41 protein-coding genes, 1 tRNA gene and 1 other annotated feature (1 of these 43 running past the window's edge) are annotated in these 51,710 nt (G+C 29.6%); of the genes, 6 read left to right on the top strand and 36 right to left on the bottom strand.

Going from position 1 to position 51,710, the window contains the following annotated elements; translation table 11 throughout:
• Positions 1 to 115: 115 nt before the first annotated feature.
• From BN2409_RS03910 to BN2409_RS03895, 4 genes are all read right to left on the bottom strand, one after another.
• A tRNA-Ala gene (locus BN2409_RS03910) sits at positions 116 to 191 on the bottom strand.
• A gap of 59 nt (positions 192 to 250) precedes the next feature.
• Positions 251 to 1,132: a sequence feature (16S ribosomal RNA rRNA prediction is too short), on the bottom strand.
• Between the two features lie 369 nt (positions 1,133 to 1,501).
• A complete protein-coding gene (locus BN2409_RS03905) occupies positions 1,502 to 1,669 on the bottom strand; it encodes a zinc-ribbon domain-containing protein (protein ID WP_053955360.1) in 168 nt (55 codons plus the stop codon).
• Between the two features lie 161 nt (positions 1,670 to 1,830).
• Positions 1,831 to 2,310 carry a flavodoxin family protein gene (locus BN2409_RS03900; protein WP_053955359.1) on the bottom strand — a complete coding sequence of 160 codons (480 nt, stop codon included), beginning with the start codon at positions 2,308 to 2,310 and terminating at the stop codon, positions 1,831 to 1,833.
• A gap of 165 nt (positions 2,311 to 2,475) precedes the next feature.
• Positions 2,476 to 3,174 carry a hypothetical protein gene (locus BN2409_RS03895; protein WP_053955358.1) on the bottom strand — a complete coding sequence of 233 codons (699 nt, stop codon included), beginning with the start codon at positions 3,172 to 3,174 and terminating at the stop codon, positions 2,476 to 2,478.
• A 176-nt stretch (positions 3,175 to 3,350) separates the two neighbouring features.
• Here BN2409_RS03895 and BN2409_RS03890 point away from each other — a divergent pair, with 176 nt between their 5' ends.
• Positions 3,351 to 4,034 carry a response regulator transcription factor gene (locus BN2409_RS03890; RefSeq protein WP_053955357.1) on the top strand — a complete coding sequence of 228 codons (684 nt, stop codon included), beginning with the start codon at positions 3,351 to 3,353 and terminating at the stop codon, positions 4,032 to 4,034.
• A gap of 5 nt (positions 4,035 to 4,039) precedes the next feature.
• Positions 4,040 to 5,458 carry a sensor histidine kinase gene (locus BN2409_RS03885; protein ID WP_053955356.1) on the top strand — a complete coding sequence of 473 codons (1,419 nt, stop codon included), beginning with the start codon at positions 4,040 to 4,042 and terminating at the stop codon, positions 5,456 to 5,458.
• 24 nt (positions 5,459 to 5,482) lie between these two features.
• Here the strand turns inward: BN2409_RS03885 and BN2409_RS03880 are convergent, their stop codons facing one another.
• From BN2409_RS03880 to BN2409_RS03870, 3 genes are all read right to left on the bottom strand, one after another.
• On the bottom strand, positions 5,483 to 8,380 hold the full coding sequence (locus BN2409_RS03880) for an EAL domain-containing protein (RefSeq protein WP_053955355.1): 2,898 nt from the start codon (positions 8,378 to 8,380) through the stop codon (positions 5,483 to 5,485).
• Between the two features lie 201 nt (positions 8,381 to 8,581).
• Positions 8,582 to 9,172: a class I SAM-dependent methyltransferase gene (locus BN2409_RS03875; protein ID WP_053955354.1), complete on the bottom strand. Its 591-nt coding sequence runs from the start codon at positions 9,170 to 9,172 to the stop codon at positions 8,582 to 8,584.
• A 1-nt stretch (position 9,173) separates the two neighbouring features.
• Positions 9,174 to 11,549 carry a DEAD/DEAH box helicase family protein gene (locus BN2409_RS03870; protein ID WP_053955353.1) on the bottom strand — a complete coding sequence of 792 codons (2,376 nt, stop codon included), beginning with the start codon at positions 11,547 to 11,549 and terminating at the stop codon, positions 9,174 to 9,176.
• Between the two features lie 577 nt (positions 11,550 to 12,126).
• On the opposite strand from BN2409_RS03870, the gene BN2409_RS03865 reads away from it, so the two are divergent.
• Positions 12,127 to 12,378, top strand: a complete 252-nt coding sequence (locus BN2409_RS03865) for a DUF2442 domain-containing protein (RefSeq protein WP_053955352.1) — start codon at positions 12,127 to 12,129, stop codon at positions 12,376 to 12,378.
• 105 nt (positions 12,379 to 12,483) lie between these two features.
• On the opposite strand, the gene BN2409_RS03860 is transcribed toward BN2409_RS03865, so the two are convergent.
• From BN2409_RS03860 to BN2409_RS03850, 3 genes are read right to left on the bottom strand one after another with little or no spacing between them, the layout of a single operon-like run.
• Positions 12,484 to 12,720, bottom strand: a complete 237-nt coding sequence (locus BN2409_RS03860; protein ID WP_053955351.1) for a hypothetical protein — start codon at positions 12,718 to 12,720, stop codon at positions 12,484 to 12,486.
• A 37-nt stretch (positions 12,721 to 12,757) separates the two neighbouring features.
• Positions 12,758 to 12,937, bottom strand: a complete 180-nt coding sequence (locus tag BN2409_RS03855) for a hypothetical protein (protein WP_053955350.1) — start codon at positions 12,935 to 12,937, stop codon at positions 12,758 to 12,760.
• 48 nt (positions 12,938 to 12,985) lie between these two features.
• Positions 12,986 to 14,641 (bottom strand): hypothetical protein, encoded by a 1,656-nt coding sequence (locus BN2409_RS03850; protein WP_053955349.1) that lies wholly within the window; start codon positions 14,639 to 14,641, stop codon positions 12,986 to 12,988.
• A 203-nt stretch (positions 14,642 to 14,844) separates the two neighbouring features.
• Between BN2409_RS03850 and BN2409_RS03845 the strand changes: the two genes are divergently transcribed.
• The gene (locus BN2409_RS03845; RefSeq protein WP_053955348.1) at positions 14,845 to 15,987 is read left to right on the top strand and encodes an SLC13 family permease; all 1,143 of its coding nucleotides are present in this window, start codon (positions 14,845 to 14,847) and stop codon (positions 15,985 to 15,987) included.
• A gap of 419 nt (positions 15,988 to 16,406) precedes the next feature.
• Here the strand turns inward: BN2409_RS03845 and BN2409_RS03840 are convergent, their stop codons facing one another.
• The 6 genes from BN2409_RS03840 to BN2409_RS03815 all read right to left on the bottom strand — a co-directional run bounded on the left by BN2409_RS03840 (position 16,407) and on the right by BN2409_RS03815 (position 25,870).
• Positions 16,407 to 17,567 (bottom strand): GAF domain-containing sensor histidine kinase, encoded by a 1,161-nt coding sequence (locus BN2409_RS03840; RefSeq protein WP_053955347.1) that lies wholly within the window; start codon positions 17,565 to 17,567, stop codon positions 16,407 to 16,409.
• A 208-nt stretch (positions 17,568 to 17,775) separates the two neighbouring features.
• Positions 17,776 to 18,381: a competence protein ComK gene (locus BN2409_RS03835; RefSeq protein WP_053955346.1), complete on the bottom strand. Its 606-nt coding sequence runs from the start codon at positions 18,379 to 18,381 to the stop codon at positions 17,776 to 17,778.
• 118 nt (positions 18,382 to 18,499) lie between these two features.
• Entirely contained in the window at positions 18,500 to 19,468 is a 969-nt protein-coding gene (locus BN2409_RS03830; protein ID WP_053955345.1) for a TIM barrel protein, read from the bottom strand.
• Between the two features lie 143 nt (positions 19,469 to 19,611).
• Positions 19,612 to 20,112, bottom strand: coding sequence for a GNAT family N-acetyltransferase (locus BN2409_RS03825; protein ID WP_053955344.1), 501 nt, complete (start codon positions 20,110 to 20,112; stop codon positions 19,612 to 19,614).
• Entirely contained in the window at positions 20,109 to 21,503 is a 1,395-nt protein-coding gene (locus tag BN2409_RS03820) for a Na+/H+ antiporter NhaC family protein (protein ID WP_053955368.1), read from the bottom strand. The genes BN2409_RS03825 and BN2409_RS03820 overlap by 4 nt, the downstream gene beginning before the upstream one ends.
• Positions 21,504 to 21,619: 116 nt before the next feature.
• Positions 21,620 to 25,870, bottom strand: coding sequence for a 2-hydroxyacyl-CoA dehydratase (locus BN2409_RS03815; RefSeq protein ID WP_053955343.1), 4,251 nt, complete (start codon positions 25,868 to 25,870; stop codon positions 21,620 to 21,622).
• A gap of 464 nt (positions 25,871 to 26,334) precedes the next feature.
• On the opposite strand from BN2409_RS03815, the gene BN2409_RS03810 reads away from it, so the two are divergent.
• On the top strand, positions 26,335 to 27,438 hold the full coding sequence (locus BN2409_RS03810) for a GGDEF domain-containing protein (RefSeq protein WP_053955342.1): 1,104 nt from the start codon (positions 26,335 to 26,337) through the stop codon (positions 27,436 to 27,438).
• 5 nt (positions 27,439 to 27,443) lie between these two features.
• Here BN2409_RS03810 and recJ read toward each other — a convergent pair whose 3' ends face one another.
• The 9 genes from recJ to ftsE all read right to left on the bottom strand — a co-directional run bounded on the left by recJ (position 27,444) and on the right by ftsE (position 36,865).
• Positions 27,444 to 29,147, bottom strand: a complete 1,704-nt coding sequence (gene recJ / locus BN2409_RS03805; protein WP_053955341.1) for a single-stranded-DNA-specific exonuclease RecJ — start codon at positions 29,145 to 29,147, stop codon at positions 27,444 to 27,446.
• Between the two features lie 96 nt (positions 29,148 to 29,243).
• Complete coding sequence (locus BN2409_RS03800; protein ID WP_053955340.1) at positions 29,244 to 29,894, bottom strand: 3-oxoacid CoA-transferase subunit B; 651 nt, start codon at positions 29,892 to 29,894, stop codon at positions 29,244 to 29,246.
• Between the two features lie 4 nt (positions 29,895 to 29,898).
• Complete coding sequence (locus BN2409_RS03795) at positions 29,899 to 30,549, bottom strand: CoA transferase subunit A (RefSeq protein WP_110942933.1); 651 nt, start codon at positions 30,547 to 30,549, stop codon at positions 29,899 to 29,901.
• Positions 30,550 to 30,578: 29 nt separating this feature from the next.
• Positions 30,579 to 31,925, bottom strand: a complete 1,347-nt coding sequence (locus BN2409_RS03790) for a short-chain fatty acid transporter (RefSeq protein WP_053955338.1) — start codon at positions 31,923 to 31,925, stop codon at positions 30,579 to 30,581.
• 268 nt (positions 31,926 to 32,193) lie between these two features.
• A complete protein-coding gene (locus tag BN2409_RS03785; RefSeq protein WP_053955337.1) occupies positions 32,194 to 32,685 on the bottom strand; it encodes a rubrerythrin family protein in 492 nt (163 codons plus the stop codon).
• A 79-nt stretch (positions 32,686 to 32,764) separates the two neighbouring features.
• Positions 32,765 to 33,868 carry an A/G-specific adenine glycosylase gene (gene mutY, locus BN2409_RS03780; RefSeq protein ID WP_053955336.1) on the bottom strand — a complete coding sequence of 368 codons (1,104 nt, stop codon included), beginning with the start codon at positions 33,866 to 33,868 and terminating at the stop codon, positions 32,765 to 32,767.
• 280 nt (positions 33,869 to 34,148) lie between these two features.
• Entirely contained in the window at positions 34,149 to 35,276 is a 1,128-nt protein-coding gene (locus BN2409_RS03775; protein WP_053955335.1) for a murein hydrolase activator EnvC family protein, read from the bottom strand.
• A 13-nt stretch (positions 35,277 to 35,289) separates the two neighbouring features.
• Entirely contained in the window at positions 35,290 to 36,168 is an 879-nt protein-coding gene (gene ftsX / locus BN2409_RS03770; protein WP_242847904.1) for a permease-like cell division protein FtsX, read from the bottom strand.
• Between the two features lie 10 nt (positions 36,169 to 36,178).
• On the bottom strand, positions 36,179 to 36,865 hold the full coding sequence (gene ftsE, locus BN2409_RS03765) for a cell division ATP-binding protein FtsE (protein WP_053955333.1): 687 nt from the start codon (positions 36,863 to 36,865) through the stop codon (positions 36,179 to 36,181).
• 252 nt (positions 36,866 to 37,117) lie between these two features.
• Between ftsE and BN2409_RS03760 the strand changes: the two genes are divergently transcribed.
• Entirely contained in the window at positions 37,118 to 37,687 is a 570-nt protein-coding gene (locus BN2409_RS03760; RefSeq protein ID WP_053955332.1) for a 5-formyltetrahydrofolate cyclo-ligase, read from the top strand.
• A gap of 176 nt (positions 37,688 to 37,863) precedes the next feature.
• Here the strand turns inward: BN2409_RS03760 and BN2409_RS03755 are convergent, their stop codons facing one another.
• The 11 genes from BN2409_RS03755 to BN2409_RS03705 all read right to left on the bottom strand — a co-directional run.
• Entirely contained in the window at positions 37,864 to 40,257 is a 2,394-nt protein-coding gene (locus BN2409_RS03755) for a Lon protease family protein (protein WP_053955331.1), read from the bottom strand.
• Positions 40,258 to 40,384: 127 nt separating this feature from the next.
• Positions 40,385 to 41,386, bottom strand: a complete 1,002-nt coding sequence (locus BN2409_RS03750) for a LysM peptidoglycan-binding domain-containing protein (RefSeq protein WP_053955330.1) — start codon at positions 41,384 to 41,386, stop codon at positions 40,385 to 40,387.
• Between the two features lie 353 nt (positions 41,387 to 41,739).
• Positions 41,740 to 42,201 (bottom strand): protease complex subunit PrcB family protein, encoded by a 462-nt coding sequence (locus BN2409_RS03745; RefSeq protein WP_053955329.1) that lies wholly within the window; start codon positions 42,199 to 42,201, stop codon positions 41,740 to 41,742.
• A gap of 128 nt (positions 42,202 to 42,329) precedes the next feature.
• Positions 42,330 to 43,268 carry a transketolase family protein gene (locus tag BN2409_RS03740; protein ID WP_053955328.1) on the bottom strand — a complete coding sequence of 313 codons (939 nt, stop codon included), beginning with the start codon at positions 43,266 to 43,268 and terminating at the stop codon, positions 42,330 to 42,332.
• Positions 43,268 to 44,095: a transketolase gene (locus BN2409_RS03735; RefSeq protein ID WP_110942932.1), complete on the bottom strand. Its 828-nt coding sequence runs from the start codon at positions 44,093 to 44,095 to the stop codon at positions 43,268 to 43,270. Before BN2409_RS03735 ends, BN2409_RS03740 begins: the two co-directional genes overlap by 1 nt.
• Positions 44,096 to 44,478: 383 nt before the next feature.
• Positions 44,479 to 45,204, bottom strand: a complete 726-nt coding sequence (locus tag BN2409_RS03730; RefSeq protein WP_053955327.1) for a WecB/TagA/CpsF family glycosyltransferase — start codon at positions 45,202 to 45,204, stop codon at positions 44,479 to 44,481.
• Complete coding sequence (gene csaB, locus BN2409_RS03725) at positions 45,194 to 46,303, bottom strand: polysaccharide pyruvyl transferase CsaB (protein ID WP_053955326.1); 1,110 nt, start codon at positions 46,301 to 46,303, stop codon at positions 45,194 to 45,196. The genes BN2409_RS03730 and csaB overlap by 11 nt, the downstream gene beginning before the upstream one ends.
• Complete coding sequence (locus BN2409_RS03720) at positions 46,296 to 48,449, bottom strand: DUF5693 family protein (RefSeq protein WP_053955325.1); 2,154 nt, start codon at positions 48,447 to 48,449, stop codon at positions 46,296 to 46,298. Before BN2409_RS03720 ends, csaB begins: the two co-directional genes overlap by 8 nt.
• Before the next feature lie 16 nt (positions 48,450 to 48,465).
• Complete coding sequence (murJ, locus tag BN2409_RS03715; protein ID WP_053955324.1) at positions 48,466 to 50,040, bottom strand: murein biosynthesis integral membrane protein MurJ; 1,575 nt, start codon at positions 50,038 to 50,040, stop codon at positions 48,466 to 48,468.
• 38 nt (positions 50,041 to 50,078) lie between these two features.
• Complete coding sequence (locus BN2409_RS03710) at positions 50,079 to 50,573, bottom strand: hypothetical protein (protein ID WP_053955323.1); 495 nt, start codon at positions 50,571 to 50,573, stop codon at positions 50,079 to 50,081.
• A 117-nt stretch (positions 50,574 to 50,690) separates the two neighbouring features.
• Positions 50,691 to 51,710: the 3' portion of an MBOAT family O-acyltransferase gene (locus BN2409_RS03705; RefSeq protein ID WP_053955322.1), read on the bottom strand. Its footprint extends 390 nt past the window's final position; only the last 1,020 of its 1,410 coding nucleotides appear in the window; its start codon lies beyond the right edge, outside the window; it ends in the stop codon at positions 50,691 to 50,693.

Genomic DNA, 51,710 nt, shown 5'->3' with positions numbered 1-51,710 from the left:
GTATTTCATTTCATTTGCATTGTTCAATTTTCAAAGTACATTTAACTTCATAAAATGTACGTCGCCAACAATTTTTCAAAACTAAATTTTGAAAAATCCGTTGCTCAAAGTACATTGGTGGAGACGAGGAGGATCGAACTCCTGACCCCCTGCGTGCAAGGCAGGTGCTCTCCCAGCTGAGCTACGTCCCCATGCATTTGAGAGTTAACCTCTCAAAACTAGACAGCTCAAGAAATGATTTGCTCCTTAGAAAGGAGGTGATCCAGCCGCACCTTCCGATACGGCTACCTTGTTACGACTTCACCCTAGTTATTGATTTCACCTTCGGCAGCTTCTTCCTTGCGGTTAGATCGCTGACTTCGGGTGCCCCCAACTTCCATGGTGTGACGGGCGGTGTGTACAAGACCCGGGAACGCATTCACCGCGACATTCTGATCCGCGATTACTAGCAACTCCAGCTTCATGTGGGCGAGTTGCAGCCCACAATCCGAACTGAGACTGGCTTTTAAGATTGGCTCCAGATTACTCTTTCGCTACCCGTTGTACCAGCCATTGTAGCACGTGTGTAGCCCAGAACATAAGGGGCATGATGATTTGACGTCATCCCCACCTTCCTCCGAGTTATCCTCGGCGGTCTCTTTAGAGTGCCCACCCAAAGTGCTGGCAACTAAAGACAAGGGTTGCGCTCGTTGCGGGACTTAACCCAACATCTCACGACACGAGCTGACGACAACCATGCACCACCTGTCTCTCTGTCCCCGAAGGGATTTCCCCGATTAAGGGTAATGCAGAGGATGTCAAGTCCTGGTAAGGTTCTTCGCGTTGCTTCGAATTAAACCACATGCTCCGCTGCTTGTGCGGGTCCCCGTCAATTCCTTTGAGTTTCAGTCTTGCGACCGTACTCCCCAGGCGGAGTGCTTATTGCGTTAACTGCGGCACCGAGGGGGGTAACCCCCGACACCTAGCACTCATCGTTTACGGCGTGGACTNGTTGCCCACGCGTTACTCACCCGTCCGCCGCTAACTCCTTTTTATTCCACCCGAAGGCTTCCTAAAAATTTGTTCGCTCGACTTGCATGTGTTAGGCACGCCGCCAGCGTTCATCCTGAGCCAGGATCAAACTCTCAATTAAAATCTTCGAGGTTTGTGCTTCTTGCTCAAAATATCATTTTGGCATTTTGCATGTTTTTGCTTGTCATTTCTTGTGCTGTTTAGTTTTCAAAGGTCAATCTCTTTTTATGTCGCCGTTGTTTTGGCGACTTAAACATCTTATCATTTTTGTTTCTTGTTGTCAACCACTTTTTTTATTTTTTTAGTGGCGACGACATTTAATAATTTAACACATATTTTTGCACCTGTCAACATTATTTTGTTTTTTTCTTTCTTTTGTGTCAGGCACGAATAGTAATATATCATATATTTTGATTGTGGTCAATAGTTTTTTTGTTTTTTATAATAAAAACTAAAAAAACTGCCTAATATATAGGCAGTTGCAATATCTTTATTCTCTTGGTTTTTTAGATCCTTTTTGTTGTCTTCTTGTTCTTCTGCATTCTATACATCTTTTAGGTTCACTTTCAAAGCCTTTTTCTTTAAAGAATTCTTGTTCTCCTTCAGTAAAAACAAACTCTTTTCCACAATCTTGACAAACTAAAGTTTTATCTGCCATAGGGGCACCTCCTAATTCTGGTTGATTTTAACAATCCTACACAATTTCATCCAGGGATTAGGAGGAATTGTTCGAGAGTTGTTAAATCATTGATTCAGTTTTATCATAGCACGCTCTATCTTCTTCGTCAATAGACTTGATGGAAAAGTCTAAACATTTTATCAATTTCCCCAATCCATTGATTTTACCCATTGTAAAACATTCTTTTTATTCGTTTCATTCTCTACAGGGTCCTTACAATCTAACTCTCCTACAATATGATTTCCTTCCAAAGCTTTTTTGAAATGATCAAATGTATTTCCGCAGCTTCTTTTATTCGTACAAAATAAAGCTATTTTTTTATTCTTTATATGTACCATAGAAAACAATGTTAAAAAAGCAGGTACAAAAGATCCAGCCCATACAGGGGTACCCATATAGATATAGTCATACTCATCTATATTTTGATGAATAGAATATAAATCAGGCTTTTGCTTCAATAATACTTGTTTTCCACCCTTTACATACCTCATAAATCCTTTAGAAGGAATATCTTTCTTTGGCTTTAATTCTAGAAGCTCTCCCCCTGTCTCTTTTTGAATCCACTCCGCCATTTGACGGGTATTTCCTTCTAGTGAATAATAAATAATGAGTGTTTTCATGACTTTCTCCCCTTTTTTGAAATATAATATAAAACCAAATATCCATTTAATCTTTACTTATATTGATACTTTAATTATATCCCAATTTTTAAGGTTCGAAATCATTTCTTTAATTTTTTCAAAATCATACAAAAGAGCTTTGGAAAATCCAAAGCCTTTGTCTATTTATCTTTGTTCTATAAATATTTTTGTAATTTCATCAGCTTGCTCTTGTGTAATAATCCCTTTCTCCACACCTGCTTTTAATATTCTGTTTTCTGGAACTTTTCTCATTCCCATCTTCTTGCCTGTTTCTTTGTTTTCTAATATTTTATCTGCTTGTTCTTGTGTCATCTTTCCGTCTTTTACTGCTTGTGCTAATTTTTCTTTCATCTTTTCTTGTCTTTCTTCTTGTGATAAGTTTTTGAAAGCTTCTCTATCTTCTTTAGATGGTTTATTTCCTTTTTCAAATCCTTTTGGTCCATTTGCTAATATTTTATCTGCTTGTTCTTGTGTCATCTTTCCATCTTTTACTGCTTGTGCTAGTTTTTCTTTCATCTTTTCTTGTCTTTCTTCTTGTGATAAGTTTTTGAAAGCTTCTCTATCTTCTTTAGATGGTTTATTTCCTTTTTCAAATCCTTTTGGTCCATTCATCATACCATTTTCTAATAATTGATTTTTTTGCTCTTGTGTGATAATTCCTTTTGAAATAGCTTCATCAAATGCTGTATTTACTTTCTCCCTCATTTGTTCATGAGTAAATTTTACTTTAACTGGTTTTTGTGTAAGCTCTGCCTTAGTATCTGCAAAAGCCATTCCTGCCATAGATAATGTCATAGTACCTATTAATGCTGTTGTAACTACTTTCTTCATTTTGTGATTCATTTTCATTTCCCCTTTCAATTTTGTTTTGCTTTGACAACTACAGTATAGAAAAACTTTGTGATGATTTTGTGTTGAAAAATTGAAAATTCATAGAACTATATCCTATTTTTTTAAAATTATGCTATGATAAGCTTATAAAAATATCTGATTTTGCTCATTACATAGGAGGAATATGTATGAATGATATAAAAATCTTGGTAGTAGATGATGAACCTAAAATGCGTCAAGTTATTAAAATTTATTTGGAGAAAGACGGATATCTCGTACAAGAAGCTATCGATGGAAAAGAAGCTTTAGAAAAAATAGAAACTCATGAATTTTCTCTTATATTATTAGATGTTATGATGCCCAAAGTAGATGGTTGGACTGTATGCAGAAAAATTCGCGAAGAATCTTCTGTTCCTATCATTATGCTCACTGCAAGAAGTGAAGAATATGATAAACTTTTTGGATTTGAACTTGGAATAGATGATTATATCACAAAGCCTTTTAGTCCAAAAGAAATGGTAGCCCGTATAAAAGCACTATTAAAAAGAAGCAACATAAATCCTATCTTAAATGAACAAAATATAAAAATAAAAAATATTGAGATTAAACCTCTTAGCAAACAAGTATATTTAGATCATCAAGAAATTACCTTAACTCCTAAAGAATTTGATCTTTTGTATTTCTTTGCACAAAATCATGGAATCGTATTTTCACGAGAACAGCTTTTAAATAAGGTATGGGGCTATGATTTCATAGGGGATATGAGAACAGTAGATACTCACATCAAACAACTTAGAGAAAAATTAGGAAAATACAAAACATATATTCACACCGTTTGGGGTACAGGTTACAAATTGAAAGCAGAGGAATAAAACTAATGAAAAGTATATTAAGTAAACTTTGGCTAGGAATTACCTCTTTAGTATTAATCATTCTTTTAATCATTTGGCTATTTCAAATTATGTTTTTAGAAAAATTTTATATAAATGAAAGAAAAGATTTGCTTTTACACGAAGGCGAAAAAATAGCCTCTCTTATTGAAGAATCTGACTATTATCCTATGATCTCTCAAGATATTATAGATGAAATTGATTCGTTACGATCTACCTTTTCTTTTCATATCTCCATTATGATTGTAGATATGAATGAAAGACTTTTATTTCCTAAAAAAGAACAATTTTATTCTAAGAGAAATTCTTTTTTACCTATAAATCCTCCTAGAGAATTCTTTGCAAACTTACCATCTATTGAAGCTAACACTTTTGTAGAAAAGAAAGATCCAAGAAATCGTTCTTTGCTCATGATAAAAGTTCCTATTGAAAAAAATGCAAATGTTGCAGGACATATTATATTAACATCTGCTCTAGCACCTATTCAAGAAACATCATCTATTTTAAAAAAACAATTATCTATCATTACATTTGTATCTCTCATAATCGGAACACTTTTAGCTTTATTATTTGCAAAACATTTTACAAAACCTATATTAGAAATTACAAAAACCTCAAAAAAAATCTCAAAAGGTGATTTTACGGCTCAGGTAAATTTAGATTCTAAAGATGAAATAGGAATATTAGGGGATACCATCAATGACTTAGCCGTTCAATTAGGAAAAATAGAAAACTTTAGAAAAGAATTTATAGCCAACGTATCCCACGAACTCAAAACTCCTATCAGCTTAATTAGAGCTTATGCAGAGCTTATTCTGGATATAGATAATAACGAAACAAAAATTGAAAACCTTGAAACCATTATAGATGAATCAAAAAGGCTCAATACTATGGTTGAAGATATTCTTACCTTATCTAAAATGGAAGCAGGTTATACAGATCTTACTTACTCTGAATTTCCTATTTCTAAATTCATTCAAAATGTCATAGAAAAGCTACATTTCTTTGCTTCTAAAAAAAATATACAATTAGTAATGGACATAAATGATGAAAATACAATGATCTATGCAGATTCCTCCAAGCTCTATCAAGTGTTTATAAATTTAGTGAACAATGCTATCCATCATTCCTATGAAAATAGTCAAGTAACTATTAAAGTTTCTACAAGTGATACAACTAAAATTGAAATTATAGATCATGGAAAAGGCATTCCAAAAGAAGATCTTCCCTATATATGGGATAGATTTTACAAAGTAGATAAGTCTAGAAAAAGAGATACTAGTGGAACAGGACTTGGAATGTCTATTGTAAAAAATATTTTGGAAGCTCATGAATTCAAATATGGTATAAATAGTATATTAGGAAAAGAAACGATTGTCTGGTTTGAAATAAAAAGAGATGAATAATTCCATTCATCTCTTTTTACTCTATCACTCTAAAAAATTTTTTTCATAAATCTTCTCAGCTTCTATAGCTTCTACTGGTTTACTAAATAAATATCCCTGTATATAATCACATGTAGCCTTTTTTAATCGTTTATATTGTTCCATATACTCTATTCCTTCTGCTACTACTTCTAATTTCAAACTATGAACCAAAGAAATAATATTATCCATTACAGAAATATTATCTATTTCTAAAAACTTATCACATAAAGATTTATCGAGCTTTATTTTATCCACAGGTAAAAAAGTTAAATAACTAAGAGAAGAATATCCGGTTCCAAAATCATCTAATGCTATTTTAATTCCTAAATCCTTTAATTGTTTCAAAAATATAATAGTTTCTTCTTTTTTTTCTAAAAAGATACTTTCTGTAATCTCAATTTCTAGATATTTAGCCTCTACTTCTTTTTCTTTCAATACTTCTTTTAAAAATTCAATATAGTTCCAATCATTTAACTGTTTAGCTGACAAATTAATGGCAACAGGCTTCACGATTATACCCTTCTTTTTCCATATTGCAATTTGATGAATTACTTCACTTGTCACCCATCTTCCCATTTGAATAATCATTCCATTTTCTTCTGCTACTTGTATAAAAGTTGCTGGTGATATTGCATGATTTTTTAGCCTTAAGAGTGCTTCAAAGCTTGAAATTTCACCAGTATATATATCAATTTGAGGTTGATATACTAACTTGAATCCATCTTCTTCCAATGCATCCCTTAAAATTCTTTCAATCTGAATGTGTTCATTTAATTTTTCTGTCATTTTTTGATTAAAAAACTTATAGTTATTTCTTCCTTGATCTTTCACTTTATACATAGCCATATCTGCATTCATAATGAGCTCATTTACTTTATTACTATCAAAAGGATATCTAGTAATACCTAAACTAGCACTTATATATATTCCATGTTCCTCAATCATAAACTTATTTTTAAATATCTCAATAATTTTTTTTGCATAATGCTCTATAGCCAAAATCTCTTCTTCATTTTCTATCAAAACAAGAAATTCATCTCCACCAAATCTAGCTACAAACATATTGTCATCTTTTATATTCACAAATTCTTGTGCCACTTTTTTTAATACTTCATCTCCATATACATGCCCTAATGTATCATTAATCTCTTTAAAATTATCTAAATCAAGTAACATAACAGCTCCCGATTCATTTTTCTTTGTTGCTTGCTGAAGTTTTTGTAAAAAAGTAATCCGGTTTGGTAGATTCGTTAATTCATCGTTATAAGCAAGATATTGTATGTAATCTTCTTGCTCTTTTAATTTTGTTATATCTAAAATAATCCCACTAATAAATGTTAAATTTCTATTTTCATCATAAATTCCTCTTCCTCGAATAAGCATATGTCTCAATTGATCTTTATAATCCTTTATCCTTACTTGCACATAGATTTCTTCTCTTTGTCCATTTTTACATAATAAAAATTCCTCTCTTACTATTTCTCGATCTTTTATATCAAGAAATTCATCTAGAACTTCAGATATTTTTCCTTTTATGTTTTTTCCTACAATATTTCTAAATTCTTGGGAAAAATAAATGGTTTCATCTCTAGGATCTACTTCCCACACCGCACTATTTGTTCCTTGGATAGCAATCTCATATTTTTGCTGTAAACTTTCTAGTCTATCTGTATAAGTTTGTATTTCATCATATTGAGCACGTAATTCTTCTTCTGATGCACTCAACTGCTCATATGCTGCTGTAAGCTCCTCATTAGATGACTGTAACTTCCCTTGATTTGTCTTTAATTCCTCTAAATAACTATAGGTTTTATCTAACAAATGATTAATAGAAAGAGTCAATCCAAAAAAAGTATCATTCTCTATTAAAGGTAACCTGTAATCTATATGATTTTCTAGATCTATTTCATTGATATTTTTATCTAGTCGATTCACAGGCTTTATTATATTTTTATTTTGTATCCACACAAATACCAAAAACATTATCAGTGCAACAATGATAGAAATTGTAAAAACTGTATAAATAGAAGCATATACATCTTTCATAGACACACCCATTACCAATACAGCAACAATTTCTTTCTCTTTAAAAATAGGAACTGTAATTTCTAAAACCTTCGCATGAACTTTAGTATAATACCACTCAATAACACTTGTTTTCCCTTTTAGTGCCTCTTTTACCTCATATTCATGAGCGTAACTTACACCGATGTCTTCTGTATCTCCATCTGCTACCACCTTCAAATTTTTATCTAAAAGAGTTATATATGTAATATTTTCTTCTTTCGCTAATTCTTCTACTAACGTTTGATAGCTAAATCTTTGTGTCAACTTTTGTATATTTTCTGCTGAAATCCCAACCTGAACCAAATCCCCATTTTTAGTCTTAATAGCTCCATATTTCATATGAATCCCCAATAATGAATCTGGTCTTATATCCTCCATCAAAATCCGATCTTGGCTTTTTATAAAATTATACAATGGTTGTCCCTTAGAAGCAATCCAACCTTTACAAGGCTTGAGTGTTGTATATACAATCTCTCCTTTTTCATTGATCCAATTTAATTCATCTACACCTAATTCTTTCTTCAAATTTATCAAATAATTATCATCTACATTTTCTTCATTAGATATGACTCTCTCTGCCGCAATCTTGATCTTATCTTCTAGCATATCATTGATTATATTTAAAGCTACTTGATTGCCATCTATTTGTCTTATTTCTTGTTTTAAAAGGTTTAAACTATCTTGTTTTGCTTGTGACAATATAATATTCTTACTCACATAAAAGCTTGAGATACTCACAATCAACACTAATACCAAAGCCATCCACAGAGGTATGTATATTAATTTATATTGATTGATTACCTTTTGTCTTGACGAATTATTCCATTCTTTCATTATTTTCCCTCCTCTGGCCTGTTTGATCTATTTGTATCAATCATATGAATCTTTACCATTTACTAACTCATCTATATTTTTATTTTATCACCTTTTTCAGCTTTCTTCGACAAAATATTTTTCATACAACCTTGTTATATTTTTTAAAAAAAACAAAAAAGATGAGTAATTTTTCTCACCTTTTTCATTGCTATTTTACATTTATTCAAATACCAAAGACTTTTTTAATATGATATTTAACCAAATATCTTCTCTATCTTTTCTTACATCTATAGTTGTCCACATATCTATAATCTTTAAATTGATAAAAAACTTTATGATGTCCTGAAAAATTTCTTCATTATAATAACTAAAAAATCGATCCTCTACATACCTCTCTCCTTCTCCATATTTAAGAGATAAGTAAAACACCCCATTTTTCTTTAATGCTTTTTCACAATTTTGGATTACTTTTTTGACTTCACCTTTTGGAATATGCAAAATAGACGCGCAAGCCCATATCCCCTCAAACTCATTGTAAAAATCCATTTCTCTCATATCTACCTGAAGAACTTCTTGACTCAAAAGTTCTGTGGATAGTTTTACCAATTCCTCTGAATAATCCACAGAAGTCACAATATATCCATTATTTTTAAAATATAGACTATCTCGTCCTGATCCACAACCAAGATCTAAAATGTGATCTCCTTTGTGTAAATATTTTTCAAATCTTTGATATATTCCTGTCATATCTGCATTTAGGGTTTTTTCAAAAAAGTCTTTTGCGTTTTTGTTATAGTAGGGTTTTGTCATTTTAATCCTCCATATACTTTCTATGAAAATAATTTGCATTTCTATAATTTAATCTATCTTTTATTTCTATGATCAATTCTTCATTGTATAAATCTATATACTCATGTAAGGTTTCAACTAATGAAAAAATCTGTTGCTCTTTATCATAGTTAAAAAATTTCTCAGATTTACCACTACTTAAAAATTTAATTGGATTTTTTACAGCTAAGCTTGTAAACTTCTTTGTATCCCAATTTTTCCACTCTTTATGATTCTTGTTATTTAAATCTTTTCCATGTAAATCATCATTATAAAAAATCTTAAAATTCTCTCCTATATCATTAACAGAGACAGCTGTTTGGAGCCTAGTCTCTTCTATAAAACTCAACAAAGTAGGAATTTTATAAGACTTAGACATGGCTGTCTTTTCAATTTCCTCTAAAAATTCTTCCACAGGAGTATTTTTCCATTTTTTCTGAACTTCAGTTAAATCTTTCATTTCCTCTAAAAATTTATACCATGACTGAAAAGTCTTTAAATAAATATGAACAGGATAATTAGAATTTTCATACATATCCATCATACTTGGAACTTTATTTAAAACCTCTTTTATTCTACCATATTCTTTTATTAATTTTTCTTTTAATGGCTCTTTTTTATCATTTATTTCTTTAAAATAATCAATTAATTTTAAATCAAAGTTTACTTTGCATCCATCTGGAAGGATAAAATCTTCATCCGTTGGCAGTATTCTTTTTTCATTTGGATTTTTAACAGAATAGTTCCCCGTCAGATAATTTGGTTTTAAATTACTTCCTTTATAATTTCCTACAAAGTCTAATACTATTAACTTTTCTTTTCCCTCACAAGTTCTAAGTCCTCTTCCTAATTGTTGTATAAAAATAGTATAAGATTCTGTTGGTCTTAAAAACATAACCATATCAATATTAGGAATATCTACCCCTTCATTGAATATATCTACAACAAATAACACTTCTATTTTTCCATTTTTAAATTCTTCAATAATTCTTTGTCTATTATGTGTTTCACTATGTATTGCTTTTGCTGTTATATTATGTTCTTTAAAATATTTTTCCATGAATTTACAATGTTGAATACCAACACAAAAACCTATTGTTCTTTTTGTTTGAAAGTTTTTATACTTCTTTAAAATTTCATTTGTTCTTTTATCTGTAATTAATTTATTTTCTAAAATTTTTATATCGTATTTACCACTTCTCCAAGGAATCATTTCATAATCCACATCATCATAAATACCATAATATTCAAAAGGTACTAACCATCCATTATTAATACCTACCTTGAAATTACATTCATAAGCTATATTATAATCGCAAATTTTATAAATATCTTTATTATCCATTCTATCAGGAGTAGCTGTAAGTCCTAATAAAAACTTTGGCATGAAATACTCTATCAAATTTTCATAAGATTTCGCTCCCGCATGATGAAATTCATCAATCACAATATAATCAAAATAGTCTTTAGAAAAATACTCTTCATTTAAGTATTCTTTTTTCCCTAAAGTTTGAATACTTGCAAAGATAATTTCTTTATTCGTTTCCTTTTCTTTGGCATTAAAAAATCCCATTGCTTTATTTTGATATACTCTTTTAAAGGTATCCATAGCTTGTTTTAATATTTCATCTCTATGCGCAACAAACAAAACTTTATCAAAATTCAATGTATCGAAAGCTGAAAGATAAGTTTTTCCAAGTCCTGTAGCAACAATTACCATTGCTTTATTATATCCTTCTTCTCTTGTTTTACTTAACTCATAAAGGGCAGGTATTTGGAATTTTATAGGTTCTATTTCTTTAATAGGTGTTTTTCTTATCTTTCTAGGTGTGAAAATCATTCTTCTATAATTTTTTTCATATTTTCTAAGCCACTTCAAACTCAATTCAAAACTATTTTTTTCATATAGTTCATTAAATTCATTTTGAAATATATCGTAATCTTTTGGAAATACTTCTTTTGAAAATACATAATTCCATTCTATACCATCCAATAAAGCAGCTTTTGATATATTGGATGATCCAATAACAATTTCTCCTTCATTATTCTCATATTGAAAAATATATGTTTTAGGATGAAATGAAATAGCATCTCCATCATATATTTTGATTTCTATTTTATCTTCTAATTCACTCTTTAATCTATACAAAGCGTTAGGTTCTGTCACATTCAAATATGTACTTGTTAATAATCTAAGTTTTGCTCCTCTATCTATAGCTTTTTTAAAATCATTTACTAGAAGTTTTATTCCTGAATCTCTAATAAATGAAATAATAAAATCCATACGTTTAGCCCTACCTATATTTTCTCTTAGTCTAGGAAGTAATGGGACATTTCTTCCTGTATAAGTAGATTGCATAAAAAACATCCTTTCTAAACTACTAATGAATTAATTCATTAAATAATTTCTATACAGTAGACAATATTCCTCTTTTTTCCACAATATAAATTCATTAATAATTTTGTAATTATAAAAAAAGATACTACTCTATCCTCTAAAAAGTAATATCTTCTTACTTCATCCTATATAAATATTTTTTAAAATTTCATTATCATTCCTTATTATTTAATTTTTCTAGAATCAATTCTATTTTTGTTAGTCTCTCTTCTATACCTGCTATTCTACTATGTATATCTGCAACCTTTCCACTCAACCATGCCATAACAAAAAAACACATAAATTTAAGGCTTCAAAGTTATTCTTAAATGCTTATCTATGTAATAATTGTCAGCTATACTTTTTTCTTCTCTTTTTACTCCTATACATTACTAATTTTACTATAATAAATATTATTGAATTGATATAATAAATATAAATGAAATTTTTTTAAATGCCATTTATCGGTGGATTTTATAGAATAATAATAAAAATATATTTTAAAGATTATCCTCTTACATATTTCCATTAAATCACTAGTTTAGATAGGAGAGATTTTATGATTTGCCCTAAGATTAAAAATGTAAAACCTATAGACAATTATTTTTTATTAATAACCTTTACTAATGAAATAACTAAAAAATATGATATGAAGAATTGGCTTTCTCGTGAATCTTTCAAACCTTTACAAAACCCAGCCTTATTTGCTTTAGTAAAAGTAGATATATATGGTTATGGAATTAGTTGGAATGATGAAATTGACTTAAGTGAATATGAACTATGGACTAATAGTATAAATTTAGACTCTTAGAATTTGAAACCTTCAAAAAGCAGATGCCCTAGTATCTGATTTTTTCTTTATATTAATTTTTTCAAAATACTCATTTTTAATCTCGATATAATTTCAATTAAAAATCTATAAATGCTTCTCTAAATCCTTTACATCTTTCATATCAAATATTTCTAGAGATATTATATCTATTGTTTCTTGTGAAAGATTTTTGAATACTTTTTTAATATTTTCATCTCCGAATTTATCTAACAATGCATACAACATGCTTAAACATTGAAATTTATTTTCATTATCTTTAATGTTTTCAGCTAATTTTATATCATCTATTGCTCGATCTGCTTTACTTTTTACACTATTCATAAGAGGAATTAAAGTTAAACTTAACCTATCTGAATCTTTAAGATTCTCTCCTTTCTCTATCCTCCATATTATTTAATTTTTCTAAAATCAATTCTATTTTTGTTAGTCTCTCTTCTATACCTGCTATTCTACTATGTATGTCTACAACCTTTCCAATCAACCATGCCATCACAAAAAACCATACGAATTTAATGAAAACAAATAAAATAGTTTCCATTTAGATACCTCCTATCTCAAGCACTATCATTAAATTTCATTTTGAGCTTTAGATATTTTCTAAAATAGAATATATTGTTTCTAATTTTTCTTTTTCTAATTCTTTATGGATATACGACTGAGTTCTATCTTTATTAGACATGGTTAAAGTATCTCCAAACATAATATCTCCATTTGAAAAAATCATGACCATCCCCACTATTTCTTTTTCTTTCAAAAAGCTTATGGAATATAACTTCTCAGTATTTTGAATAAAAGGTATCTCTTCTTCTTTACTCATTTTTCTTAATTCAATATCCTTCAAAACATTCACAATCTCACCAATGGATGTAGAATCTATAATTTGTTTTGATTGTTTATCTTTATAGTCAATTTGTATCTTATTGATTTCATTGGATTCTGCTTTGATCAAATCCTTTGAGTTTGTATATTTTACCTGAATATTTCGGTCATAACTTTTTAGTGTTCCCTCTTCTCCATCAAATATCACTTCGTATAAAGTACCTTTATATTCTAAATGAACTACATATTCTACCCTACCTTCTATATTTCTTCTTATATGACAATCTTTTATTTTTGCTTTTGGATTGATTTTTGATAAAACTTCTTCTTTTTTTATAGTTGGCATCTTTATATTTTCATCATTAGGATAAAATATTTCAAATTTACTTATAAGTCCATGACCTTCTATCACCATTTTTACTTTTTTTGTTTCATCATAAACTCCATTTATTTTTTCTATATAGCCATAAGTAATACGATCTAGCTTTTTTTTATCATATCGAACTTTCCTTTCATAGTTTATAAGATTTGGATTTAATTTCCTTATCACTTCATTTGCCATACGATCTATTTTATCTTCTTTATTCTTCTTAGAAGGTATATTATAACTTACAGCATTTACAACTATCTTATTTGTGATTTTATTGTAGCTTACCTCATAATCTACATTAGACTCTTTATCCTTTGCAGTAGACCGATCTTTATATGCTTTAAATATATATTCTTTATTATTTATTTCATCCTTATTATCATATTTTAAAATTTGGTCTGGTGCTACGATTAAAAAAACTTTTTCACAATACTTTTTTGCCTTTTGAAAATCATAATCTTTAAAATCCCCTTCATATTCCTTCAAAAAACTGTATTTTTTACTGTATAGTAGATCTTCTGCCTTTTTAGAATAGTTATTGTATATATCTACTATGTCACTTTCTAATTTTCTTGTTTTTTTATAGTCATAACCTTCAGGTGCGTCCCCTACAATTTTTCTATACTCATGAATCAAAGCATCTGTATAATTGTATAGACTTTGTAAATATTTTTCTTCTGATGGAGTGATCATGCCATCAGAAAATATCTGATGTATTACATCATTTATATTTCGATACATAAAATCATAATCATAAACTCCCTTTCCCTCTCCCATATCTGAAGCTCTATAATTAGATCTATAAAAATTTATTGCACTATTTTCATTTATATATACTTTTTCTTTATTATCATTGAAATCTTTTAAAACAAGTATTTTTGACAGTTCATTATTAAAATGTTCTAACTCTATTCCAAAACATTCAAAATCATAATACATCCTACATTTTAAATCTCTATATCCATCTGTCGTGATCCTTCCATAATGCATAATCAATATAGAAAGCACCACATATATAATCATAGATAGTATCTTTTTATGTGATTTTTTCATACTCATCCCCTCCTAATGATGGTATTCTATTTAAATGATGAATTTCCTTCATACCAACCTTAAATTCACTCTCAAGCTATTTATATATGGAGAATAGTTGTTAACCGTCCCTTTCTTTTGCCTTTCTTTTTATTTTTATCTTGTCAAAACTTCAAAAATCATTACAATAAAGTTAGACAAAAATAATTTTATGGAGAATAATTATGATTATATCTGCAAAGAAAGTAAACCCAAAAAGTTCAAACCCTATAATTGCTTTATTCAAAAAAGATATGGTCTTTACCATTTCTTTTGTATTAGCTCTTATCACTTCCTTTATGTATACCCCAAAGCTTGATTATATTGATTTTAAAGTATTATTTAGCTTATTCAATCTTATGATCGCAGTGAGAGCTTTTGAAGACCTAAAAATTTTAGATCAATTTGCAATTTCCCTTTTAAATAGATGTAGTAATACGAATAAGATTTCTCTGTGTTTAATAGGATTATGTTTTTTTAGTTCAATGCTTCTAACCAATGATGTAGCACTTATTACATTTGTTCCTCTAACTTTGATTATTGGTAAAAAAAGTAATCTTTTAATGTTAGATACGATTATTTTGCAAACTCTAGCTGCTAATATTGGAAGTAGTCTGACCCCTATGGGAAATCCTCAAAATTTATTTATATTTTCCCATTATCACTTGACATCAGTACAATTTTTTCAATCTGTAATCTTTTTCGTTATATTAGGTGGTTTTTGGTTGTATGTTTTAAACAGCAGATTAGATTCTATAGATTTGAATGTAAAATTAGATTCTATACAAATAAAAAATAAAGGAAAATCTATTTTATGGATGGTATTGTTTTTTATTATTATTTTATCCATCCTTGGAACAATCAATTATAAATTTGCTTTGATCCTTACAATTTTGATGATATTATTTCTTGATCAAACTTTGCTTTTTAAAATTGATTATTTGTTATTACTTACTTTTGTATGCTTTTTTATTTTTATAGGAAATATCTCTCATATGAATCAAGTTCATGTTTATATGACTAAACATTTAAATAGTCCTATTCACACTTATTTTATTTCCATAGGACTTAGTCAATTGATTAGTAATGTACCTGCTTGTATACTTTTATCTGGTTTTACAAATGACTGGAAAGCATTATTATTAGGAGTCAATATAGGTGGATTAGGAACCCTTGTGGCATCTTTAGCAAGTGTGATTTCCTTTAAATTATTTATTCAGGAGCACCCACAAAATTCTAAAAAATATATGCTCAAATTTAGCATCTATAATCTTTTAGGGTTAAGTTTGTTTACAATCATCAATTATTTCATTCTTAGATTTGTATAATCCTATAAAAAAATTCGCATATTCCTATCGGAATTGCTCATGGCGCCAACGAAATCTTTTCATTACCTTCAAGATTTCCGTTGCTTAAAATTTGATGAAAATCTAACTTTCTAAAATTATCCACAATTTGTTCATTTATATAGTTCCCTAATGAATAAATAAAAACAAGTGACAATTCACTTGTTTTTTTGTACTAAAGCCAAACTATATTTTAGCAAAGTCATAAAATGAGGAACATTTATTGAGAATTTGTGAAAATATAGAACAAGTGAGAAAATGCTTAGCATTACACTGTTTGAGCATAGCGAGTTTGTAATGCTATTTTCGATCGTTTCTTTATATTTTCCAAATTTGAAAATTTAGTGACGTTTTTATGACTTTGTCTACAAGCTTAAACAAATGACAATTCACTTGTTTTTTTATAACGGTAATTTGATAGTAAATTTAGCACCATTCCATTCACTTTCACTAGCTTGTATTTCTCCCTTATGCTTATTAGTAATAATATCATAAGCTATAGCAAGTCCTAACCCCGTTCCTTCTTCTAATCCTTTTGTGCTAAAGAAAGGTTCAAATAATTTGTTTTGTACTTCATCAGAAAATCCTATTCCATTATCTGATATTTCACAAACTAAATATTCATTTTCTTTATATGTATCTATTTTTAAAATATTAATATTTTTTTGTCCTTCTTCCAAAAGTTTCTTCTTCTTATTTATTTCGTAGATGGAATTTTTAAGAATATTCATAATCACTTGGCTAATCTCTATTTTATTACATAATACATTTGGTAGATTTTCTGAAAGATTAAGCTTTATTTCATCAAACACCATCATGTCAAAGCTTAAAATATCTAATACATATTCTACCATTTTATTAAAATTTTCTTCATTTAATCCTATTGGTTTTAATAATTCTTCACTTTTACTAAGCTTTAGCATTTCTTCTTGCTGAATAATTTGAGCCTTTAAACTAGTGATATGCTTTTGTTGCTTCACTAATTCTTCATTTGCACTTTGAAGTTCTTTTTCATTTTGTAGCCTTGAAAAAGCTGCTGAAAATATCTCTGAAGTAAGCTTTAACACCAATTGACATTCCTTATTCCAATTTTTCGTTTCAAATATATTGTCTAATCCTATATATCCTATTAACATATCTTTATTAAAAATAGGCAAAACAATCAATGATTTTATACCTTGTTCTAGTAAAATTTCTTTTTCTATTTCTGCTTCTAAAGGCATATCCTCTATATCTTCAATAACAATCATTTCGTTTTTTATTAAATTCTCCATCCACCAAGGACATATTTGTGTATTCATATTTTGAAGGTTGTCTTTTTCAGAGCTTACTCCTTTTTCGCACCATTCATATACATTATCCATATACTCTAAGTCTTCTCTAAATAAAAATATATAAGATCTAGATGCTTTCATACCTTTTCCTAAATCTTCTAAAGATTGCTCTATTAAATATTCTTTTCCTAAATGAAGATGAATAAGTTTAGATGAAATCTTTGAAATAATCTGTTCAAATATTATAGTTTCTACATTACTGCTTTCATTTATTCCGTTTACTTTCATAACCATATCCCCCTTGTATCATAAAAAATTACGAAATACAATTTGATTGTTTAGTCATCTTTGTTATATGAAATCAATTTTCAATAAAAAATACATGAATTCCACTGTATAATAGCCTATTTTATTATACTACATTTCATAATTTATTTTATATGATACAAAAGTTCTATTTGCTCCATTATTCCATATTTATAAATGTTTACCAAAACTATTGTATTCCTTCTTTTTCTGAAACAATCAACACCCCTTTTATAGTTTCTCTAAGCTTTAAAATTTCTTCTTGCAATTTCTTTATATCTTCCTTAGTAGCTAAATGATTATAGTTTTGTTTCATTTGTTCTCTTCTTAGAAGTAAATTTCCTTCTCTTGCTATATATTTTGCTTTGGTAATATGATCTTGTACGGTTTTAATTCTATTTAAAACTTGAACTTCTACTCCGTTTTTTAACTGAATGATCGTATTTTTTTGTTCTTCTTTTAATTTCTCTATGTCATAAAGATTAATATATCCTATAGTAGAATCATATGTACAAAGGGGTTTTCTCATTTTAAAAGGAACGAGTAATAATTCTTTGTGTAAAAGAATAGGTACTCCTATTTTTTGATAAATGATTTTTCCATATTTTTCTCTACATGCTTCTATATGAATGGTGTAATATCTTGCAATCAATTTAAGCACCGTTTTGATTGTTCTATGATCTATCCATAAAGCTCCATCTTTTGTAATGAGTTTCGTCACATTGCCAAGGCCCTTTTCATATGTAGGAATTACTCCACATATGCCCTTTTGAATGATTTTTTCAATGCTATCCATCTCATCACCCCTTCATTATTTTTAGGAACATATGTTTGATTCTATTGTATAGCTTGTCCTAAAAAATGTCTATAGGATGTTTTGTAATAAAATGGAAAGTGTTGTTGCAATTACATATTTATCCGAAAACAGCTCGATCTTGAATTTCAATATATTTTTGGAGATCTATCAATGAATTTGTAATAAGTTCATAAACAAGATACTCAGGACCAATTGTATCTATAAGCTTTTTTGCGATAGGATCTGTAAAAGGTTTGTGTCCATCTATATTAAAAATATGCATAAATACTTCATTACTAATAGGTCCTAAATTAAAATTTTTTGAATCATGCTTTTGAATTTGTTTTTTTACATATTCTCCTGACAAAGAACAATTCAGATGCATTCCTTTGATGAGGCTCTTTAGTTCTCCTAGTTCATTAATAGTATCTATAATATACTTTACTCCTTCTTTTTCATTTTTCAAATCAAGATTTGTATTCATTAAATGTGCAGTATCTAATAAAAATCCTTTATTTTTATAATCTACTTTCTCAAGCAATCTATAGGCCATATTTTTATCTAACATATGAAAGCCTGGCCACCACATATTTTCAAACAATAAGGTTACATTGGTATCTAAATCTTTAAATACTTCATTGAGTAATTCTGCTGCTGCATCAATAACCTCTTTATCTGAATAAGTAAAATCATAATTATATGTATGTTCTACCTCTACATGGGCTACATGAAAAACTGCATATTCTGCACCCATTTCATTAATCATTTCAATTTCTTTTTTGTAATGATTAACCATCACTTCCCTTTTGATATCCCCATAATATTTTTTTACAAGATCCATACTTTCAAATTGTCTCAAAAGACCTTCTTGATCGTTTGTCCAAAAATCAAGCCAAGTAGGATAATACTTTAGATGCACTCCTTTTATCATTTCTTTAGATATAATCTCTTCCTTCCATCCTATTGGATAAAGGAGCTCAATACCATCCATCTTATTTTGTTTTAAAAAACTTTGTATTTTTTGTTTGTTATGATCAAATTTTGCAAGATCAAAATCATAGGTAGATAAATTCATAATTTTAAACATTTACTCATCTGCCTCTCTCATATTTTATGCATATATGTTAAATTATACCATATAAAAGAATTTTCTATGTATTATAAAATAAACTCTGCTTTTTAAGCAGAGTTCAGACTATTGACAAACTATATTTTAGCAAAGGTCATTCTTTACAATTCACATTTTCTTGAAAATTGTATCAACTTATCTTCAAATAATCTATATACTCTAATATTATCTAATGGAAATGCTCCTAAATTTTTATATATCTCTATAGCAGGATCGTTCCAATCATGACACCACCATTCAAGCCTTCCACGATCTCTTTTTACTGTGAGTTTTGCAAGATAAGATAATATCATAGTTCCAAATCCTTTTCCTCTCATGGAAGGAATTATGTATAAATCTACCAAATGAAGGCCAGGACGTCCTAAAAATGTAGAAAAGTTTTGATGAAATAATGCAAATCCTACAGGTTCTTCATGATACTCTCCAATAATCACCTCTGCTGCATCTCTTTCAAATATAGAATGTCTTAAATCCTCTTCTGTTGCTGTCAATTCTCCTTCGTAATCAGCCAACTCTTTAATAAACTTTAAAATCAATCCAGCATCCTCTTTTGTTGCAAAGCGAATAGTAAATCCATTTAATTTTGTAGCTACTTTTTTCATAAGAATCCCCCTTTTGATTTATAATAAAATTTTCCTTTAGAAGATTTAAACGATGCCAAAATAGTAATGATAGGTGCTAGATAACATAAAACTGCATAAGGTCCATATTGTAGAGGAGATATGCTTATAATAGCACCAATAATTAATGCATTTACATTCCATGGTATAAGGGGTGCTATAATAGTTCCTGTATCTGAAATAGTCCTTGCCAAAATAGTATCATCTACCTCTAACTTTTCATATTTGTCTTTAAATACTTTTGATGGAATGACAATTCCTACTGTTTGATCACAAGTAACAATGGTAAAAATACTACTCATCAAACCTGTATAAAAAACAAGCTGCTTTTTTGTATAAATTCTTGAGAGAATTTTTTCAATCATAGGGCTTAAAATCCCTGTTCTTTCTAATAAATTTCCTAAAGCAATGGCGCCCATAACAATGAGTACCACCTCCATCATAGAAATAATCCCTCCACTATGAAATATTTGATTAAATTCATGAGAAGATGAATGTAGGTGATATCCTAAAAAAATTCCACGTAAAACTTCATGAAAAGTTATTTTCTGGACAAAAACACTGATCATACTTCCTCCAAATATTCCTATAAGTACAGTCCATATGATTTCAATTTCAAATAAAGAAAAAATTAAAAATAAAATAGGAAATAAAAGTAAATAAGGAGATATAATAAAATGATTTGAAATGACAGATTGATATAATTCTATATTTGAAGCTCCCCTTTGAAGGTTTGCTCCTATATAATAATAAATCATACCAGTAATGATATAAGTAGGAATAAAAGTTTTCATCATGGCTTTTATGACTTGTTTATATTTTGTATGAGTTACAGATAAAGTTAAATTAAAAAGTCCTGAAATAGGAGAAAGCTTATCTGCAATAAAAGAACTTGAAACAATTACTCCTAGTAAAATATATTTTGGGATATGAAAACCTTGTCCAATACCTAAAACAGCAATGCCTATTGTACTAATGGTTCCTACTGCTGTTCCCATAAATATAGACATAAAGGATGTAATGACATATGCTGCAAATAAAAAATTTATTCCCTTCATATATTCAAATCCATAATACATAATAGATGGAACGACTCCTGAGGATAACCAAACAGATATAGTCCCTCCAATGAGTAAAATAAATAAATAAAGCTTTTTACATTCTTTCAATCCATCTACTATGATTTTTAATAAATAACATAGTGAAAATCCTCTTTTTGTAAGTAAAAATAAAGAAAATAAAATACTTCCTAAAAATCCTACTGTTAAAGAAATATTCATGAAAATACAACTTCCTAGACATATTAAAAATGCCATCAATATAGTATAAGTATCCTTTTTATTTATTTTTTCATACAAATGATTCACCGCCATCATATATTTTTGAATTGTTTTATAATTCTTATTTTCATTATACTAAATATATGGCTTTTTTAGGAAATAATTATCTTTTTTTCAAATGTAAAGAGACTTCATTATATGAAGTCTCTTTATGAAGATGTTGCTTCCTCTTCTTTCTCAAAATTTCTAAATGCTACTGAAAGCATAAGCTTGATTCTATTCAATTGATTTACTTCGCTTGCTCCAGGATCATAATCAATAGGAGCAATATTAGCATAAGGATAAGTTCTTCTTAATTCTTTGATCATTCCTTTTCCCGTAATATGATTTGGAAGACAAGCAAAAGGTTGCAAGCATAAAATATTTTCTACTCCACTTTGAATAAGTTCAATCATCTCTGCAGTTAAAAACCATCCTTCTCCTGTTTGATTAGCGAGTGATAAATGTTTTTTTGCTTTTATAGCCAATTCTTCAATTGTATTTGGAGGCGTAAATCTTTTGCTATTTAAAAGAGTTTTTCTCATCGCTTTTCGATAATATTCTATAATTTTTATAGCAGTATTTCCCATTAGCATATCTAAAAAAGTACCAGATAATATTTTATATTGTACTTTATAATCAAACGCACAGTATAACAAGAAGTCTATCAAATCTGGAACAACGGCTTCTGCTCCTTCTTTTTCTATTAAATCTACTACATGATTATTTGCACTTGGATGAAATTTTACTAAAATCTCTCCTACTACCCCTACCTTTGGCTTCATCATTTCTTCATCTATTAAAAAATCATCAAAATCTTTTACAATATTATATATATTTTTTTCAAATTCTTTTTTTGAACCCTTACTTAAAGATTTTTTACATTTTTCTGCCCAGTACTCATAAAGTTCATTAGCAGAACCTTTTATTGTTTCATAAGGTCTTACTTTATACAATACTCTCATCAATAAATCTCCATATACAAGCCCCATCATCAAATGATGAAAAAGGGATGGAGTAATTTTGAATCCAGGATTTTTTTCAAGTCCTGACATATTTAAAGAAATGACTGGAACATTTTCTAGTCCCGCATCTTTTAGTGCTTTTCTTAAAAATGCGATATAATTGGTTGCTCTGCATCCTCCTCCTGTTTGAGAAATAATGACAGAAGTAGAATCTAAATCATATTTTCCAGATTTTAAAGTTTCCATAATCTGTCCTATGGTCATAATGGCTGGATAACAAGCATCATTATTTACATAGGTAAGTCCTTCATTAATAGTAGAATCTTTAACTTTTTCTAAAAGTACTGCATCATATCCTGCTCGATCTAGTCCTACTTTTAAAAACTGAAAATGTATAGGAGACATTTGAGGAATCAATATAGTATGCTTTTTCTTCATTTCTTTTGTAAACAATATTCTTTCAGAAGGTTTATAGATTTTTTGAGGAATAAAATTTTTCTTTTCTCTTTCTTGAATAGCTGCAACTAGTGAACGAAGACGAATTCTGACAGCTCCTAAATTATTGATTTCATCTATTTTTAAAACTGTATAAAGTTTTTTATGTCCTTCTAATATTTCTTGTACTTGATCTGTTGTAACTGCATCTAATCCACAACCAAAGGAATTTAATTGAACAAGCTCAAGATTATTCTGTTGTGCTACAAAAGTAGCTGCAGCATATAATCTTGAATGATACACCCATTGATCTACTACCCTTAGGGGTCTATCAGGTTTTTCTAAATGGCAAATAGAATCTTCTGATAAAACTGCAAATCCAAGTCCTGTAATAAGCTGAGGAATTCCATGATTGATCTCAGGATCTATATGATAAGGTCGTCCTGTTAATACAATTCCCTTTTGATTGTTTTCTTTTAAATACTTTAAAGTCTCCTCGCCTTTTTTCTTGATCTCTTCCTTATAATCTTCCCATTCTTTATAAGCTAATTGTAAAGCTTTCGAAATCTCTTTATTTGGAATATCTTCATTCTTTAATGCTTCTATTAATCTTTTTCCCATTTTTTTAGGATGATCTATTGGTAAAAAAGGATGATAAAATATAATATCCTTCTCTCTTAATTCATCTATATTTGCATAAATAGTCTCTGCATAAGAAGTAACTACTGGACAATTATAATTATTTCCTGCTTCTTTGTCCTCTTTTTGATTAAAAGGAATACAAGGATAAAATATTTTTTTGACTCCTTTTTTGAGTAAATTCATAATATGCCCATGAACTAATTTTGCAGGATAACATACAGATTCAGAAGGAATGGTTTCCATTCCCGTTTCATAAAGTTCTTTTGAAGAACGACTAGATAATATTACCCTATATCCTAGATGATTAAAAAAAGTAAACCAAAATGGATAATCTTCATACATATTCAATACTCTAGGAAGTCCTATGATTCCTCTTCTTGCCCTTTGTTTTGACAATGGTTTATACTGAAATACTCTTTTATATTTATATTCATATAAGTTAGGAATCTTATTTTCTACTTTTTGAGCACCTGATCCCTTCTCACATCTATTTCCAGAAATAAATTCTCTTCCATCTGAAAAATGATTGATTGTAATTAAACAATTGTTCCCACAAAGTCCACATCTTTTCATAGAAGTTTCTACTTTAAAGTTTTCTAATTCTTCTTCTGTCACAAAGGTTGTTTCGAATCCTTTATTATACCTTTCCTTAGCAATAAGTGCTGCTCCAAAAGCGCCCATAATTCCTGCAATATCTGGTCTTACTACTTCTTTTCCTATAATCTGTTCCATAGCACGAAGAACAGCATCATTATGAAAGGTTCCCCCTTGAGCTACAACACGCTCTCCTAAATCCTTTGAATTTCTCAATCTTATTACTTTGTATAATGCATTTTTAATCACAGAAATAGCAAGACCTGCTGATATATCTCCAACATTTACTCCTTCTTTTTGTGCTTGTTTTACCCTTGAGTTCATAAATACTGTACAACGAGTGCCTAAATCTACAGGACTTTTAGAACCTATAGCTTCTTTAGTAAATGTATATACATCCATATTTAAAGATTTTGCAAAAGTTTCAATAAAAGACCCACACCCTGATGAACAAGCTTCATTAAGCATGATAGATTCTATACTTCCATCACGAACCTTTAAACTTTTCATATCCTGTCCACCGATATCTAATACAAAATCTACTCCTGGTAAAAAGAAATCCGCAGCTTTATAATGAGATACTGTCTCTATTTCTCCTATATCTATTTTAAGGGCTGCCTTTAACAAATATTCTCCATATCCTGTAACTGCTGTATAAACAATTTTTGTATCTTTATTTATTTTTTTATATAAATCTTTTAATGCTTCAATACTAGATTCTAATGGTTTACCCATATTACTACCATAAAACGAATATAAAAGAGCACCCTCTTCATCAATGAGTGCAATCTTTGTAGTAGTAGACCCCGCATCAATACCAAGATATGCGTCTCCTTTATAATTTTTTAGATCTACTCTTTTTACTTTATGTTTTTCATGTCTTTTTTTAAAGGCTTCATACTCTTCTTTATTCAAGAATAAAGGAGGGATCTGTGGATTGTCTTCTTCCCATTTTATATCTAAACTTGGTATTTTATTATATAAATCTTTAGCTAAAATAGGCTCTTCTTCTTTAGAAGATACAGCCGCCCCCATTGCTACAAAGTACTGAGAGTCATGGGGAAAAATAACTTCTTTTTCTTTTATTTTTAAAGTATCTACAAATCTATTTCTAAGTTCAGATAAAAAATGCAATGGGCCTCCTAAAAAAGCTACATTTCCTTTTATAGGTCTTCCTTGTGCAAGCCCACTAATGGTTTGATTGACGACTGCTTGAAGTACAGATGCTGCAATATCTTCTTTAGCTGCCCCTTCATTTAAAAGAGGCTGTACATCTGTTTTTGCAAATACTCCACATCTTGAAGCAATGGGATAAATGATTTTATGTTTTTGAGCTAGTTCATTCAAGCCTATAGGGTCTGTTTGGAGAAGAGCAGCCATCTGATCAATAAAGGCTCCCGTTCCTCCTGCACAAGTTCCATTCATTCTTTGCTCTAAAGACTCTCCAAGATAAGTAATCTTTGCATCTTCTCCTCCTAGTTCAATAGCTACATCTGTCTTTGGAATCATTTTCTCAATTGCACTACTGCATGCAATCACTTCTTGAATAAAAGAGACTTTAAATTTTTGAGCTAAATTTAGTCCTCCAGATCCTGTAACCATAATAGTTATCAAATGATTTTCAAGAATTGATCTTGCAGATTCTAATATATGAATAACTGTATATTTAATATCAGAAAAATGTCTTATATATTCTTTATATAAAATATTTCCTTCTTCATTTAATACAACTAACTTTACAGTTGTTGAACCGACATCAAGTCCTACATTGAGAACTTTATTCATTTTTGTTCCCCCTATTTATACTCATCTATTTTATATGATCAAACAAATTCTTCTTTCTAAAAATTTATGTGAAAATACCATCCTTTCATTCTTAATAATGAAAAAATTTTTATAACTTATCTTCTTATACATATATTACCCATTATAATAATATATTCAATCATATCTTTGGTTATTTAAAGTGTCAATCTCTTATTTCCTTCAAAATAGCGTTTTTAAAAAGAAAATATCCTCTGCTATGGCAAAAGATGTTTTAAATTCTTCCAATCAACGTTTCTCTTAATGGTTCATATTCTCATCTTTCTAAAAACTAATTTACCTTTGAAACCATTGTAAAATATTACAAAATATTTTATAGGTTGATGATGTCAAAAATTGTAGATAAACCTTGTATATTGTGTTATGATGTTGAAAAAAACAAATATAATTTTACACGGATCATAGAAAGGACTGATAGATGAAATATGCCTAAAGATCAATCATCTTTTGATGTTTCTACCTTTATTAATAAAAATGAATGGTCAAAAAAGATATTGGATTATGGATGGATCGGCCTTGGATTATCTTTTTTAGGAGCCTGTATGAGTTATCTTTTATATCATAGAGGAAATATCCATTATATTCAATATCATATTCTTCTCCCTGCTTTTCTTTTGGCTATATTAATTCTTGCAACTGAAACATTTTTAAAAGCTTTTGATTCTTCTCAAGATAAAATTATTATTACAGCAAGTTGTATTTTTATTACTATACTATCCTACTTTCATATGGAATTTCACATTTTAAAATCTGCTTATATACTTTCTATGCTCATTTCTGTATTTTATTTTAAACTTAAAAACCTAATTTTTGCACTGATCTTAAATATTTTTTGTATTGTCTTTACTTTTTCTATTCATCCTTATATGTCTAAAACAGCTTTTGCAGAAGATTTAATGGTAATTATTCTTGTACTTTTTATGAGTTTTTTCATTTGTAAAGGAATTTTAGAAAAAGAACAATCTATCCTTTATCATACTTATAAAAATATACAATCTAAACAAGAACTTTTAATTGAAAATATTTTTTTAGAAAAAGATCTAAAAATAGATAGACTTACGGGCCTTTATAACCATCGATCCTTTCATGAATATTTAGATATTTTATTAGAGCAAGCCAATCAACATCCTTTTCCTATTCATCTTGCCATACTAGATATTGATAATTTTAAAAAAGTAAATGATGAATATGGACATAGAGTAGGAGATCTAGTACTAGAAAGGATAGGTAAAATCATAAGAGAAAATTTATCTCCTAATGATTTTCCATTTCGATATGGAGGAGAAGAATTTGCTATTTTATTTACCGAAGTAAGCACTGCTTTTGCTTATATGATCGTTGAAAAAATTCGTTCTGTTGTAAGCAATACCTATCATAAAGAATTAAATGGAAAGTCTATTACCTTAAGTATTGGTCTTGAATCCTTTCAAATTGGAATGGATAAACAAACATTATTCGAAAATGCAGATGCTTATTTGTATTTAGCAAAAAAAGGTGGAAAAAATAGAACTGTTATAAACAATTTATAACAGTTCTATTCTTTCATATCCAAAATCATAAATTGTATGCTTTTGCATCCATTCCACTCATTGATTTTAGGATAACCTACTAAATTTAGTATATCAGCCGATTTAAGACCCTCTTTATAATTTTCTGCCATAGAAAATCCAATAGCTGTAATCTTACTATGATCATTAAAATGCGTTCCTTTTATTCTTAAATGTTCATTATTTTTTCCCATAGTCACTTGATCCTTATTTTTCACTTCAATATCAGTCAGTAAAAAATAAGGCCTTTCATTCCCCATTCCAAAGGGCTCTAATTTTTTTAATAAATCTACTAGCTCTTCAGTCATATGAGAAGGATTTAGTGTAGCATCTACTTTTATTCTTTTTATAAAGGCCATTGGAGATTTTTTTTGTAATTCTATTGCTTGCATATTGAGTCTTTCCCTAAGTAGTCCTAGCTTACTTGTTTCAATAGAAAAACCACAAGCATTTTTATGCCCTCCAAATTTCAAAAACAAATCGCTACATTTTTTCATCTCTTCATAAATATCCATATCTTCAATACTTCTTCCACTTCCCTTTAGTATTCCTTCTTCATGAGAATCTGTTACAATCAAAGTGGGCTTATAATAAAGATCTCTGATTCTGCCTGCTACAATCCCTATGACTCCTTCATGAGTCTTTTCTGAATCTACAACTAAAAAAAGATCCTCTTTATATTCTTTTTCTACCTTTTCTTTACAAATTTCAAGTCCCTTTTCTTGAATCTTTTTTCTTTCATGATTACAATCTACCAAGTGTTTTACAAGCTTTTCTATTTCTTTTGGATCTTTACTTAAAAGAAGCTTCACACCTGCTTTTGCATCATCAATTCTTCCGCTTGCATTAAAATGAGGAGCCAACACAAATCCAATATGACCTGATGTAATTTCTTTATCTAAAAGTCTTACTTCTTCAATAAGTCTTCTAAGTCCTGGTCTTTTCATGCTATTAATGGCTCTTAATCCGTATTTTAAAAGCGTCCTATTTTCATCTATCAAAGGAACCACATCTGCAACAGTAGCCAAAGCTACGATATCTAATACATCTGCTAAATATTTTTTAGGAGCATGTAAAGTCTTTTGAATAGCCTGTGCTAGTTTAAAAGCAACTCCACAACCACATAGATAAGAAAAAGGATAAATAGAATCTTTTTGCTTTGGACTTAAAATCAAACAATCTGGAATCCTATCTGATAAATTATGATGATCTGTTACAATAATATCCATTCCTAATGATTTTGCCAAATTTACTTCTTCTACAGAAGTTGCTCCACAATCTACTGTAATAATGAGTTCTGCTCCTTGTTGATGAATTTCTTTTATAGCATCACAGTTTAGTCCATATCCTTCTTCTTCTCTTAGAGGAATATAATACTGAAGGTTGTTTGTAAAATGGCTAAAAAACTCCACAAGTAATGAAATACTACTAATTCCATCTACATCGTAATCTCCATAAATCCAAATGCTTTTTTTTTCTTTTATAAAATATATTATTTTTTCTACAATTTCTTTCATATTTTTCATCAAAAAAGGGTCATAAGTCTTTTGAGGCTTTAAAGATAAAAATTCTTCTACTTCCTCCTTATTTGTAATTCCTTTTTTTCTAAGAATACTATGTATAATTTCTTTTTCATCTTTTAAATTTTTACAATCTATATCTTCATTCACTTCCCAACTCGTTTGAAACATAAACTGCCTCCTTCATATATAATCCTTATCTATTGTATCACTTTTCATATCTATATGAAAACAAATTCCCAGTTGCTTTACGCAACTGGGAATTTGTTATATTTCCATTTGTTTTAATTCTTGAGGAATAATTAATTTTGCTTCTGTAGCTTCTTGTACTTGTTCTACAGTATATTCAGGATTGATTTCAGTTAAAACAATTCCTTCTTTTCTTATTTCCATAACACCCATTTCTGTAATAATCATATCCACTTGTGCTTTTGCTGTAAGTGGTAATTTACATTCTTTCAATATTTTGTGTTTTCCTTTTGCTGTATGAGTCATAGAAATAATTACTTTTTTAGCTCCTACCACAAGGTCCATAGCTCCACCCATACCTGGTACCATTTTACCTGGAATCATCCAGTTTGCTAAATTTCCTTTTTCATCCACTTGTAATGCTCCAAGTACTGTAGCATCTACATGTCCTCCTCTAATAATTCCAAAAGATACAGAGCTATCAAAGAAAGCTGCACCTGGCACTACTGTTACTGGTTGTCCCCCAGAGTTTACTAAATCTTTATCTTCTTTTCCTTCTTCTGGTACAGGACCTAATCCTACAAAGCCATTTTCAGATTGAAACATTACATCCATTTCTTTAGGTATGTAATTAGCTACCATAGTAGGAAGACCTATTCCTAAGTTCACTACATCTCCATCTTTTAATTCCTTTGCAACTCTTCTAGCAATAATTTCTTTTGCGTTCATTTTTCTACACCTCCACCATGTAATCTACAAATAGTCCTGGAGTCATCACATCATTTGGATCGATTTCTCCTACTTCAACAATTTTTTCTGCTGCTACAATTACTAAATCAGCTGCTGTAGCCATGAGTGGATTGAAGTTTTTAGTTGCTTTATTAAAATATAAGTTTCCTCTTTTATCTGCAATAGACGCATTGATCAAAGCAATATCTGCTCTTAATGGTTTTTCTAATAAATATTCTACTCCGTCTATTTCAATTTTTTGTTTTCCTTCTTCCACAATCGTTCCTACTCCTGTTGGTGTTAATACTCCACCTAGTCCATTTCCACCTGCTCTAATTCTTTCTGCTAATGTTCCTTGAGGAGTTAATTCCATTTCAAGAATTCCTGCATTCATTTGATTTCCTGCTTCTGGGTTTAAACCAATATGAGAAGCAATCATTTTTTTTGCTTGCTTGTTGATTAATAATTTACCAATTCCTCTATCTGGCCATCCAGCATCATTTCCAATAAGAGTTAAATCTTTTACTCCTTTTTCTACTAATGCATCCATAAATTTTTCTGGAGTTCCAGCTGCCATAAATCCACCTATCATAATGGTCATTCCATCTTTGATATGACTCATAGCTTCTTCTAATGTTACTATTTTATTTACCACTATATACACCTCCATTAAATTTGATATTTTTATAAAAACATTAATCCTAATGCAATAATAATTCCTGTATAAACTAAATCAATAATACAAAATCCCATAATGTCTCTAGCACCAAGCCCTGCTATTCCTAAAGCTGGAAGTGCCCAGAAAGGTTGGATCATATTCGTCCAAGCATCTCCCCATGCAATAGCCATACCAGTTTTTGCTGCTGAAACACCAAGCTTAGCTCCTGCTGGCATCATAATAGGAGCTTGCACTGCCCATTGTCCTCCACCAGATGGAACGAAAAAGTTCACAATTCCTGCACTAAGGAATGTAAATAAAGGAAAGGTTGTTGCATTAGAAATGTTTACAAACCACTCTGAAATCACACCTGCAAAAGATACTCCATCTGCATTTGCTCCTACCATCATTCCCATAATTCCTGCATAAAATGGGAATTGTAATATAATTCCTCCTGCTCCTTTTGTAGCAGTACTAATTGCATCCAGAAATCTTCTAGGTGTTCCATGTAAAATAATTCCTGCAAATAAGAATATAAAGTTTACAATATTTAAATTTAATTGAAATCCATTTTCTTTAACATAATAGAATATATATATAAGTCCCATTAGTCCTATGATCATAGAAAGAATTGGACTATTCTCCATCCTATCTGCTGGTGTAGGATTTTCTAAAGTAGTAGCAGCTTCTTCATCCATAAGTAATTTAGGATCTACTGTAATCACTTCATCCTTAGTTGGATGCATAGCTTTGTTTACAAGAGGCATAGTAATTAATATAATTGCACATACAACAAGATTAAAAAATGAGAATATAGTTGTACTTGTAGGTACTGCTTCTAATACTGCACCGCTGGTAGCACTCGCTACGGCTTCTCCTCCTGTAGCTAATGTAAGTGGAATAGAACCTGAAATTCCTGCATGCCATACAACGAATCCTGAATAAGCAGAAGCAATCAATAATCGATAGTCTACATTTTTTACTTCTTTTGCTAATGCTCTTGCATACAAAGCTCCAATTACTAGTCCAAATCCCCAGTTAATCCAACATGCAATAGTTGAAATAAAAGTTACTGCCAAAATAGCTTGTGTAGGAGTCTTTGCTATCTTTGCCAAGTTGTCTAAGGCTTTTTTAATAATAGGTGCATTGGCGAGTGTATGTCCTGTAACCAATACTAATGCCATTTGCATGGAAAATGCCAATAGCCCCCAAAAACCATTACTCCAATGCATAATCATAGGTACTACTCCCTGTCCAGTAGTTACCATACCACAAATCAATACTACTAATGTTAATATAACCGCAAATAAAAATGGGTCTGGTAAATACTTTTGAACAAGATTTACACATATTTTTGTAATACGTTTGAACATTGTAAACCGCCTCCTTTTAGGAATTATATTTTAATGCATATATCATACATTAAATTCCATATATTTCTATGGTATCATACTGACTATAAAATTCAACCTTTGTAAAAAACGTTTTTCTTTTAAATAATCATTAATATCTGAAAATTTTCTTGTTTTTGTTATTTTATTGTCAAAATCCTTTATTTTTTGTAAGAAAATCTTTCCATAAAAAAATTTATAAATAAACTTTTTTAAAATATATAAAAAGACAGGTATAATACACCTGTCTTTAGTATTTAATAAATTTATCTCCTGGTACTCCGCAAATAAAGCATTTTCCTGGAACTGATTTTTCAATGTTTCCACAGACTGGACAAAGATAATAAAATACTTCTTCTTCTTGATCTACATTTTGTAGCGCTTCTTCATAAAGCTTTGCATGCACTTCTTCTGCTTTTAATGCATATTCAAAAGTTCTGATTGCTTCTTTATTTTCTTCTTCTTTTGCCACTTCTAAAAATTCTGGATACATATCCTTAAACTCATAAGTTTCTCCATTTACTGCATCTTCTAAATTTTCTTTTGTAGATTTTATTTTTCCTGCTACTTCAAAATGCTTATGTGCATGAAGAGTTTCTGCATCTGCAGCTGCTCTAAATAATTTTGCGGCATTTACTTTTCCTTCTTTTTCTGCTTTTTTTGCATATGCAAGATACTTTCTGTTTGCTTGTGATTCTCCAGCAAAAGCTGCCATTAAATTTTCTAAAGTTTTGTTTGTCATAAAATCTCCTCCTAATATATATTAAATATTTTATTTTTATGATCTCTCACATTCATATATATACCTTATAAAAAATTTTTTAAACAAGTTTTTTTATTTCTTTTAAAATTTTCATAAAAGCTGTTGGAAAAGTATATTTTTCAATCTCCTCCTTATCAATCCATCCATTCTCTGGATATTCTACTATACTACTTTTTATAAGTTTGTATAGATAAACCTTCATATTCCATTTTAAATGAGTAAAAATATGTTCCTTTTGAAATAAGAATTTTTCTTTTTCCACAATCATCCCATAATTTTCTTCAAGTTCTAAAATAATAGTTTTCCCTTCTTCTATATTTTTTTCTCTCTCTACACTGGGAAGTGCCCATAAATTAGCTAAAAGTCCTTGCGAAGATCTTTTTACAATAAAAAATTTATTTTCATTCCAAAGGAGAGCAACTTCTAAATTTACTTCTCTTTTTTTTATTTTTTTATTTTTTATTGGAAGAGTATGTTGTACTCCTAATTTTCTCCCCATACACTGAGAAAATAATGGACAAGCTATGCATTTAGGGTTTTTAGGAATACAAATCATAGCTCCAAGCTCCATAAGAGCTTGATTGAAAAAAGAAGGATTTTCTCTACTCACTAAAACCTCTCCTAATCTTTCCATTTCCTTTCTTGTCTTATTTGCTCCTATATCCTCTTTTATATAAAATAGTCTTGAAAATACTCTCATCACATTTCCATCTACTGCTGGGACTGGTTGATCATAAGCAATACTAAGAATAGCTCCTGCTGTATAGGGCCCTATCCCTATTATTTTTTGGATTTCCTTCTGATTTTTAGGAATCAATCCTAAAAATTCATCACAAATCATTTTAGCTCCCCTATGAAGATTCTTTGCCCTACTATAATACCCAAGGCCTTCCCAAGCCTTTAGTACATCTTCTTCATTGGCATTTGCTAAAGCTTTTATATTTGGAAACTTATTTATAAAATTTAAAAAATAAGGAATAACTGTCTCTACTCTAGTTTGTTGAAGCATCACTTCTGAGATCCATATATAATATGGATTTTGATTTTCCCTCCAAGGAAGCTTTCTATGATTTTTCATATACCAATCTATCAAATTTATTTGTATCTCTTTTATAACTTTACTACTTACATTTTCATAATCACCAAATTTATAAAAACTCATATTTTCTCCCTTCTTATCAATATAAAAAGGAATTCTTATATAAGAATTCCCCGAATTATAAATCTATTATATTTTAGCAAAGTCATAAAAACAAGGAACATTCATTAAGAATTTATGGAAATATAGAATAAAGGAGAAAATCATTAGCATTACACTGTTTGAGCATAGCGAGTTTGTAATGCTATTTTCGACTGCTTCTATATATTTTCCAAATTCGAAAATGAGTGACGTTTTTTATGACTTTGTCTACAAATTTCAGAATTCGTATGTAAGAATTCCTCTATTTTACCCATGGAATTGGATCTGTATATTTTCCATTTTTTCTAACCTCAAAATGAAGGTGAGGTCCTGTTGCTCGTCCTGTACTTCCAGCCTTTGCAATAACTTGTCCTCTTGTGATTTTTTGTCCTTCTGAAACCAAAAGACTTGAATTATGAGCATATAAAGTAACAATTCCTCCTCCATGATCAATAGTTACCGCCTTTCCATATGCCCCTAATGTTCCTGCACTCATAACTACTCCATCTCCAGCAGCTACTACACTTTTCCCTGCCGGAATTCCTATATCAATTCCTGTATGCATTTTTTTTCTTTTAAGTATTGGATGAATTCTATATCCATATGGAGAAGTAATTCTTGTATATCCTGGAGCTGGCCAAGCAAGTTTTCCTCCTACATATTTCCCTGTAGATTGTTTTTTTCTGATTTCTGCTACAATTTTTTCTGCATAATCATTGAGTTCATCTACTTGTTTTTCTAATTCCTTTGAATCATTTTGAATTTGTCCTCTGATTCGATGTGCCTCTCCTCTACTTACTTGTAACTCCTTTTGTTTAGACTGCATAGTGCTCATCATAGCAACCATTTTACTTCTATGAGTTTCTAATATTTTTTTCTTGGTGGCTATATCATCTCTTTGTCCTTTCATATAAGCTAAAAGATCCATATCTTGAGAAAATATCTTTTTAACCATATCTAAATTAGATAAAAGATCTATAATGCTTTCAGAATTTAACAAAACTTCTGCATAACCCATATCTCCATTTTTATACATGACTCTTAATCTTGCATTTAATGTATCATTTTTATTTTCTATATTATTTTCTGCCTTTTGTAATTCATTTTGAGTAACATTAATTTTCTTTTTTGTAATGTTTACTTCTTGATCTATTTGAGCTAGTTCTTGTTCTGTATGATAAATCTTTTCATCTAATTGCTTAATTTGTGTAGATAAACTTATTTCTTTTTGTTTATTCTCTCTTAGCTTTTTCTGTGCATTATTAATTTCTTTATTGACATTATCTAATTTCTTTTGATCACTAGTTACATTTTGAGCAAAGGTAGGGCTAATCAATAAAGAAAGGATAACCCCTATTAATAATAAAGATTTTTTAAAGCCTTTGTCCATTTTCTATCCCCCTTTATACTTTTAAGAATTTTCTCATAGAAAATATACTTCCTAACGCTCCAATTCCCACACCTAATACAATAAATATTATGGTTATACTTTCAATTACAATAGGAGCAGGGATCATATATGCAGTAAACATTACATATAGCTTTTGAGTAATCACATCAAATAATTTTTTATATCCAGCCCCTACAATTCCTAATGCTATTAAAGATCCAAACAATCCTATCATCATTCCTTCTATTAAAAAAGGCCAACGAATAAACCAATTGGTAGCTCCTACATATTTCATAATGTTAATTTCCTTATTTCTTGCCATAACTGTAAGTTTAATAGTATTGGCTACTACAAACATAGAAATAAGAATTAGAGCTCCTATAATAAAAATCCCTATGGTTCTAATAAAGTCTGTAATTTTAAGAAGCTTTTCAATAATATCCTTATGATATTTTATTTCTTCCAAACCTTCTAACCCTTGTACTTTTGTTACTACATTTTCTGCATCATTAATATCTTTTAATTTGATAATATAACTATTAGGTAATGGATTTTTTTCTAGTCCTTCTAAAAGATATCCATTTTCCCCCCATTTCTTTTTCATATTATCTAAAGCTTCTTCTTTAGATAAAAAATCTACTCTTTCTACTCCTTCAATATTCTTTATAATAGATCCCATATCTTCTATTTGACTTTCAGTTAAATCATTTTTTAAATATATTGGAATAGAATCAAATTGTTTTTTTGCATCTTCTGCTAAACTATTGATATTGAGTACTAACATAAATACAATTCCTAAAATGGTAAGCATAGAGGCTATGGATGCTATGGCTACAATCCCCATTACTCTATTTCTCCAAAATCCTTTTAACCCTTGCTTGAACATATACATAGAGGTATTACTACTCTTCATAGCCATACACACCTTTCTGATCGTCTCTTACGATTTTTCCTCCTTCGATAGCAATAACTCTTTGCTGCATCATATCTACAATTTCTTTGGCATGTGTAGCCATCACTACAGTTGTACCTCTTCTATTGATTTGTTTGATAAGCTTCATAATTTCCCATGCTGTATCTGGGTCTAAATTTCCTGTTGGCTCGTCCGCAATAAGTACAGATGGATTATTTACAATAGCCCTTGCAATAGACACTCTTTGCTGTTCTCCTCCTGAGAGTTCATGAGGATACATTTTTGCTTTTCCACTAAGCCCCACCATAGCTAAAATAGTTGGTACTTGTCTTCTTATTTCCTTTGAACTTGATCCAATAATCTCCATAGCAAACGCTACATTTTCATATACTGTCTTATTTGGTAAAAGTCTAAAATCCTGAAAAATCACACCCATTTTTCTTCTTAAATAAGGAACTTTTCTATTACTTAATTTTGTAATATCTATTCCATCTATGATGATTTTCCCTTTTGTAGGCTCAATTTCTTTTAATAGTAATTTTATAAAAGTAGATTTTCCAGCCCCACTAGACCCTACTATAAATGCAAAATCTCCTTTTTCTATTTTTATATTTACATTAGAAAGTGCAATCGTATCTTTTGCATATTGTTTGGTAATATTTATTAGATTTATCATACAATCAACCCCTACTTTATCTATAATTCTACATATATCTTTTCATTTCCTGCATATTTCAAATAATCTTTTTAGGTCTATAGTATTATTTGTCCAAAAAAAACAGTCCTTTATATATTATATTATGATTTTGTGAAATTTCCAAATCCAATGGATTTCTTCTTGTTCATTTTTCTACCATATACTCCTTTTTTCTTCCCTATAAGAAATGATACAATAAACTAAGAATTCATTTGAAAGGGAGTGTATTTTATGAAAGAAAATATTCGTAAAAATATTCTTAAAAAAAGAAAAGACCTTTCTGTAGAAGAGGTCACACAAAAAAGCAGTGAAATTTTTAAACACCTAAAAAGTCTTTCTATCTATAACAATGCTAAAAATGTTATGGTTTATATGGACTTTAGAAATGAAGTAAAAACAGATAAAATCATAGAAGACCTTTTATCTCAAAACAAAAAGGTTATTCTTCCTATTAGTATCAAAGAGACAAAGCAACTCCTTTTATCAGAGTTAAAAGACCCTCAAAAGGAGCTTTATGTAAGTACTTATGGAATTTTAGAACCTAAAGAGAATTTTATTAGAGAAGTAGATCCTAAAACAATTGATTTAGTATTAGTTCCTGGAGTTGCCTTTGACCGGTTCGGCTTTAGAATTGGATATGGAGCAGGATATTATGATCGATTTTTTCAAAGGATTCATCATCCTATTATTTCTATTGGATTGGCCTTTGACCTTCAAATTATTGATAAGGTTCCTACCCATCCACTAGATTATCCACTAGATTATATCCTTACAGAAAAAGAAATCATTACTTGTAAATAAAACAAAGTATATTTTAGTAAAGTCATAAAAAGTAAGTAACAATTATTGAGAATTTGTGAAAATATAGAATAAGGGAAAAAATGGTTAGCATTACACTGTTTGAGCATAGCGAGTTTGTAATGCTATTTTTTCCCGTTTCTACATATTTTCCAAATTTGAAAATTTAGTTACGTTTTTTATGACTTTGCTGCTTTTGTTTCTTTTGAAAACTCCTCAAGTCTTCTACTCACAAGATCAAACACACTTTTCTCTGTATAATTTCCATCTTCTTTTAATTTTCCTGCTTCTTTTCCTGTCAAAACTTCTATTCCCTCTTCTATAGTAGATACTGCATAAATATGAAACATATTATTTTCTACAGCTTGAATTACTTCATCAGAAAGCATTAAATTGACTACATTTTGATGTGGAATCATAACTCCTTGTTTTCCTGTTAATCCTTTTAATTTGCATACTTTAAAAAATCCTTCTATCTTTTCATTGACTCCTCCTATAGGCTGAATTTCTCCTCTTTGATTGACAGACCCTGTAACTGCTATATATTGTTTAATAGGTACCTTAGCTAAACTAGATAATAATGCATATAGCTCTGTACTAGAAGCACTATCTCCATCTACTCCAGAATACAATTGTTCAAATACAATACTAGCAGATAGTGATAATGGTTTTTTCTGTGCAAATTTCTCTCCTAAATACCCATTTAAAATCAGTACCCCTTTATCATGAATACTTCCACTTTTTTTGACTTCTCTTTCTATATTAATAATCCCTGCTTCTCCTGTATAAGTAGATACCGTGATTTTACTTGGTTTTCCAAAGGAATATTCTCCTGTACCTGTAACTGCTAGTCCATTAATTTGACCTACTTTTTCTCCTTCTACATCTAAAAGATATACTCCTTGATCAAACATTTCTAATACTTTTTCTTCATATTTATTATTTCTATAAATTTTTTGTTCAATAGCCTTTTGGATATGTTCAAGCTTTACAATGTCTGATCCTGCTATTTCTGCAAATTGATCTGCTTCATACAATATTTCTACCACTTGATTAAATCTTGAACTCAATTTGTTTTGATGGTCAGAAAGACGACAACTGTATTCAATAACTCTTCCTACTGCTTTTTTATCAAAATGCTTTAAACCTTCTTTTTCACAATGAGTTGCAATAAATCTTGCCATTTTATGTACATTCTCTTCGTTTCTCTTCATTTCTATATCAAAATCTGCCATAATTTTAAAAAGCTTCTTAAAATCTTCATCATATTGATACAGAAGATAATATGTATAGGCATCTCCTATGATAATTACTTTTACATCTAACGGAATAGGCTCCGGCTTTAAAGTAGATGTAACTACATATCCTATTTGTTTATCTAAACCTTCTATTACAATTTGATTTGTTTTTAAAGCTCTTTTGAGAGCATTCCACGCAAAGAGATTAGATAAAAGATCTTTAGCTTGTAAAATTAAATACCCTCCATTTGCTCGATGCAGTGCACCTGGTTTAATTTGAGTAAAATCTGTTTTCAAAGCACCTAATTCATTTTTATATTCAATTCTTCCAATCAAATTATAATAATTAGGATTGGTTTCATTTACAATAGGAGCCCCTTTCATTTGACTATGATCAATAAATAAATTTACTTCATATCGATCAAAAAAAGCTTCTGTTGATCTTACATCTAAAATAGCAAAAGGATTGTTGATTTCTTTTTTATCTTTTTTAAATTTTTGTATATGTTCTATAATATCTTCCTTTAAATCCTTTAAATATTCTTTTATGCACAAATTTCCTTTGAATTTCTCTTCTATCGGATGAATATGAAAATTGAGTAAATCAGATGACATTTTTACATCTAACTTTTTCAGATCACTTCTATATTCCTCTTCTAAGCTCCTTAACCTATTAAATATTTCTACTGTCTCTATACTTAGTTCATTTGTATTTTCTCTTAAATCTTCTATTTCTTCTGAAGTCAAGCTTTGATATTCTTCTTGACTCATAGGACGTCCTTCTTTTAGTGGAACGCTCATCAGTCCTTTGTCTGTTTGTTCAAATGTAAAATCATATTGTTTGGCTAGTTCATTTAAATCACCTATCACTTCTTGTGTATAATTTTCAAATTCCTGAATGAGTACAGTTTTTTGATTTTCGTATTCTTTTGTGGTAAATACTTTAGGAACTTCCTTTTTTAAAACCTCAATCATTTCTTCTATATCTTTTTTAAACAAAATACCCATTCCACTGTTTAAAGAAAGAGCCATTGGACTGTCTGGATTTTTAAAATTATATACATAAACCCAATCATCTGGTATCTTTCTACGTTCTGCTTTTTTTTGTGTAATAGCTAATACATAACTATTTTTTCCTGTTCCGCTTTCTCCTGATACAAAAATATTATATCCTTTTCTCTTCATTCCCAATCCAAACTCCAGCGCCTCCGAAGCCCTATTTTGTCCAATAATTCCATACAAAGGATATAGATCCCTTGTTGTTTCAAATTCAAAACAATCCACATCACATTTATTTTTTAGCTTGTCTACTAAAACTCCATATTTTTTTAACATTACATCTCCTCCCACACTAGTTTATAACTATATATACCCTCTTATGTATGTAAATAAAAACTTTAACAAAAAATTTTTAGAATATTTTGTTAAAACAAAAAATAGTATAAAGGCAAATGCCCTTATACTATTTTTTTCCTGCTGCAATTTTGATATTTGCTTGATGACTTGGATCAATTTGTCCATCTTTATGTCTTGTACTATTTAAAAAATGAATATCCATATGCCCATCAAAATTATTGTCATTAATATACTGAACATCATGAGGCATAGCAGCAGCAGATGCTGCAATTTTTCTTCCTTTATATTCTATAACTACAGGTCTTGTATCCCAACTAAAAGTTCCTCCCCAAACACCTTTCATTATATTTGTATCCTCTTTTGTTATAGGTTCACAATCTGCATGATTGGCTCCTATTGTTCTTTTCATATTCCATCTTTTTCCTGTTGCAAAATCTACAACTGTAAATTTTGCTCCTATAGGCAGAACATATTGAGCCCCACTCCACCAATCTAAATATTCACCATATTTACTAGCTGGAGTAGGTAGAATTGGAACATGATGAACTGGAATTTTAATAGATTGTCCAATAGTAAGCCATTGATTTTCATTCATATGATTTGCATCTAAAATTTCTTTCATAGGAATTCCATACTGTAAGGAAAGCTTCCAAGGGTCATCTCCTGCCTTTACCGTATGGGTAATATACGTAACATAAGGCTTTGTATTTATTTGTGTCTTTTCCGTATTTGATAAATTTTGACTACTAGGAATTTTTATAACATCGCCTACCTCAAGCCATGTATTTTCATTAGCTCCATTACAAGCTAACAGATTTTTAAAATTCACATTATATTTTTGACTAATAATCCAATAAGTATCTCCTGCTTGCACTTTATAAGTTTCATTCTCAGAAATAATAATTTGATTTCCTGGATAAATCTCTGTATTTTCATCAGCATGATTTAGTGTCATAATTTCTTTTAAAGGAACATTGTATTTTTGACTAATCTTCCAAAAGCTATCCCCTTCTTGAACAGTATATGTTTGCCCATATCCTATTCCTATACTGCCCCAAAATATACTTGTACCTAGTATACTAAAAATCAATAGCTTTTTACATTTCATTAATTCTCCTCCTATTTTTATATTTCTCTTTATAGGAGTTCGACATTTTTCTACAAAACCATTTATGTAAATAATGTAAATAGCCTGTATCTAAGGATACAGGCCCAGAATGTTCACAAAATATATTATAGAAAAGTCATAAAAATTAGGAACAATTATTGAGAATTTGTGAAAATATAGAATAAGTGAGAAAATCATTAGCATTACACTGTTTGAGCATAGCGAGTTTGTAATGCTATTTTCGATCGTTTCTTCATATTTTCCAAATTTGAAAATCAGTGACGTTTTTTATGACTTTGTTTGCGAGTTTAATAGCCTGTATCTAAGTATACAGGCTATTGTAAATTTATAAATCAATCATCATATTTTACCTTTAATTCAATCTTATCAGGAAGTTCCTTTAAATTTGTCTTTGCTACTACATGAGGATATGTACTCACTTGAGTCACTACATCTCCTACACTTGGATCTTTAAAAGTAGTATATACAATCATCTTTTCTTCTTCAGCTTCTTTTATTTGCTCAACCTTATCTATATGAACTGCATATCCCCCAGTCGCTTTTTCTCCTCTTGTGACAATGACAAAAATTTCGTCATTGACTTTACAAGCCAAAGCTCTTTCTAAGCTTTTGTACCTTGGTAATATTTCTTGAATCTTTTGTGGAATTTGATCTTGGTTTAATACTTCAAATGACACTTCTTCATCATCTCCTATAAAATATTTCATACCTAAAAAAATTCCTATGATGACCATAATAACAATTGCAATAATAAAGATTTTTTTATAATTGAGTGCCTTTAATTTTTCTTTCATAATGCTTCCCCCCTTTTTCCCTTCATATATACTAAATCTTATTCTAAAATAGGTACAAATATTCTAATATTTCCTTTTTATCGTACAATAAGAAACAAAAATAAAGCTAAGAGCATATGCTCTTAGCTTTATTTTTGACTCAATACTTCTTTTACAACTTTTACTATGTTCTCAGCATTTAATCCGTATTTTTTTATCAAATCATTTGGTTTTCCAGATTCACCAAAAGTATCCATCGTTCCTACTCTTTTCATAGGTACAGGATGATTTTCTACTAATACTTCTGCTACTGCTGAACCTAATCCACCTATGATATTATGTTCTTCTGCCGTTACAATAGCACCTGTTTCTTTTGCAGCTTTTATGATTAACTCTTCATCTATAGGCTTGATCGTATGTATATCAATTACTCTTACATCTATTCCTTCATTTTTTAATATTTCTCTTGCTTCTAATGCAGGGGATACCATAATTCCTGTAGCAACAATCGTTACATCTTTACCTTCTCTTACTTGTATTCCCTTTCCTATTTCAAACTTCATATCTTCATCATAAATAACAGGAACTGCTGCTCTTCCAAATCTAGCATAAACAGGTCCATTATAATCTGCCATAGCAAATACTGCTTTTTTTGCAGATACAGCATCTGCAGGATTGATAACTGTCATGTTTGGAATAGCTCTCATACATGCTAAATCTTCTAACGCTTGATGACTTGCTCCATCTTCTCCTACTGTGATTCCTGCATGGGTTGCACATACCTTTACATTTAATTTAGGATAACAAATAGAGTTTCTTATGATTTCAAAAGCTCTTCCTGTTGCAAACATAGCAAAAGTACTTGCAAAAGGAATTTTTCCACTTGTTGCAAACCCTGCTGCTGTTCCCATTAAATTTTGCTCTGCAATCCCCATATTAAAAAATCTTTCTGGAAACTCTTTTTGAAATACTGCTGTTTTAGTTGATTTAGAAAGGTCTGCATCTAATACAACTACATTTTCATTTACTTTTCCAAGCTCTTTTAATGCATCTCCGTATGCTTCTCTTGTAGCTATTTTTTGACTCATTAGTTTGCACCTCCTAATTCCTCTAGTGCTTGTTTTGTTTCTTCATCCTTTGGTGCATTTCCATGCCATCCCACTTGATTTTCCATAAAGGAAACGCCTTTTCCTTTAATAGTCTTTGCAATAATCATAGTAGGTTTCTCTTTTGTATTTTCAGCTTCATCTAAAGCTTTTATAATTTCTTCAAAGTTATGTCCATCAATAGATACTACATGCCATCCAAAGCTTTCCCATTTTTCTTTGATTGGATGAATATTCATAACATCTTCGTTTTTTCCATCAATTTGAAGTCCATTAAAATCTAGAATTGCTGTTAAATTATCAAGCTTATAATGGCTTGCTGCCATTGCAGCCTCCCAAACAATCCCTTCTTGTACTTCTCCATCTCCAAGTAAAGTATAGATTCTATTATTTCTTTTATCAAGCTTTGAAGCTAAAGCCATTCCTATAGTAGAAGAAAAGCCTTGTCCTAATGATCCTGTGGACATCTCTACTCCTGGTGTTCCTTTCATATCAGGATGACCTTGAAGCATTGCACCCATATGTCTTAATTTTAAAAGCTCTTCTTTTGGAAAAAACCCTTTTTCTGCTAAAGTTGCATATAATACTGGCGCTGCATGTCCTTTTGATAAAACAAATCGATCTCTATCTTCCCATTTTGGATTTTTAGGATCTACCTTCATTTTATGAAAATATAGTACTGTTAGGATATCTGCTGCTGATAATGATCCCCCTGGATGTCCTGAACCTGCTGCATGTACAGATTTTATGATGTTTTTTCTAATTTCTGTAGAAATGTTTTTAAATTGACTACTATCTACTTTTTCCAATCCAGATTCCTCCTTATTTTATGATTAAGAAAAACATATTTTCTTCTTTTTCCATAAATTATTATAACATACTCATTATAATTTAATCATTTTTTATCTAATTTTGTAGAATAATACTTACTATTAAGCTATATAGTATATATTATATATATCCTCAGACTGTTGACAAACTATTTTTTAGCACAGTCATAAAAATAAGGAACATTTATTGAGAATTTGTGAAAATATAGAATAAGTAAGAAAATGATTAGCATTACACTGTTTGAGCATAGCGAGTTTGTAATGCTATTTTCGATCGTTTCTTTATATTTTCCAAATTTGAAAATTTAGTGACGTTTTGTATGACTTTGTCTGCAAACTCAGTATATATTATATATACACTATTATTTTTTGTGAAGAAATGCTTTGATCATAAACTTTGGCAGTACAAGCATTCTTTTGTATCTCCACGGTTCTTTCATCAAACGATAAAACCACTCAAGCCCTAAATTTTGATAAATCTGTGGAGCTCTTTTGGCTGTTCCTGCCCATATATCTACACTTCCACCTACACCCATAGTGACCTTTACATTTAAATGATCCCTATGTTTTTTCATCCATTTTTCTTGTTTGGGTGCCCCTAATGCTAGAAATAATATATCAGGCTTTAATTTATTGATTTTTTCTATAATATGATCTTCTTCTTCTTTCTTAAAATACCCATCTTGAAATCCTTTTATCTCTATATCAGAAAATTTATTTTTAATATTCTCACAAGCCTTCTGAGCCACACCTGGTTTTCCTCCAAGAATATAAATACTTTTTTTAGCTTCATGACAATATTTTAGTATTTCTTTCATTAAATCCACACCTGTAACTCGCTCTTTTAACTCTTTTCCTTGAATTTTAGATGCATAAATGAGTCCTATTCCATCTGGTATGACTAAATCTGCTTCGTTGATGATTTTTAATAATTCATCATCTTTTGTGGCTTCCATCACTATTTCTGTATTCGGTGTAATAATCATACTACAACTTTGTCCATTGATCAGTTCTATAGCACGATTTAGTGCGGCATCTAAATTTACCTCATCTATGAGGGATCCCATAATATCTACTTTATTTTTCAAAGGAATGTCCTCCTTTTAATAATTCTATAACTACTTTTTCATTTGTTTTAAGTTTATCTCGAAGCTTTTGTACTCTTTTTTCTAATATATTTTTTACTTGCTCATAATTTTTTTGTATATAATTAATTTCTTCATGTAATGCTTTGTAATTTAAGTTTTCTATACTACACAAAGTTTTTAACTGCAATGATTCCATAAAACTGTCTATCTTAGGATCATAAGAAATAGCAATTAATGGAGTATTCATAACCGCTGAAAAAATTAAAGAATGTAATCTTACACCTATTAACAAATTTAAATTTCCAACAATTCCTAGCATTTCATCTATATTGTATCTATTTTGAATAAAAAAAGCTTTTTGCTTCATTTTATTTTGTATTTTGTCCATAATCTTTACATCTTCACCAAAATGAAAGGGAACAAATACTATATCCACCTTAAAATCTTCAATTATTTGATCTGCTATAGTAGAAATATTAGATACAAATTCTTCATTGTCGTCTCTTCCTCTAATGGCAAAACCTATTAATGGTTTTTGATAATTTATTCCTTCTTTTATTAAAATTTCTTTTCCTAATGATATATTTCCTTCATGTAGACTAATGACCGGATCTGTAGTGACATAAATTTTTGGAATACAAACTCCTACTTCATCTAATACTTTTTTAGATTTTTCATCTCTTATAGTAATACAATCTACTCGATTTAAAACCCATCTAACCATACATTTATTAAACCATTTGTTAATAGGTCCCATACCTTGACTATATATCAAAACTTTTTTTCTCAAAAACAATGCAATCAAAATAATGGCTAGATAATAACTAATACTTCTTCCACTTGTCACATCTTGAAGTAAACTTCCGCCTCCACTAATAAACAAATCACATTTTTTAATGGCTCTACAAATTTCTAATATATTTTTCCGATCTACAGCTTGTATTTGGTGTTTTTTAGAAGTTCCTTCTGGATTTGCTGATAATACAGTTATTTCAACATCTGTTATATATTCTTTTAAATTTCCTACAATAGAAGTCAATATGGATTCATCTCCTACATTATTAAATCCATAATAACCTGAAATGACAATCCTATCCATCCAGTTTTTCTCCTCTCATCATACTCAAGAACCTCATTCCTTCATACAATACAAAAACACCGATACTTCCAATGATCATTCCTAGTAAAATAGAGTATCCCGTTCTTGCAATAGAAAGATTCATAGGAGTTCTTAAATGACAAAAAGTATTTACAATAGAGGTTTGTCCAATTACTGCTGCCAATCCAAAAGTAAAAATAAGCCACTTCCATCCTCGATAAGCCATAAAAATACCAAGCATAATAGCTGGGAAAGCAAATAAGAATTCTTTATTTCTTGGTCGAGCATATAATTTTTCCTCTAAAACATTTCTAAAAATCATCTCTAAATCTGATGGTTTGATAGAAGTTTCATGTCCAGTTCTTGCAATATATATATATCCTACCGCTGCTACAATTACTCCTAGTATAATATAGATTACTTTTACATCTTCAAATAATAGCTCTTTTACATCTTTCCATCTAATAGTCGTTTTTGAATGAAGCTTTTTATTTTTATATCCAAAATATCCAACATAGATAAGCATATATATTAAAATTGGGATCAATTGACTAATCTTTACTCCTCTAAAAATACTCATTTCTAGTAAATATTCAATATCTGAAAGATATGATCCAATCATCAAAGATCCTATAGCTGAAATGAAACAACATACAACTAAATCCTTTATCCCATTTTTTATAATTTTTATGAGTTCATTTTTGTTTTGTTCTTTATAGTAAATTCTCAATTTTGTACAAAGATATAGCATAGATAAAGATGGAAAAATTACGGCCGCTCCTAGAGGTAATAATTTATCTGCTAAAGATGGCATAACAATAATCATACCACTAACTCCTAATATTCCCATTCCCAATAAAATGTATTTTACTTTATCTTTCATAGAAATAAGATAGCTAAGAAGTAATATACCTCCTGATACGATTCCCCATCCAATAGGCATTTTGTGACGAACTCTTACTTTATGGCTTTCTATTACACTAGCCTCTCCTATGTGCATTTTATGTTTTGCAATTCTACCTTTGAATTGATCAAACATTTTTACATATTCATCATAATTTGTTACATAAATTTTATCATCATATTTGAAAGGCTTAAAATAAATGACTCTTATATTTCTTTCTGTAACTGCTCTATATAAGGCATTTTCTATTTCTTCTGCTCCTTCATAATTATAATACTTAAATCTTTCTTGAATGTAACTTGGTAAACTAAATACTCTTACACTATTATAATTTAAATTTCTTGTTAGATCATAAAGTCCATCTTGTTTGATATGTTCTCTTTGTACCTCTGATTCAATAAGACCTACTTTTATATTATTTTTTTTCATATAATCTGCTAGGTCTTTTAGTTTTTCTTTATATCCTAAAACTTCTGACCCTGCAAAAATCATATAATTAGGAATAATATCATATTTTTTATACTCAGCTACGGTTGCATTTAAATATTTTTCTCCACTAAAGCTTTCATAATTATATGGTCTTGGGATAACCTTTAGACCACTTTTTTTGATTGTATTTATTTTTTCTGAGTCAAAGCCTAAAGATAATCTTCTTATTTTAGAAGAATATAATGTAGCTGTCTTTGTAAAAGTCTTTCCTTTATAATCTTGTTCTCCCATTTGTTCTGTATATAAAGCATCTTCTATATCTCCATCCATCCAAAATAGATATTCTCCATTAGACGTAAATATTTTAAATTTCTCGGAATCATAACGACTTTCTAATCCATTTTTTATAAACTCATAATAGTCTTTTGAATTTGTAGTAACCAAAACATCATATTCATCGATTTCATTATTATTAAGATAAGTTATCAATTCTTTTGGATATTTTTTTTGCCAGTCCATATCTTTTATAATATTTCCAATCATTTCAAACTTTATAGGTTTATCTTCCTTTAGCATAGATTCAAAGCTTTCTTCCATTAATCCAACTGAGCTTACCCCTTGCTTTTTAAGCTTAGAGAACCACCAGCTTACATCTTTATTCGATTGCTTTGCCATTTGCTCAAATTCTTTATAGTCTAGTACTACATCTACTGCATTATTCTTTGATTCTACATTGATTCTTCCCATGGCTGTTATGGAAGATACCAATATTGAAAAAATAATAATAAATAATAAAATATAATTTTTCTTCATATCCTCACATCCTTTTTTATGCTTTATTTCCTTTGATTTTCATAACCATTGGTTTTACAAAATGACCATATATAGTCATTGCTTGTTCTATTTTTAACTTCATAGTAACACAAGCATATACAACTACACCTAATATACTTGGTATCATAATATTGATGACCTTTTGTATCAATCCTTTTTCTACAAAATACGAATCTAAAGTTGTAAAGCTTAGATTTACTATAATTGCCATTATGCAACAGCTTAGTAAAACCTTTGAAAAAGTATTTACTAATTTTTTTGTATCAAAATAGCCCATTTCTTTTCTAAATGCCCAAAGCAGTCCTATACTTCCTATAATAGATGATATAGATGTGGCAATAGCAAGTCCCACAATATCAAATTTTTTGCCCCATACTATATTAAAAATCATATTCATTATAATAATAAAAATAGCATATAAAAAAGGTATTTTTTTATTGTTTTTCGCATAAAATGCCTTATTGACTACATCAAGGATCCCAAAACTCACCATACCTAAAGCATAAGAAGCAAAAACAAGTCCTGTCATGATGGTATTTCCATGAGTGAACTCTCCTCGTTCAAATACAAATCCTATGATAGGATCTCTTAAAATAACCGCTCCTGCCGTCATAGGCAATAATACAAAAATCATCACTTCTACAATAGATCCTATAAAGCATGCATATTGTTTTTCCTTTAGAGAAACTGCTTTTTCTGCAAACTTTGGAAACATAACTGTATTGATTCCCAGTACTGTGGTCGTAGTAACTGCTTGATACAATATATTAGCATAATGGAGAAAAGAAATTTTTCCATGTCCAAAAAAAGATGCTTGTTTTTCATCTAATAAAATATTCATCTGGCTCACAGATGCTACCATAATAATCAATAAAATCATTGAAAAAAATTCTTTCATATGATCATCTTTCCAATTGATTTTAAAATCATATCTATATCCTTCTTTATAAAGGGTAGGAAGCATAACTACAAATTGTAAAATCCATCCTATTGTTGTCACTACAGCCAATCCCTTTACCCCATATTTTTTAGAAAAAAAACATAAAAAAAGGATCGTAATCACATTTGCAGGTAAACTAATAATAGATGTTATTTTAAATTTTTCCATACTTTGTAATAAAGATACAAATACATAAGTAATACAAATAAAGATAATTATTGGAAACATAATTTGAGTTAATTGTACAGTTAACTCAAACTTATTGGACTCAAATCCACTAGCAAGGATTTTTATAATTTGTTTTGAAAATAGCTCTCCTAAAAGAGTAAAAACAAATGAAATCACAATTAATATATTTAATAAATTATTGATAAAAGAAAAAGCTTCTTTTTTTGTATCCTTTGTCAAAAGTCTCACAATAATAGGAATAGTAGCTGCGACAATTGCACTTCCTATGCTTACAAAAACAATAGAAGTACTATTTAGAGCCATAATATAAGCATCTGACTCCATATTTGCTCCTAATTTACTACCTAATAAAGAATCTCTAAAAAAACCCAAAAATTTAGCAAAAAAAGTTAAACCCATCACTACAACAATTGTCTTGATTGTTTTACTATAGTTATTCATCCTGACCTCCACGATTGAAAAAAAGCGCACAAGCGCTTTTAACGAATCTCATAAGTTCCCTTTACCAATATAAAAGTTTTATCCCACAATATTTCTATTCCACGTCCATCGTCTCTTGGAAACAAAAGTAGATGCTGAAGAGGAATAGACTCTCCGCTTTTTAAGTCTTTTCCAATAGTTAGATCTGCAATTCCTCCAGATGAAGTTGCAATGGCTTTCGCTTGTCCAGATCTTAAAACCATCTCAGTACCTTCTCCAGCTATAACCTTTTGGCCCTTTTGTACTTCTATGACTTCAAAAGAAGAAGATGCACTAACGATACCAGAATTTGTATCATTTTTTATATTGAGTACTTGCTGAATTTTTTCATCTATATATTCCTTTAATTGTTGGTTTCTAGTTTCTACATAGCTTTTGGTCACCACTGGATCTTCTTGTGAACCAGGGTCTCCTATAGCCATTGCTACATAAGAAAACAATCCTACTGTCATGAGAGTAGTCAGTGCTAAAGAAATCAATTTCTTATTTTTCATATTTTCATCCCCTTTGTTTTCTAGTTGGTATTGATCTTTTAAATTTAGTATAACTTAGTTTATTTTATCATGAAATTATTTTTTATGGAAAATATATTTATTAATTTTTCATTACACTTAAAATTGAAAATAAATAAAAGTACTTTCTTCTGTTTGTGTAAATAAAATTAATAAAATCACAATACCAAAATAAGCTGCTGCTCGAACAGATGGAGGAAAATATCTTTGCCAATATAAACTAAATGTATTTTCATTTTTTCTAATAAAATATTCTATTAAATGTACTCCATATAGGAATACCACAAATCCAAAATATATAAAATATACTGGACTATAAACTAAATCTGATAAAGTAATCATTTTTTTGATCATAAAAATAGCATCAGACATACTACCTGCTCTAAAAAATACCCATCCTATGGTAGTCAGTTGAAAAAATATGAAAATGCATATTATTTTATAAAAAATATTTTCTTTAGGGACCTTTATATAACTTCTATACATTTTGTGAAGAGCACTTAAACTTCCATGGTATATCCCCCATATAATAAAGGTCCAAGCTGCTCCATGCCATATTCCTGAGATAGCCATAGCTGTAAATAAAAATACATATTGTAAAAAGTGACCCTTTTTTGATCCTCCTAGAGGAATATATATATAATCTCGAATCCAAGAGGATAATGTAATATGCCATCTTTTCCAAAACTCTGAAGGATTACTGCTAATATAAGGAGATTTAAAATTTAAACTTAAATTGAGTCCAAATAAATGTCCTACCCCTACAGCAATCTCACTATAAGCAGAAAAGTCAAAATAAATTTGAAATGCAAATAAATAAGCTGCAAACCAAGCATCTAAAGAATTTAGATTTCCTACTTGACTAAAATAAACATCTGCTTTTTTGGCTAAAAAATCAGCAAAGATTATTTTTTTTGAAAGACCCATACATATATAATAAACTCCATATTTTAAATTGGTAAGAGTCAATTTATTTTCTTTTAGTCCATCAATTTGAAAAAGAAACTCTTTTCCACGCATGATAGGTCCTGCAATTAATTGTCCAAAGAAAGAAATAAACACCCAAAAGCTTAAAAAAGAATCACAAGATTTGATCTCTTTTCTATAGACATCTACTAT

It is taken from the genome of Inediibacterium massiliense (assembly GCF_001282725.1).
GTDB classification, from domain to species: Bacteria; Bacillota; Clostridia; order Peptostreptococcales; family Thermotaleaceae; genus Anaerophilus; species Anaerophilus massiliensis.
This window is presented reverse-complemented; position numbering and strand designations above follow the sequence as displayed.

Coding starts and splice junctions, on each gene's coding strand:
- BN2409_RS03905 (WP_053955360.1), bottom strand. CDS start 1,669: ATGGCAGATAAAACTTTAGTTTGTCAAGATTGTGGAAAAGAGTTTGTT.
- BN2409_RS03900 (WP_053955359.1), bottom strand. CDS start 2,310: ATGAAAACACTCATTATTTATTATTCACTAGAAGGAAATACCCGTCAA.
- BN2409_RS03895 (WP_053955358.1), bottom strand. CDS start 3,174: ATGAATCACAAAATGAAGAAAGTAGTTACAACAGCATTAATAGGTACT.
- BN2409_RS03890 (WP_053955357.1), top strand. CDS start 3,351: ATGAATGATATAAAAATCTTGGTAGTAGATGATGAACCTAAAATGCGT.
- BN2409_RS03885 (WP_053955356.1), top strand. CDS start 4,040: ATGAAAAGTATATTAAGTAAACTTTGGCTAGGAATTACCTCTTTAGTA.
- BN2409_RS03880 (WP_053955355.1), bottom strand. CDS start 8,380: ATGAAAGAATGGAATAATTCGTCAAGACAAAAGGTAATCAATCAATAT.
- BN2409_RS03875 (WP_053955354.1), bottom strand. CDS start 9,172: ATGACAAAACCCTACTATAACAAAAACGCAAAAGACTTTTTTGAAAAA.
- BN2409_RS03870 (WP_053955353.1), bottom strand. CDS start 11,549: ATGCAATCTACTTATACAGGAAGAAATGTCCCATTACTTCCTAGACTA.
- BN2409_RS03865 (WP_053955352.1), top strand. CDS start 12,127: ATGATTTGCCCTAAGATTAAAAATGTAAAACCTATAGACAATTATTTT.
- BN2409_RS03860 (WP_053955351.1), bottom strand. CDS start 12,720: ATGAATAGTGTAAAAAGTAAAGCAGATCGAGCAATAGATGATATAAAA.
- BN2409_RS03855 (WP_053955350.1), bottom strand. CDS start 12,937: ATGGAAACTATTTTATTTGTTTTCATTAAATTCGTATGGTTTTTTGTG.
- BN2409_RS03850 (WP_053955349.1), bottom strand. CDS start 14,641: ATGAAAAAATCACATAAAAAGATACTATCTATGATTATATATGTGGTG.
- BN2409_RS03845 (WP_053955348.1), top strand. CDS start 14,845: ATGATTATATCTGCAAAGAAAGTAAACCCAAAAAGTTCAAACCCTATA.
- BN2409_RS03840 (WP_053955347.1), bottom strand. CDS start 17,567: ATGAAAGTAAACGGAATAAATGAAAGCAGTAATGTAGAAACTATAATA.
- BN2409_RS03835 (WP_053955346.1), bottom strand. CDS start 18,381: ATGGATAGCATTGAAAAAATCATTCAAAAGGGCATATGTGGAGTAATT.
- BN2409_RS03830 (WP_053955345.1), bottom strand. CDS start 19,468: ATGTTTAAAATTATGAATTTATCTACCTATGATTTTGATCTTGCAAAA.
- BN2409_RS03825 (WP_053955344.1), bottom strand. CDS start 20,112: ATGAAAAAAGTAGCTACAAAATTAAATGGATTTACTATTCGCTTTGCA.
- BN2409_RS03820 (WP_053955368.1), bottom strand. CDS start 21,503: ATGGCGGTGAATCATTTGTATGAAAAAATAAATAAAAAGGATACTTAT.
- BN2409_RS03815 (WP_053955343.1), bottom strand. CDS start 25,870: ATGAATAAAGTTCTCAATGTAGGACTTGATGTCGGTTCAACAACTGTA.
- BN2409_RS03810 (WP_053955342.1), top strand. CDS start 26,335: ATGCCTAAAGATCAATCATCTTTTGATGTTTCTACCTTTATTAATAAA.
- recJ (WP_053955341.1), bottom strand. CDS start 29,147: ATGTTTCAAACGAGTTGGGAAGTGAATGAAGATATAGATTGTAAAAAT.
- BN2409_RS03800 (WP_053955340.1), bottom strand. CDS start 29,894: ATGAACGCAAAAGAAATTATTGCTAGAAGAGTTGCAAAGGAATTAAAA.
- BN2409_RS03790 (WP_053955338.1), bottom strand. CDS start 31,925: ATGTTCAAACGTATTACAAAAATATGTGTAAATCTTGTTCAAAAGTAT.
- BN2409_RS03785 (WP_053955337.1), bottom strand. CDS start 32,685: ATGACAAACAAAACTTTAGAAAATTTAATGGCAGCTTTTGCTGGAGAA.
- mutY (WP_053955336.1), bottom strand. CDS start 33,868: ATGAGTTTTTATAAATTTGGTGATTATGAAAATGTAAGTAGTAAAGTT.
- BN2409_RS03775 (WP_053955335.1), bottom strand. CDS start 35,276: ATGGACAAAGGCTTTAAAAAATCTTTATTATTAATAGGGGTTATCCTT.
- ftsX (WP_242847904.1), bottom strand. CDS start 36,168: ATGTATATGTTCAAGCAAGGGTTAAAAGGATTTTGGAGAAATAGAGTA.
- ftsE (WP_053955333.1), bottom strand. CDS start 36,865: ATGATAAATCTAATAAATATTACCAAACAATATGCAAAAGATACGATT.
- BN2409_RS03760 (WP_053955332.1), top strand. CDS start 37,118: ATGAAAGAAAATATTCGTAAAAATATTCTTAAAAAAAGAAAAGACCTT.
- BN2409_RS03755 (WP_053955331.1), bottom strand. CDS start 40,257: ATGTTAAAAAAATATGGAGTTTTAGTAGACAAGCTAAAAAATAAATGT.
- BN2409_RS03750 (WP_053955330.1), bottom strand. CDS start 41,386: ATGAAATGTAAAAAGCTATTGATTTTTAGTATACTAGGTACAAGTATA.
- BN2409_RS03745 (WP_053955329.1), bottom strand. CDS start 42,201: ATGAAAGAAAAATTAAAGGCACTCAATTATAAAAAAATCTTTATTATT.
- BN2409_RS03740 (WP_053955328.1), bottom strand. CDS start 43,268: ATGAGTCAAAAAATAGCTACAAGAGAAGCATACGGAGATGCATTAAAA.
- csaB (WP_053955326.1), bottom strand. CDS start 46,303: ATGGATAGGATTGTCATTTCAGGTTATTATGGATTTAATAATGTAGGA.
- BN2409_RS03720 (WP_053955325.1), bottom strand. CDS start 48,449: ATGAAGAAAAATTATATTTTATTATTTATTATTATTTTTTCAATATTG.
- murJ (WP_053955324.1), bottom strand. CDS start 50,040: ATGAATAACTATAGTAAAACAATCAAGACAATTGTTGTAGTGATGGGT.
- BN2409_RS03710 (WP_053955323.1), bottom strand. CDS start 50,573: ATGAAAAATAAGAAATTGATTTCTTTAGCACTGACTACTCTCATGACA.